The following is a 57671-nucleotide window of genomic DNA, read 5'->3' as shown; positions in this document are numbered from 1 at the left end:
AGCGACTGCACCAAGCTGGTCGGGATTGAGATTGCCGCCAGCGACTGGACGCCGCTCAATGACTGGCAGTTGTTCCACGACTTCTTCCATAAAGGGCCGCACTGCCGCCTGCTGCGCGTTGATCTGCAGACCGGCGAAAGCAAAGTGATTCATGAAGAGAAGATCTGGCTTGGTCACCCGATCTATCGCCCGTTTGATGACAACACGGTGGCCTTTTGCCATGAAGGGCCGCACGATCTGGTCGATGCGCGGATGTGGCTGGTGAATGAAGATGGCAGCAACGTACGCAAAGTGAAGGATCACGCCGAAGGCGAGAGCTGCACCCACGAGTTCTGGGTGCCAAACGGCTCGGCGCTGGTGTATGTCTCCTACCTGAAAGGCGAACAGGGGCGCACTATCTCTCGTTACAACCCGCAAAGCGGCGTAAATGAAGAGATTATGCCGATGCCTGCCTGCTCGCATTTGATGAGCAATTTTGACGGTACGCTGCTGGTCGGCGACGGTTCCGGCACGCCGGTGGATGTGAAAGATACCGGCGGCTACACCATTGATAACGACCCCTACCTCTATGTTTTCGATGTGGCGCAAAAAGGGTATTACCGTGTCGCGCGCCATGACACCTCGTGGGCGACCTTCGCCAATAGTCGCCAGGTCACGCATCCGCATCCATCGTTTACCCCGGATGAGCGCGCGGTGCTGTTCAGTTCCGACAAAGATGGCAAACCGGCGCTCTATATTGCCAAACTGCCCGAGCAGCGCACCCTGCTGCAGCCCTAAATTTGAGTGAGTGTTTCTGTAACTGGCCTTGCCCTCCTCTGGAGGGCCTTTTTTTGCCCGCTTTTCTCCGGCATCGATTCCGTAGGCCGGATAAGCGTAAGCGCTATCCGCTATAAACTGTGCGGCAATCATGCCGGATGGCGGCAATGCCTTATCCGGCCTACATGATTCCATACGCCAGCACCGAACCCGTAGGCCGGATAAGCGTGAGCGCCATCCGGCAATAAACTGTGCGGCAATCATGCCGGATGGCGGCAATGCCTTATCCGGCCTACATGATTCCACACCCCGGCATCGATTCGGTAGGCCGGATAAGCGTAAGCGCCATCCGGCAATAAACTGTGCGGCAATCATGCCGGATGGCGGCGATGCCTTATCCGGCCTACATGATTCCACACCCCGGCATCCAACCCGTAGGCCGGATAAGCGTAAGTCACGAGCGGCGCGAAGAAGGACGGGCATAAAAAAACCCGGCAACCAGCGCCGGGCATTTGAGGATATTCAGAGACTCAGAAAGAGTAAGCGACACCCACACGGAAGCGGGTTTGACGTTCGTCGGTATTTTTTACGCCCACGTTGCCGACTTCGACATACGGTGACCAGTTTTTATCGAGTTTATACGCCAGCTTAGCGTTATATTCGTTGGAGTAGTTTTTATTATTTTCACGCACCACATCTTCTGTGCTTTTCGCATATACGTAGTTCAGCTCGGTACGGAAATCACCCATTGCCCAGCCCACCCACGCATCGAATTTATTGACTTTGTTATCGACAACGTTGGAATCCGGGTTACGGGTATATTCATAGCGATAACGGCCAGCAATATAGACGCCGTTATCAAAGCTATATTGGGCATGAATATAGGGTTTATAGATTGAGAAGGTATCTTTACTTTCAATATTAAAGCCAGGTGTTAGCGCAATATTTTTTGTCGCTGCCCAGCGCCAGTTAATCGACTCTTCATGACCGTTGCCGACAATCTCGGTTAAGGGTTTATCAGCGTCATCGCCACCCGATTTCCATTTCGCTTCAACGCCAAAACCCAGGCCATTATCAAAGCGATGCGACACGGCTACGCGATCGGCGTTGGAGCCGCTATCAATGTACTCATGACGCAGATCGACGGTAACAGCGTACGAAGCGAAAGATGCGCCAAGGAGGGTAGCAAGGGCCAGAGATCTCTTAAACATGAGTCACCTCAATAATTAAAATTATGTTCCATTTTTATGGAATTGCATTTTATTTTTATAGTAACTTTATTTTAGTGATCTGGATCGTAAATATTTCTACGGGAAATAGTGAAGTAAAACCACGTGACGAGCATCAATAAAAGTTGCTCTTTAGGGTTAAAAAAAGCGTTTAAGATCACACCCCATCCTTATTAAGCCGGTTTGCAGAGAGAAAATAAAATAGCTGCCTGAATACAGGGGAGAGAATGCAATGGCAATTAATAAGCAGGCTTATTAATTGAGAATAAAATGGTCACGCAGGGGATAATGATATTTGCAGCGTTTGCGTTGATTCTTATGCGAGAACAGAGGGGGTTTTATTTTTATTGAAACATAAGCTGCGAGAGGGATCACAAACATTAACGTCCTCAGGGCGAGGACGTTATTAACACCGGGCAGGATTAGTCACGCTCAATCGCCAGCGCAACGCCCTGGCCACCACCGATACAGAGTGTCGCCAGACCTTTGCGCGCCTTGCGCTTTTGCATCTCATGCACCAGCGATACCAGGATACGGCAGCCGGAGGCACCAATGGGATGGCCGAGCGCAATCGCGCCGCCGTTGACGTTGACGCGCGTCTCATCCCACTCAAGGATCTTACCCACCGACAGCGCCTGCGCAGCATAGGCCTCGTTAGCTTCAATCAGATCGACATCATCCAGCTGCCAGCCGGCGCGCTCAAGGCAGCGGCGCATGGCGTAAACCGGCGCGATGCCCATCAGCGCCGGGTCTACGCCCACGCTTGCAAAAGCGCGAATGCGCGCCAGTACCGGTAAATTGAGCGCCTCTGCGCGTTCCGCGCTCATCATCAGCACCGCCGCGGCACCATCATTAATCGGCGACGCATTACCGGCGGTCACCGAGCCGCTGGTTTCAAAGGCCGGGCTGAGCTGTGCCAGCGCTTCGGCACTGGCATCGGTGCGCGGCTGCTCATCGGTATCGACCAGCACACGCTTGCCGTCGGCGCTCTGGGTTTGCACAGGGACGATCTCGTCGCGAAAACGGCCGGAATCGATGGCAACCCGCGCTTTATGTTGCGAACTGAGCGCCCACTCATCCTGGCGCTCGCGGCTGATGCCATATTCCCGCGCCAGATTCTCTGCCGTCACGCCCATATGGTAATCATTAAATGCATCCCACAGCCCGTCATGCACCAGGCTGTCGATCAACTGGCTGTTGCCAAGCTGTGCCCCGGTGCGGCTGTCGGTTAACACATGCGGCGCGCGGCTCATGTTCTCCTGGCCGCCAGCAATCACCACATCCGCTTCGCCGCACTGGATTGCCTGCGAGGCAAGATGCAGCGCTTTCAGCCCGGAGCCGCACACGTCATTGATGGTGATCGCGGAAACCGTATTCGGCAACCCGCCTTTGATCGCCGACTGGCGCGCCGGATTCTGCCCGGCCCCGGCGGTCAGCACCTGGCCCAGAATCACTTCGTCGATATCCTGCGGCTGCACGCCGCTGCGCGCCAGTAACGCCTGCACCACCGCGCTGCCCAGCTCAACGGCAGAGTGACGCGACAGCGCCCCCTGGAAACAGCCGATTGGCGTGCGCACGGCGCCGACAATCACTACATCTTTCATCTCTACCCCCACGCTGGCTGAACCGGGCAATAGTAGAACATTGTTAAAAAGGTTTATCGGGGTTGTTTAAAATTGGTGAGATTAGTCACAGCGAATCGTGCGGGCAGGCGAAGTGGAAGAGATGCGCGGCCAGGGCGACCGCGCATCAGAGGAGATTAGTTGTTTACCGGAATGACCGCGCCTTTATATTTAGTGCGGATCCACTCCTGAATCTCTTTTGAGTGCAGTACATTCACCAGCGCCACGATATCTTTCTTCTTCTCATCGCCGCGATGCACGGTAATGATGTTGGCATACGGGTTATTTTCACCGCTTTCGACCGCAATCGGATCGTGAACCGGATCGAGACCGGCATCAATCGCGTAGTTGGCGTTGATCACCACCGCGTCGCCTTCATCGTTGTTGTACATCTGCGGCAGCAGTGCGGCTTCAACGTTCGGCAGGAACTTCAGTTTTTTCGGGTTCTCAACAATATCGTCGATGCGCGCGGTCACTTTATCGATACCCGGCTTCAGCTTGATCACGCCCTCTTTTTCAAAGATAGAGAGGATACGCCCCTCTTCAGAGACCGCGTCACGCATGATGATTTTGCCGCCTTCCGGCAGATCTTTCAGCGACTTATACTTTTTAGAGTAGATGCCAATCGGCTCAATATGAATCGCGCCAGCGCTGACGAAATCATAAGTTTTGTCGCCCGCGTGATCTTTCAGCACGCTGTTCAGATACGGGATGTGCTGGAAGTAGTTGGCATCCAGTTCACGGCTCGCCAGCGCGGTGTTCGGCAGGATGTAATCCTGGAACGGTTTGATCTCAAGATCGATGCCCTGCTTCGCGAGGATCGGCTTCGCCTGCTCAAGGATTTCCGCATGCGGTACGTTAGACGCGCCCACGGTCAGCGTATCGGCCCAGGAGGAGAAACTCAGCACGCTGAGGGTGGCTGCGGCAATCAGTGTCAGTGTATTTTTCATGTTGTTGGCTTCCAATAGTTATCGTTTATCTAACAGAGAAGTAATCACGTCGCCGCAGAACTGGATGATGAAGACGATGATAAGAATGGTCACCGTCGCCACCAGCGTGACGTCGTTATGGTTCCGCTGGAATCCTTCCAGATATGCAAGATTACCCAGTCCACCTGCGCCGATTACCCCGGCCATGGCGCTGTAGCTCACCAGCGCAATCAGCGTCACGGTAATACCCGAGACCAGCGCTGGCGATGATTCGGGAAGCAGCACCCGAAAGACCAGCGTACTCAGACGCGCGCCCATGGAGCGCGTCGCCTCAATCACCCCTTTATCCACTTCACGCAGCGCAATCTCCACCAGCCGCGCGTAGAACGGTGCCGCGCCGACAATCAGCGCTGGCAGCGCCGCGTTAGCACCGAGAATCGAGCCGACAATTGCCTTGGTAAAGGGGATCAACAGCACAATCAAGATGATGAATGGAATCGAGCGGAAGACGTTCACCAGAATCGAAATGACGCTATAGAGCGCGCGATTCTGAAACAGCCCGCCGCGCGCGGTCAGAAACAGCGCCAGCCCCAGCAAAATGCCCAGTACGAAGGTTGCCGCGCCCGAAAGCGCCGTCATATAGAGCGTCTCCTGCGTCGCCGCCCAGAGTTGCTCCCATTTCAGGTGCGGAAAAAGTGATTCAGCCATGGGTCACGACCTCGCTCTCAATGTTGCTCTTGCCGAGATCGGTAAGAATGTTGTCCAGTTGTTCCGGGGTAGCCACCACGTGCACCCATAATTGCCCAAATACGCCGTGCGCCGTCTGCGACATCTTGCCGTGCAGAATGTTAAACGGCAGGCCGTAGCGCAGCGTCAGTTCGCCGACGACAGGCTGATGGGTGCTGTGACCGGTAAAGGTCAGCTTGATCACTGTGCCATCAAGATCGCTGTTCAGATCCGGGTTGAAGGCTTCCTCTTCTTTATACTGGCTCACCTGGCGCACAAACTGTTTGGTGATAGCCATCTGCGGATGGGTAAAGACCTGCAGCACATCGCCCTCTTCCACTACCCGCCCCTCTTCCATCACCGCCACGCGATCGCAAATCTTGCGCACCACGTGCATTTCATGGGTGATGAGCACAATCGTCAGCTTAAAGCGGCGATTGATATCGAGCAGCAGGTCGAGGATCTGATCGGTAGTTTGCGGGTCGAGCGCCGAGGTCGCTTCATCGCAGAGCAACACATCGGGATTGTTAGCCAGCGCGCGGGCAATGCCGACACGCTGTTTCTGCCCGCCACTCAGCTGCGACGGATAGGCGTTTTCGCGCCCTTTCAGCCCCACCAGCTCAATCAGCTCAGCAACGCGCGCGTTGATCGCTTTCTTCGGCGCACCGGCGATCTGCATTGAAAAGGCGATGTTCTCACTTACCGTGCGCGACCATAAAAGGTTGAAGTGCTGAAAGACCATGCTGATCTTCAGACGCGCCTGGCGCAGCGTTTCGCCGCGCGCGGCGGCAATATCCTGGCCATTAATCACCACGCTGCCAGCGGTCGGTTTTTCCAGCCCGTTCAGTAAGCGGATCAGCGTACTTTTGCCCGCACCGCTGTAACCGATAATTCCATAAATTTGCCCCTGCTCAACCGTCAGATTGACGTTGTCGACGGCGGTAATCGATGCCTTTCCCTGGTCGAAGATCTTGGAGATATTCCTGAGGACGATCATGCGTTGGTATTTTCCGTTTGGCGGTTTAGCAGTATGGATGTCCAGATGATAATAATCAGCCAGCGTGATAATACAAATAACCAAATAGACATTAGATATAGCAGAAAGCGCTAAAAGTGTTATAACGCGGCGTCGCAGAGTAAGAATTTATTCGGCAAAAGATTGCCGATAAACGCATAACGGTGACAAAAAGGCAGAGAAAACGGGGCAAAAATCGCTAAAAAAGCGCCTTTTTAGCGATATACACATCCAGACGACTGTACGGCTTGCCGCCCCGATGGCTAAACAGAGCTTTATATTTCCATTCGTTATAAATACCAAACAAAGATTCTTTAAACACCTAAAAAGAGAGACCTATCATCCGCTTACTTCCCTGATTAGCGAGCAAATGGGTTATGTCACTTTTTCATTCAGTAACTGAATTAATTGGTAATACGCCGCTGCTGCAACTGCACAAATTACCCACCGGGCCGTGCGAGCTGTTTTTGAAACTGGAGAACCAGAACCCCGGCGGCTCGATAAAAGACCGCGTCGCGCTGTCGATGATTAATGAAGCCGAGCGGCAAGGCCTGCTCGCGCCGGGCGGAACCATTATCGAAGCCACAGCGGGCAATACCGGTCTTGGTCTGGCACTGATTGCCGCGCAAAAAGGCTATTCGCTGGTGCTGGTGGTGCCAGACAAAATGAGCCGGGAGAAGATTTTCCACCTGCGCGCGCTGGGAGCAAACGTGGTGATCACCCGCTCCGATGTGAACAAAGGCCATCCGGCCTATTACCAGGATTATGCGCGCCGTCTCGCCGACGAGACACCGGGCGCGTTCTATATCGACCAGTTTAATAACGCTGCCAATCCACTGGCGCATAGCGCCTCCACCGCGCCGGAACTCTTCACGCAGCTGGAGGGAAAAATCGATGCCATTGTGGTGGGCGTCGGCTCCGGCGGCACGCTCGGCGGGTTGCAGGCATGGTTCGCCGAACACTCTCCCGATACCGAGTTTGTGCTGGCCGATCCGGCAGGCTCCATCCTTGCCGACCAGGTGGAGACGGGGCGCTACGGCGAACCCGGCGCGTGGCTGGTTGAGGGGATCGGCGAAGACTTTATCCCGCCGCTGGCGCAGCTCGACGGTGTACGTCAGGCGTTTCGCATCAGTGATAAAGAGGCTTTCGCCACCGCGCGCCTGCTGCTGCAACAGGAAGGCATTCTGGCTGGCTCCTCCTCCGGCACGTTGCTGAGCGCCGCGCTGCGCTACTGCCAGGCGCAAACCTCGCCGAAGCGGGTGGTCACATTCGCCTGCGACAGCGGCAATAAATATCTCTCGAAAATGTTTAACGACGACTGGATGCGCCAGCAGGGTTTGCTGACGCGCCCCTCGCAGGGAGATCTGACGGACTTTATTGCGCTTCGCCATGACGAAGGGGCGACGGTGACCGCCTCGCCCGACGATAGCCTCGCCACGGTGCTGGCGCGGATGCGGCTGTATGACATTTCGCAGCTACCCGTGCTGGAAAAGGGCCAGCTTGTCGGGCTGGTTGATGAATGGGACCTGATAAGCCATGTACAGGGCGACAGCGAGCGCTTCGCCCTGCCGGTAAAGGCGGCAATGACCCGCAATCTGGAAGTGCTGGATAAACACGCACCGGAGAGCGCGATGCGTGACATTTTCGATCGCGGTCTGGTGGTGGTGATCACCGATAACGGCCGTTTTGTCGGCCTGATTACCCGCAGTGATGTGTTGACGACCTGGCGCAATCGACTGGAACAATAAGGAAAACGAGATGAAATTACTGGCTACGCAGAGCGTCCACAGCGGCGTTTTTCACGACCAACACGGCGCGGTGATGCCGCCGATTTACGCCACCTCCACCTTCGCGCAACCTGCGCCGGGGCAGCACACCGGCTACGAGTATTCACGCAGCGGCAACCCAACCCGCCATGCCCTGGAGACGGCGATTGCCGAACTGGAGGGCGGAACGCACGGCTACGCTTTCGCCTCCGGGCTGGCGGCGATCTCCACGGTGCTGGAGCTGCTTGATAGTGGCAGCCATATCGTGGCGATCGATGATGTTTACGGCGGCACCTATCGCCTGATCGAAAATGTGCGTCGGCGCAGCGCTGGGCTCGAGGTGAGCTGGGTGAAACCGGACGATTTGGCCGGGCTGGAAGCGGCGATCCGCCCAGACACGCGGATGATTTGGGTCGAGACGCCAACCAACCCGCTGCTGAAACTGGTCGATCTGCACCAGGTTGCGGCCATCGCCAGACGCCATAATGTGCTGAGCGTGGCGGATAACACCTTCGCCTCGCCGGTGATCCATCGCCCGCTGGAGCTTGGGTTCGATATTGTGGTGCACTCTGCCACCAAATACCTCAACGGCCACTCCGATGTGGTCGCAGGCCTGGCGGTGGTGGGCGATAACCAGCAGATAGCTGAGAAGCTGGGCTATTTGCAAAACGCCGTTGGCGGCGTGCTCGATCCCTTCAGCAGTTTCCTGACCCTGCGCGGCATCCGTACCCTGTCCCTGCGCGTTGAGCGCCACAGCAGTAATGCGCTGGCACTGGCCCGCTGGCTGGAGCAGCACCCTGCGATCGAAAAAGTGTGGTTCCCGTGGCTGGAGTCGCACCCGCACTATCAGCTGGCGCGCAAACAGATGGCGCTGCCCGGCGGCATGATCTCGGTGGTGGTGAAAGGGGATGATCCGCGTGCGACGCAGATCATCCAGAAGCTGAAGCTTTTTACGCTGGCAGAGAGCCTCGGCGGCGTGGAGAGTCTGGTGAGCCAGCCTTTCAGTATGACTCACGCCTCCATTCCGCTTGAGCAGCGGCTGGCAAACGGCATCTCCCCACAGCTCATCCGTTTATCGGTGGGGATTGAAGATGAAGCGGATCTGATTGCCGACTGGCAACAGGCGCTGGCATAACGGGGTGCCATCAGATGCCTTGCGAAGTGCTCGGAATATCTCTGGCAGAGACCACCTGGTTGCGGCCCTGCTTTTTCGCGGCATAGAGCGCGGTATCCGCCCGGTGAATTAACCCGCTGGCAATGATATGCAGCGGTTTTTCCTCCAGTGGCAGGAGATGGCTTTGCAGGGTCGCGACGCCGATACTGATTGTCAAAAAGCCGCTCGGGCTGGCGGCATGCGGACGCCTGAGGGCGTTAATATCTTGACGCACCTCTTCCGCAACGCGCATCGCCTGTGCCAGGCTGGTGCCGGGCAGGATAATCAAAAACTCTTCCCCGCCGTAGCGGCTGACATTGGTGTTGTTGCGCAGCCGCGCCGAGGCGAGCGTGCTGGCAACCAGCCGCAGGCAGTCATCCCCCGCCTGATGGCCCTGTGAGTCATTAAAATATTTGAAGTAGTCGATGTCCGCCAGGCAGACCGAGAGCGGGAAACCCTCCTGCAGCGCACGGCTAATCTCCTGCAATAAGCGCTCATCCATATAGCGGCGGTTGAACAGCCCGGTCAGGTGATCGCGCTGGGCATACTGCTGCAACACTTTATTGGCGTTCGCCAGCTTCTGCTCCGCCAGACGACGCTCGGTTATATCGACCCAGGTGACCGACAATCCAACCACAATATCCATCGCGTCGCGAACCGGCACCGCCTGGATATCGTAACTGCGATCGTGCCAGCTCAGCTCGCGTGACGGCGGCACGCCACCCGCTTTGGCCAGGGCAAAATCGGCAACGAAAAAGGGCCAGAACTCCGGCATCAGCTGCTTAAAGTGGCAATGGGTATCTTTTGGCGCGCTATCACCGAGCAGTTTCGCCATCGCTTTATTGAACATCACCAGATGCCCCTGGCTGTCGATCATGCAGAGCGCCACGGCGGTGGTGTCGTAAATGGTTTCCAGTTGCAGCACGCGCTCGCCGAGATTGGAGATATTCCTGTCGATGCCGCGATAACCGCGCAGCTCGCCCTGCTCATCAAACAGCGGAACACCGCTGGTCTCCAGCACGACAATGCCGCCATCGGCACGCTGATTGCGATTAACCAGCCCGGAAAAAGCACGTTTTTCCGCCACGATGGCACCAAACGCGCCCGCGACACGCTCGGCTTCGCCCGGCGGCATAAAATCGAAAGGCGTTTTACCAATCACCTTTTCCGGCGGCACGCCCAATAACGTTTCCACGACATCTGACGACCAGGTGTAACGCCCTTGTGCATCCACTTCCCAGACCCAGTCAGAATTATTATTTAATAATTCAAACAGATGTCTGATCTCTTCATCCTTGCGATCGTGTTCTTTTTTATCGCTATTCATTTTATTTTTTCCGCATGACCCGCTCTGCGCGACACAGCGGCGAGTCAAAGCGATGAAGGCGTGAATAATTCACCATAAGAATACCTGTCTATGGTAGCAGCACTACCATTTAACCAATTGAGATTTATAAATATTATAAGTTGAAGTGGCTAACCAGAACGTTACATTTTGTCATGGAATAGCGTTAACACCGCCGCGATCTATCAGGCGTATCAATAATAACTGACAGCGAATTATTTCGTCACTGTTTTTTAATCCGTCAGGCTTCGCTAATCCTCTTATCGCAGAGGGTTTATTCGCCGTGATGACCGATGACGCCGACAAAAGTTAGCTTTTATTTCCACCACTTACCCTGTTTGTTAATTAATACCGCAATGTTTAAACCGCGGCGGGTTAATAGCTAACTATTAATTTTGGTATTAATGTGAAACTTTATTGTCCGGCACGGGAAATAAATAGCAGACTCTCCCAACAACGCAGCCGTTTTGACATTAAAATGCGGTTTAGCCACTGCCCCGCGCACTGTAACGTCGCCGCTAGCGTAGCGTGAGCAGGCGATGATCCCGCCATCGCCGCAGGTTGCGCAGGCTTGTACCGGGGGCGCTGAGAGGCGATAACCAGAGCAGTGTTTCTGCTTTAGCATCATCCTCATTAACAGCAGCCGTCGAATTATTGTTTAGCCGGTAAAAACAGATCTGCCTTTTTAAGTTAAGGGCCGGAAGAGATTGATAAATATTAAACGAATAATCCATCTCTCTTCTGGCGCAGCGTTAAATTAACGTGTTATCAGCAAATCATTAAGATAATTGACAGCAAAAACCCTGTGAAACAATCACGCCGCGCATCTATTTATTACAACACACGCCATATCGAGGCCTGAGAATATATTTATAGACACATTTAATAAGTGATTATCTATTTATTATCCCGGTCACTTGACTTAAAAGCACAACCACCGACAGTATATAAACAAATGATGCGTTACCGGGAACACTGACAGTTATTATTTATGCTATTTATTGCACTGGCAATATAGCGTCTATTAAATACATCTGGATAAGGAAAACCTATGTACGATGATTTAGGTGCTTTAGCTGATAAATTAAAGATGCCCAACGTCTCTTTTCAGGAAATGAATAGAACCGAAAACGAGATACCTCACCCCACCCATCCCGCACCGGTTAACGGGGCGGTGGAGGAGATGCCCGGGGTGGCAGAAAAGCGTATCACCAGCCCCCAAAACCGCACGCCCGCGCGGCACCTCGCCGAGAGCGTACCTCCCTCTTCCACTCGCCATCGCGACAATCCGTCCCTGAGGCGTCAGCAAGACCAACCTACCGGAGCAGACCCTTATCCGGTGCGGCTGGATAGGTTATTTTCGGTTATCGGTAAATAACCAAATTCGCTTGCGGGTACAAAACCACAATTTCCTCTGCTCCGCCTTTAGATCGCATTGCTATGTCATTAATTAAACCGCAATTGCGGATTGATTATCGTGCGAAGGGAAAGGTTTATTTGCTTCAGTAAAAGACGATTAAAACATGAAAAAAGTCATCGGAATAATTTTCACACTGATACTGATTATTGTCTTACTGCTGGCGGTGATAACGCCGCTGAGCAGCGACAAACAGTTTATTTTTGGCTTAAGTATAATAGCCATCGCCTTAGCGCTGCATCGCTTAAAGTCCCAAAAGATGGTAATAGCGATGATAATTCTCTCAGCGCTGCTATCGACGCGCTATATTTGGTGGCGCGCGACCACCACGCTGCATTTTGATTCAAAGACAGAACTGTTTCTCGGCAGCGTTCTTTTTGCCGCAGAGCTTTATACATGGATCATTTTGCTGCTGGGTTATGTGCAAATGGCGTGGCCATTAAAACGCACGATTGTGCCACTGCCGCAAGACCCATCAACATGGCCGACGGTTGATATTTATGTGCCCTCTTACAATGAGAGCCTTGATGTGGTGCGCGATACGGTATTAGCCGCGCAATGCATCGAATACCCGCCGGACAAAGTTAACGTTTATCTGCTGGATGATGGTAAGCGTGAGGCGTTTCGCGACTTCGCAGCCGCAGCCGGGGTCGGCTATATTACGCGTCCCGATAATAGCCATGCGAAAGCGGGCAACCTTAATCATGCGATGACCGTCACGCACGGCGAATTAATTTGCGTGTTTGATTGCGATCACGTCGCGACGCGCGTCTTCTTACAAGCGACAGTCGGCCAGTTTTTCCGGGACGAGAAACTGGCGCTGGTTCAGACCCCCCACCACTTTTACTCTGCCGATCCTTTTGAGCGCAATCTGACGGCGGCGAAGCACGTGCCGCATGAAGGCGCGCTGTTTTACGGTCCCGTTCAGCAGGGTAACGACACCTGGAATGCCACCTTCTTTTGCGGCTCCTGTGCCGTCATTCGCCGTAGCGCGTTAAATGAAGTGGGCGGCTTTGCGGTGGAAACCGTGACCGAGGATGCCCATACCGCGCTGAAGTTGCAGCGTCGCGGCTGGAACACGGCGTTTCTGGATATTCCGCTGGCGGCGGGGCTGGCGACCGAACGATTAGCCCTGCATGTCAATCAGCGTATTCGCTGGGCGCGTGGGATGACACAGATATTCCGTATCGATAACCCCCTGTTAGGGCGCGGGCTGAAATTGACGCAACGCCTCTGTTATCTGAATGCCATGCTGCACTTTCAGTATGGGTTGCCGCGCGTCATATTCCTCACCTCGCCACTGATCTTTATGCTCTTTGGCCTCAATATTATCGCTTCGTCTGCAACGCTGATTTTTGCCCATATTTTGCCGCCCCTCGCCCTGATAACGCTGGTTAACTCGCGAACCATTGGGCGCTACCGCTATGCGTTTTGGGGGCAGATTTACGAAACGGTGATGGCCTTCCATTTAATTCTGCCGACGCTGTTAAGCCTTATTTCACCGCGGCTGGGCAAATTCAACGTTACGGACAAAGGCGATCTGACCGACCGTGACTACTTTGATGCGCATACCGTTCGCCCGCTGATTATCACCGCGCTGTTGATGGTCGGCAGCATTATCTGGGTCTGCGTGCGCTACGTTATGCAGGACTACGCCGGTATCGATCCGCTGGTGATCCTGTTTAACCTCGTCTGGGGCAGCTTCAGTACCCTGATTTTGCTGGCGTCCATCGCCGTGGCGAAAGAGCGCAAACAGATCCGCAAGACCATTCGTATTGACGCACGCCTGCCGGTCACGCTCTGTTTCGCAGAGGGGGCGACGCTGAAGACACAGACGCGGGATATCTCCATGAGCGGCGCGCGGCTGGCGATAGAAAAAAATGAGGCTCTGCGCCATAAAACGCCGCAGCATCTGGAGCTTGAACTGGGTGGCGAGACGGCGATTGTGCCGGTACGGGCGGCCTGTGTGGGTCTGAGCGATTTACGCCTGGAGTTTGACACGCTGCCGCTCAGCGAGCGTCGCAAGCTGGTGCGCGTAGTGCTCTCTCGTGCCGATGCCTGGTATCACCCTCCCCATAAACCTGACAACCTGCTGCGCTCTTTTACAGGCATTTTGCAGTGCGTGTATGAACTCTTCTTTGGCCGCAGAGCCACTGTCAGCGGCGTGAAAAACCAGATGATCGCCGTCAACAAAGAGCACGGGGTGAACCATGCGCCTTAACCCGCTCACGCTGGCGATGGCGCTGGCTTTAACCTTCACACCGCTCAGCAAGGCAGAGACACAGAGCGAGGGGCTACCCACTTTTCCGCTGCCGTTTACCTTGCAGGAAACGGTGCCCGACGCGCCTGAGCAGCCTGCTACCCGCCTGGCGAACCACCATATCGCCGGTACCCTCACCTTTGCCGATATGGGTTCAACAAAGGGGGTCACGCTCAGCGGGCAACAGATGCAAAACGGCCTCTCTTTTACGCTGCCCGGTGATGCGGTTATTACCACAGCGCATATCACGCTGCATCTGCAGGCCAACCGCACGGATGTCCGGGGAGAGAGCGTGCAGTTGATACTGAACGGACAGCCGCTTGGCACCATGTCGCTCGACAAGCTTGCAGAGAACAACGGCGTCTGGAGCCTGGATATACCGGCCTCGATGATAGCGACGCGGAATAACCTCAGCGTCCAGCTAAAAACCGATGATGAGATGATCAACACTACCCGGGAGTGCCAGCGTGCTCTGCCGGCGGAGTATAGCGTGACGTTGAAAGCGGCGTCGGCGCTCAACTATGAAGGGCTGTGGCTCAATGTGCGCAAAACGCTCGCCACTTTGCCACGACCATTTTTTGAGAGCCAGCAAACGAAGCCCTCACCGCTTTCCATCTCGTTTGCGCAAAACCCGGACGCCGACGTCCTGACGGCCTCCGCCATTGTTGCCTCCTGGTTTGGCACCCTTACCACCGGCGCGCTTAGCCGCTTCGATGTGCAGTACGATTCCCTGCCCAATGGCAACGGTATTGTGATTGGCAAACCGGGGCAGCGTGTCGGCGGTATGGTGATCCCGGAAAATGGCGGAGCGATGCTGCAAATCATTGATAACCCCAACAATCCGGTTTACAAACTGCTGGTCATCAGCGGGCATAATGCGGCGCAACTGCGCCACGCCGCGTGGCGTCTGACGCTCCCTGCGCTGCCTGACAGCGACATGCTGGAGGTGCCCGCCCTCTCCCTTGCAAGGCGCAATGCCTATGATGCGCCGCGCTGGATAAGCACTCACCAACCTGTGGCGCTCCATAGCCTGGTTGATAGCGAAGCGGCGCTGATTGCGCGTGGCGTCCGGCATGATGAAAACCGTGTACTGTTTCGCACCGCGCCGGATCTCTTTTTATGGGACGACGACGCCATCCCGCTGCGTCTTCACTACAGCGTTGCCGAAAAGAGCTGGCTGGACGATCGCCACGCGTTTCTCAATGTCAGCCTCAACGGCGAGTTTCTTAAGCGCCTGCCCGTTACCAAAGAGGGGCTTTTCGCGCCACTGCTGAAACCGCTGGGCCTGGCGCAGCGCCAGCAGAGCGCGGGGGTCAATATCGATCCGCGCGCCATCCGCGGCAGTAACACGCTTGAGTTCTGGTTTGGCCTGAAGCCGAAAGAGAGCGCCCCTTGCAGCGCGCTGGAGGATGAGAGTGCGCTAAGCCGGATTGATGGCAAATCGACCCTCGATTTAAGCGGCACATGGCACTTTGGCAAGCTGCCAAATCTCGCCTGGCTGAGCGGCGCGATGTTCCCCTTCACCCGCCATGCCGACCTTTCCCATACCCGTGTGGTGCTGCCTGCCAAGCCTACCGCGCAAGAGATCTCGGTGCTGCTTACGCTGATGGCGCAAGCAGGACGCGATACCGGCGTAAGCGCCCACTATCTGCAGCTGTTTACCGGCCTGCCGGGCGCCGACACGCTGGCAGGTAGCGATATCCTGGCGATTGGGTCCCTTGAGCGCGGCGAGCTTCTCTCCACGCTATTACATGACAGCGCCTTTAGGCTTGAGCAAAACCGGCTTGGCGTGATCCCCGCCAGCCCGCTTAAACGGGCGCTATCCCTGCTGAGTAGTAGCGCGCCCTACCGTGATAAAGAAGCAGCAGAATTCTTAAGCGACAACCCGATCTGGCGCGGAATGGTGAGTACGCGCTCACCGTGGGACCCGCAGCGCGTGGTGGTACTGGCAACGGCCAGCGACACCCGGCAACTGGATCGTCTGTCCGAAGATTTGACGACGCCTGCCTTTATTTCGGCTCTCAACGGCGATTTCACCGCCATCAACGACGCCGGTGAGGTCCGCAACTGGCGCGTGGGCGAGCAGTTTGCCAGCGGCAATCTTCCCGCTTACCTGAGGGTGCTGTGGTATGCCAGCGAGAACTGCATCGGGCTGATGCTCCTCGTCTGCCTGGCGGCCGCGCTCTCAGGAGCGGCGCTGTTTAACGCCTTAAGGCGTCATGCCCATCAACGCTTGCAGGATAAATCAGGGAAATGATTATGCGTAAACCACTCACTCCAACCCTTCTTTTTTGCCTGGCAGGCATCTGCCAGCCTTCAGCGGCAGACGATAAGCCGCACGTCAGCAGCAACGACCTCGCGGTGAAAAAGTTGCTGGACCAGGCGAGCTACTGGCACAGCAAAGCCCATGACGACATCGCGATGGAGGCGCTGCAAAAAGTGTTGGCGGTAGATGACAACAATATCGATGCGCTCTACCTCTTGTCGCTGTACCAGCTACAGCGGGGCAATACGCAGCAGTCGGCGCGCTGGCGCAAAAAGATCGCTGAGCTTGCGCCAAACGATCCGCGCCTGAAGGCCCTGACCCACGCCACTACCTTGCGTAACCTGCCGCAGGATCAACTCAACGCTGCCCGACAACTGGCGAAGCAGGGGAACATTAAGGCGTCGATTGCCGCGTGGCGCATGCTGTTTAAAGACAATCCGCCGCCAGATGATGTGGCACTGGAGTACTACCAGACCCTGGCCGGTGATAGCGCCACCTGGTCTGAAGCGGTGGCCTCGATGCGCCAGCGCGTCAGCGTAATGCCAAACGATGACGCGACAAAGCTGGCTCTGGCGATGGCGCTCACCTATCAGCCCGCGACGCGCCGCGAAGGCATTACGCTGCTGGAGGCCCTTGCGCCAGAGGATGAGCGGGCAGATAACGCCCTGCGGCAAGCGCTTCTCTGGCTGGATGCCACACCCTCCGATCTGCCCGCTTACAGCGCTTATGCGCAGCGTCATCCGCAAGAGCATGCGCCGATGGAACACTACCGTAAGCGCGTCGAGGATGAAGCGACGCGCGCCGGGTTTGATGCGCTGAAAGGCGGCGATCTGGCGGGTGCCAGGGCGAAATTTTCTGAAGCGTTACAGACGCGGCCTGACAACGGCACGGCGCTGGCAGGCATCGGCTATGTCTCACTGCGGCAAAACAACTTTGATGATGCGCAAAGCTATCTGCGCCGCGCTGCGCAAAACGCGCAGGATAACCCCGATAGCCGGCAGTGGGAGAAGGATGCCGACAGCGCCCGCTTTTATAGCGCGTTGCACCAGGCGCGCGCATTGAGCAAGCAGGGGCGCTATCAACAGGCGTTATCGCTCCTTGAGATTGAGACGCATGATGGGACGCAACAGCTGGCGGCGGAGATGCTGCGTGGCGATCTCTTTCGCCAGCAGGGAAAGCTGCCTGAAGCTGAAGCTATCTACGTCCGGCTATTGACGCAACACCCGCAAAACAACGATATCCGCAGTGCGCTGTGGTATACCCTCAGGCAGCAGAATAAGCAGGCGGAAGCCGATGCGATGCTGCGTACATTGCCGGAAGAGCTGCGTACCCGCTTCGCGGCAATGGGCGATAACGGAGACCGCGAGCGCAAAGCGGCGCAGAGCGCCCAGCTGGCGGGCGAGCCTTTACGCGCGCTGCAGATCCTGCAAACGGCCGCCGCGACATTCCCGCAAAACCCCTGGCTGCAACTCGACTATGCCCGCGCGCTGCGTAAAGCGGGGCAAAAGCAGCAGGCGATGGCGGTGGTTTCCGGGATGGCGCAGGGCGGTAAGAAGCGGAAAGAGTTGCTTTACGCCGCGGCTATTTTTGCCGCCGAGGAGCGTGACTGGCCGCGCGCGCAGCGCCTGCTGGCGCGCATTCCAAAGCGCCAGCATAGCGCCGATATCACAGCGCTGAGCAATCGCGCGCAGCAGAATCAGCAACTCGATGTCGCGCGCCACTATTTACGCGCTGGCAATGCGCATGCCGCGCGTAACGCCCTGTTAACGCTGAAGCGCACCCCGCCACAGGCTCCGGCTGAAGTGGGTGACCTCGCTGAACTGTTAATGCAGAGCGGAGACAGCAGCGGCGCGCTGCAACTGGTCCGCCAGAGCCAGGCGCAGGGGCTGCATGGCTCACTCGCCGAATACGCCGGGCATATTCGCGTGCTTACAAAGGCCGGTCTCTTCGCCGAGGCCGAGAGCATCCTTCATGCGCCCATGTTGCAGGAGGGGGTTACGCCAGAGGAGAAGAACGCGATTCGCATCGGCAATGTCATCGCCCGCGCCGACAGCCTGCGTGAGCAGGGCGAGTCCGGCCGGGCATGGAAATTATTGATGCCTGAGCTGCAAATCAATCCGACCCGGAGTGATTTGCTGCTGGCGATGGGCCGGGTTTACCAGGCTGAGCACATGTATGACAAAGCGCGTGAGATCTACCAGTTTGTGCTGCGCGGATCGCCGCGCGAGAGAGAGGCGCTGGTAGGTCTTACCCACCTGGCGCTGACGCGTGGCGAAGGCCTCACGGCGCGTCAGGCTTTCGCTTCGCTCGAACCGAGCCAAGAAGCGAGCTATATGCTGCTGGCGGCGCGCGTGGCGGCGGCAAATGGTGAACATAAACGCGCCTTGCGGCTGCTGCGTACCCTCCAGTGGCGGCTGCAAAAGGAGGATGAGCGCAGTGACAGGGCGCCCGAGTTCGATGCTCTCCTGCCCTCGCCTGCGCGCCAGGCGCCGCTGAGGATGATGCAGGATAGCGCTCGGCTGATGCGTGAACTGCAGGAGAAGAGTGTCAGTTGGGCTCAGGCGGGCGTCGCCTTACGCAGCCGCAACGGTGAGGGGGGGCTTAGCGCGCTGGATGAGGTGCAAACACCGCTGATCCTCTCAGGCGCTATCGGTGAAAGCACGCGCCTGAGTCTGCATCTCACCCCGACGTCGTTAAATGCAGGAGAGATGAGTAGCCAGGCCGCCAGCCGCTTTGGTTCCGGCCCGCTGGAGCGTGCCGCCGCCACGGCGAGCCCCTTCCCTGCACCCACGCACACCACGCCGCAGGGCAGCCAGCAGAGCAACGGCGTTGCGGCCGCGTTTGTGCTCGGCGGCAACAGTTACACCGTTGATCTTGGCGCATCCCCGAGCGGCGGCGAGTTCACGCGGTTAGTGGGCGGCGTCGAGTGGCGCCCGAAGCTGACGCAAAATGGCGCGCTAACGCTGAAAGCGGAGCGGCGGGCGATAACCGACAGCCTGCTCTCCTATGTCGGTGCCAAAGATAAGCGTAGCGGTGTGAGTTGGGGCGGTGTCACGCGCGACGGCCTTTCGGCGCAGTACGCCTGGGATAACCGGGTCAGTGGCTTCTATATCGGCCTTGGCTTCGACACGATCAGCGGCAGCCATGTGCCGCTCAACCATGCGGTGAGAGCGCAGATGGGCAGTTATCTGCGTCCGTGGAGCAGCCATAACAGCGAACTGAAAGTGGGTGTCAATACACACTATATGGATTACGCCCACAACCTGAGCTACTACACGCTGGGCCAGGGCGGCTACTTCAGCCCGCAACACTTTATGTCGCTGTCGCTGCCGGTGACATGGACACGCCGTTTCGACAGTTGGGAGCTGCAACTTAACAGCGCGCTGGGCTATCAATCCTACCGGCAAGGGAGCAGCGACTATTTTCCCGGCTATCGCCCATTGCAGGATCGGTTAAACCGTTACGCCAACGGCGATGACGACATTGATACACGTTATAAGGCCACGGCAAAAAACGGCGTTGGTTACCGATTTGGCGTCACGGCTCGCTATCACCTGAGCGACAGCCTGGCGCTGGGCGCGCAGCTCGCCTATGACACGTTTGGTCGTTTCAATGAAGGTAAGGGGCTGATTTATTTCAAATACTTTGGTAATCAGGATGACTAACAGATGGAGCAGAATATGGTGAATCAGGACGTCTATTTACAACGCACCTTTCAGGCCGGCTGGCATGATCTGGTGTATCTCTTTTTTGAAAAATACGGCGAGGGTGATAAGGAGAACGATCCCGCTGCCCTGCGGCGTATCGGTCAGATGCTGGCTCAATGGTACCCCCTCGAAAGCACCGCGACAGTCAGCGAGCTGGAGACGGGCATCAATCGCATCCTTGAGCTGTTTAATTGGGGGTTTGTCAAAATGGCACCGGCGCAGCGGGAGCTGATCCTGCTGCACTGCGGCTGGCCGCACGCGCCGGAACAGCGCGATCGGGCGCTGTGGCGGCGAACCAGCGCCCACATGCTGGAAGGGGCCTATTCGCAGTGGCTTGTTTCGCAAGGTGCCGGTAACCATGTTCCGGTTCGCTGGCGGGATAACGCCACGGAAGATGTGCTGCTGTTTCGCTACGCCACTGGCGTATAAGCCGTAGAGGCACCACCCTCGATATAGATGCTCAGGTGACCAGAATGCTCAACAAAATCATAGTGTCAGGAAGAAAGCTTGAGATTAGCACCGCTCATTATCCACCGCAGAGTGCCTTTGTTTATCTGGTGCTTGAGGCTTGCGGACGGCTCATTCATGCCAGCGAACCTTTTTATCAGCTGACCGGTTACTCTCCGTCAGAGATCGCCGATCAGCCTCTGCTGCGTGTGCCGACAGAAAATAGCGTGCTGTCGCTCTCAACGGCTATCAACAGAGCAAAAGAGAGCAACGGTAACTGGCAGGGAGAATTACCCCAACTGACAAAAAAGGGAGACGTTATTTGGCTGGATATAAGATTGACTGCGCAGCGTGACGAAAATGGAGAGATTTTTGCCTATATAGTATGGGGGGTTGATATTACGCGGCATATCGCCGTTCGCGAAAGATTACATTTCCGCGCGCATAATGATGTATTAACCCGAATATTAAACCGCCAGGGCTACTATATTCGTAGCCGTAAGAAAATTCGCAGCGCGCATGCGACTGGCGCAAAGACCGTGGTAGCGGTTCTCGATCTCGATAAATTTAAAGCGATCAACGATCAGTTAGGCCATGCTGCTGGCGATGAAGTTTTACGCTGTTTTGTCAACCGGGTAAAACAGTGTATTTCTCATGACACGGTATTTGGACGGCTTGGCGGCGATGAGTTCGCACTCACCTACGTTAAAGGCGTTGACGACGGGCCAGAAAAGGAGGTTCTGCAAGCGATCGTGGAAAAGATGCGTATACCTGTCTACTTACGCCAACATAAAGAGATCGTGCATTTATCGGTGAGTATTGGCGCAGCAACGTATCCTGGCCATGGCAGACATTTCTCAACGGTTTTAAAAGCCGCGGATACCGCTCTTTATATTGCCAAGAGACGCGGCGGTAATAATGTTGCCCACTACCAGGTGCGCCATTTAATTTAATCAAAGCGTAATAGTGCTATTTAGCAAGATTACATCTTCATAAAAGGAACAGAGAATGTTAAAGGCTGTCATTCCAGTGGCAGGGCTTGGCACACGCATGCTCCCGGCGACGAAAGCAATTCCTAAAGAGATGCTGCCAATCGTCGACAAACCGCTTATTCAATATATTGTTCAGGAGTGCTATGCCTGCGGGATTCATGAGATTGTGCTGGTCACCCACTCGTCAAAAAATGCGATCGAAAACCACTTCGATACCTCGTTTGAGCTGGAGTCACTGCTCGAATCGCGCGTGAAAAACCAGTTGCTGGAGGAGGTGCGATCTATCTGTCCAGCGGATATGAAAATTATGCATATCCGCCAGGGGCACTCAAAAGGACTGGGACATGCAGTGCTTTGCGCCCAGCCGCTGATTGGCGATGATGATTTTGTCGTTCTGCTGCCGGATGTGCTGATTGACGACAGCCAGTGCGACATGACGCAAGATAACCTGGCAGCGATGATGAGACGCTTCGCCGCAACCGGCGCAAGCCAGCTGATGGTGGAACAGGTGGCGCCGGAAGCGGTGTCGCGCTATGGCATAGTCGATTGCGCCGGCAAACCGCTGAGCGCAGGTCAATCAGCCCTGCTGCACGGTATGGTGGAGAAACCCGCTATCGATAAGGCTCCGTCGAATATGGCGATGGTGGGACGTTATGTGCTGTCCAAAGCGATCTGGCCGCTACTGCATAAAACACCGGCTGGCGTGGGGGGCGAAATTCAGTTGACCGATGCCATCGCCATGCTTCTGGCACTCGCGCCGGTAGAGGCGTATCTGATGGTGGGGAAGTCGCATGATTGCGGCGACAAAATTGGCTATATCAAAGCATTTATGGAGTATGGCCTGCGCCACACGACCGTCGGCCAGCCGTTTCGCCAGTGGCTGCAACACAGGCAGGAAACCGATGCCTGAAGCCTGTCTGGCGAAACGCATCTCTGTGTCGCTGCACTATTCCGACAACAGCTAAGAGAAAAAACCACCGGCTATATGAGTTGCCCTGCAACTGGATTTTTATCAAAAATAGTGGTGAAGTCAGACCGGTCGATAATGACGACATAGCGACTGCATCAGATTAAAGAGAAGACTAAAAAGTTAAGTACTGGAAGTACTCTGTGAGCAATGAATAATAAAAATCAATAAAGCTCGCTTGCAGCATGGGGAACCATAATGAATTGTTTAAAATACTTAACATGCCTCTTACACAGCACGGTGTATCACACCGCTCCCTGTCAATGCGGTTATTTGCGCAGCGGGGAGCATAATGAACATTCGTAACCTTGAATATCTTGTCGCACTGGCTAAACATCGCCATTTTCAGCGGGCTGCTGAAGCCTGTAATGTCAGCCAGCCCACGTTGAGCACCCAATTACGTAAACTGGAAAATGAGCTTGGCTTGCAGCTTCTGGAGCGCACGACGCGCCGAATTCGCTTCACGCAAACCGGGCTTCGTCTGGTCGAGCAGACGCAGGTGGTGCTCCGGGAAATTGAGGCGCTGAAAAATATGGCCAGTAATAGCCACTACCAGAACCTGATGCAAACCCTGGATATCGGTATTATTCCGACCCTTGCCCCCTACTTTTTTTCCCATCTCAATACGGTTTGTCGCGACCACTTTCCGGAGATAGAACTGGAGATGCAGGAGGCGGGAACGCATCAGTTACTGGCGATGCTGAAGTCTGATGTTATTAAGTGCGCCATTGTCACTGCCAATAAAGAGACCGGTAAGTATGTTGAACTGCCGCTGTTTGACGAGCCTCTGATGCTGGGCGTTAGCCGTCAGCACCCCTGCTCAGGGATGAGTGAGGTTGATATGAGCCAGTTAAAAAGCAATAAGATATTGATGCTGGATGAGGATAACTGCCTGCACCATCAGGTGCTGCGTTACTGCTATCAATATGAGCTGGAGCCGGACACGCGCTTTGTGGCGATGCACCTCGAAACGCTTCGCCGGGGCGTTGCGTTTGATCGCGGCGTCTCCTTCTTTCCGCTACTTTCGACACAACAGGGCGACGGTGAAAATATCTCTTATATCCGCTGCGTAAGTCCGGAGCCAAAACGTAAGGTCGTCTTAATATTTCATCACAGCGACCCGATGCGTAAAAAATATGAAACTCTGCGCAATGTCATTGCGAAATATATGGAGAATTATCTTCATGAACACAATTCCCTGACGGCAACGTAGGAAACCGCCGGCAAAAATATATCGTATAATCCTTTTCCTTAAGCTGGCAATCACACGACTGTGTGATTGCGCTTTTTATTCATTAAGCCTGACATAATTTCTTCCGGTAATAATTTTCCGCGGTAATACAACTCTTCAATATTAAGCCAGAGCGAAACTAACATCAGGGTGTAATCCTCCAGCGTTTGCGGCGTAACGGCCATAAAAGGGAAGCATGCTGACAATTGCTGGCTGTCGTGCAGGGTGACGCTTCCGTGCAGATAGGGCGCGGCAAGCAGGCTGTAGGCCTGCACCTCGCACATCGCAGAGGCCCAGGATAAACGAACCGCAATAGCATTGACGAAAGGCGGGACCTCTTTGGATTGCGTAAATAAGGAATTTGGCTGCAAATGTGAATCGTTGCGGTAAGCATCTGCTTTCATTTCATGCCTCAATATTGAGTGTTTTGTGCGCCGTAGAATATATACCGGGTCCGCTAAAAAGGTCTTTAAGGAACGCAAACAAAATAGAGTTAAGCCGGTAATTAATCCATAAAAAAGTTCGAAAATATAAAAATATCAGATGCCAGCCATAGGTTGTCTGTGGGCAATTATTGATATCAGCTTCTAAAACGACACTTTTAATTAATAACATTAATTAAATCTGCAACCTGGATTAATAACATTAAATAAATTGAAGGTATTTTGCCGTTGGAAAAAGATAGCTGGCGCACTCAGGAGAGTACCACAGCCGCCCGGGAGAGTATAAATAGTGCATTTTGTCGCCTCTTTTTTGTCGATGAGATTGGCCCGGCTTATGCTTTGATAGCCCCGGTACTTTCACCATTGCAGCTCATGACAGGAGCGTTTTATGGATCCCTTTCAGCAAATATTGAAGTCGACTCTCGCCCGTACAGACGTGATGCCGCCGGCCGTAGCGCCGCAAGTGTTGCTGGAAACGGTATTCAACGCGCAGACCCTCCCTCCTCCTGTGGAGATGTTCCTTGCGCTGGCGAAAGCGCGCCGCTCGATCTACGCGCTGGGTAAAGATCTGCCGGTGTCGCATGAAGAGGCGATTGCGACGATCAAAGAGGCGATCCGTCAGGCCCCCTCGGCGTTTCACTCGCAAACCTCACGCGCCCTGATCCTGCTTGATCATGAGCATGAGCGTTTTTGGGAGCTGGTACGTGGACAGATGCGCAACGTGATCCCGGCTGAGAGTTTTCACGCCACTGCCGATAAACTCGATGGCTTCAGCGCGGCGGCCGGCACGGTGCTTTTTTTTGAGGATCAGGAGGTGGTCAGCCACCTGCAGCGCCAGTACATTGCCTATGCCGAGCATTTCCCGGTCTGGTCAGAGCAGAGCAGCGGCATTGCGCAATACGCGGTGTGGCTGGCACTGGCGGAAAAACAGATTGGCGCGAATTTACAGCATTATCACCTGTTGATTGATGCCGATGTGCGCGCCACGTGGAACATCCCGGAGAGCTGGATGCTTCGTGCAGAGATGAATTTTGGCGCGATCCTCGCCCCCGCCGAGGAGAAGACGTTTATCGACGACGAGAAGCGGTTTATTGTCGCCAGATAAATCGTGGGGCGGATAAGGCTGAAAGCCGCCATCCGGCCCCTGCACAATGGGCAACATGCCGGATGGCGCTGCGCTTATCCGGCCTACGCGTAACGGCTGAGATGTAGGCCGGATAAGGCTGAAAGCCGCCATCCGGCTCCTGCACAATGGGCAACATGCCGGGTGGCGCTGCGCTGATCCGGCCTACGCGTAACGGCCTGAGATGTTGGCCGGATAAGGCTGAAAGCCGCCATCCGGCTCCTGCACTGCGGGCAACATGCCGGATGGCGCTGCGCTTATCCGGCCTACACGTAACGGCCTACCCAAGATCGAGCCGCGCGACGCGGCCTTAATCCTCGAAATACCAGTAACCCTGGTTGACCAGGCTGGTCAGTTCGTCGGCAAAGGCCGGGTTATCCAGCGCGCTGCCCAACTCCTCCACGCCAATAGTGGTGTAACGGCACAGCGCATCAGCGGCATGCGGATCGGCGGTCTCCAGACATTCACTATTGATAAAGAAGCGGTCGCCGACGCGCAGGGCGCGCAACCCGCTCAAACGCGTCAATCTCTGCCCCTCTTTCAGTGCACCGATCACCTCATCGACCGGATAATCATCGGGCTCCGGTGCCACATCCAGCTCGTGGCGCGGCGTGGTAATAAAGCTACCAAACCAGCGGGTGAAGTGCTCGGGATCGTCGATCATCGCGATCATCATATTGCGCACGCGCGCCAGTTCGTGCTCCTCTACGCGGCCCGTATGTTCGCGGCAGGTGAGATCCGGATCGCTGTAATGCTCGCCGCCAAGATCGTTTTCCAGCGCGTAATCCGCAAAGCTGCTGATCAGATCGCGGCCGTTCGGGCCACGAAAACCAATCGAGTAGTTGAAGGCGGTTTCATGCGTAAAGCCATCGTGCGGGAATCCTGGCGGGATATAGAGGATATCGCCCGGCTCAAGATCTTCATCAATGATTGGCTGGAAAGGATCGACATGCAGCAAGGCCGGATGCGGGCAGAACTGGCGCATCGGCAGCTTATCCCCCACGCGCCAGCGGCGGCGGCCCATCCCCTGAATAATAAAGACGTCGTACTGGTCGATATGCGGGCCAACGCCGCCGCCCGGCACGGAGTAGGAGATCATCAGATCATCAAAGCGCCAGGCCGGCAGCACGCGAAACGGCTCCACCAGCTCGGCGGAGGGCGCGTGCCAGTGGTTAACGGCCTGCGCCAGCAGGGACCAGTCGCGCTCGCCTAAGTGATCGAACGTTTCGAAGGGACCGTTCCACGCCTGCCACTGCCCGTTAACGTGGCTGACAATACGGCTGTCGATCTCCGGCTCCATCGCCAGGCCTGCCAGCTCATCGGGCGAAATCGGGTCGACAAAATCGGTAAATGCGCCTTTCAGCACTACAGGCTGCTTCTGCCAGTATTTCTCAAGAAATTCCGGCCAGTTGAGGTTGAGTTGGTAAGCCATAGATCCACACCAGTGAGAAGGGAAACGGCGCTGATTATAAAAAGAGAGCGCCCCCCTTTGCCTTGTCATGGGTCAAGGGCAAGCGGCGGTGCGATAACTAATTGTTCGAGCGCGCTTAACAGCGCATCGACTTTGGGCAGCAGCTGTTTACGTCGCGGCCAGACCAGGCTCAGCGGTAGCCCATCCGGCTGCTGGTCTGGTAATAGAATGACCAGCTCGCCGCGCGCTAATTGCCGATGCACCAGCCAGGTAGGCATCTGCCCGACGCCCAGCCCGGCACAGAGCGCCTGGCGCTGCGCATCCACATCCCCCAATGTCATGCGGTAAGGCACGCTGCGCCACTCCGGGTGCCCATCTTCCGTGAGCAGTAACCAGGGTTTGCTGCTGCCATCGACGCGCTCATAGAGGATCGCCCGATGCCGAAGCAGCTGCGCCTCGTTTTGTGGCGTGCCTTCCCGACGCAGATAGTCAGGCGAAGCGCAGAAGACCATCTTTTCCCGCCCCAGTTGCCGGTGTCCGATCGACACCGGAAGATCGCCGCCTAATCCAATGCGTACCGCGACATCGATCCCCTCATCAAAGAGATCCACAAAGCGATCGGAGAAGGTGATGCTGAGATCAATCTCCGGGTGCTGCTGGCAAAACGGAATCAGCGCAGGCATAACGCCAAGCCGCCCGTAGGTGGTCGGCACCGCCAGCCGCAGGCGACCAGAGGGGATGGAGCGGTGCGCCGCCAGCACCGATTCGGCCTCCGCCAGCTCTTCAAGGATGCGAAGGCAGGTCTGGAAATAGGCCTGTCCGGCATCCGTCAGCGCCAGACGGCGGGTGGTGCGCTCCAGCAAACGCGAACCGAGGCGCGCTTCCAGCCGGCTGATGCTTTTGCTGATCGCCGAGCCGGTCAGATGCAGACGCTCTGCCGCCGCGGCAAAACTCCCCTCTTCGACGCTGGCGACAAAGGGGACGATATCTTTCAGGCGTTGATCGCTCATGGCATTAATGATTTCAGGTTATGAATGATGTGAATTAATAGCAGAGATAAGAATTAAATTCTCTATTAGGCTTTAAAGCTGACGAAGATAAGGAGTCCCCTATGCAAAAACGTGCATTGATAGTCGGTATTAGTGGCGTGATTGGTCGCGCGCTGGCAGAACAACTCAAAGGCGAAGGGTGGCAGGTCAGCGGCCTGTCGCGCGGGCGTGGCGCCATCCCGGAGGGCTGCGAAAGCCTGACCGCCGATTTGACGGATGCAGCCGCCGTTAACGAGGCGCTAAAAGAAGTCCAGGTCGATGCGCTCTTCTTCAGTGTCTGGTCACGCCAGGAGAACGAGCAGGCCAACATCCGCGTCAACGGTGCCATCGTGAAAAACGTGATCGAAGCGCTCGGCGAGCGGCTTAACGGTAGCCACGTTGCGCTGGTCACGGGTCTTAAACACTACCTTGGCCCGTTCGAGGCTTACGGTAAAGGCGCAGTACCAGTAACGCCGTTTCGCGAAGAGCAGGGACGCCAGCCGGTGGAGAACTTCTATTACGCGCAGGAAGATGAGGTGTTTGCCGGTGCGGAGAAGTATGGTTACCGCTGGAGCGTACATCGCCCGCACACCATCATCGGCTATGCCCTCGGCAATGCAATGAATATGGGCCAGACGCTGGCAGTCTACGCCACACTCTGCCGTGAAAAGGGCTGGCCGTTTATCTTCCCCGGCTCGCCCGAGCAGTGGAACGGGCTGGCGGACGTTACCGATGCCGGTTTGCTGGCCGAGCAGCTGAGCTGGGCGGCGCAGAGTGAGCAGGCGGCGAACGAAGATTTCAACGCAGTGAATGGCGATGTGTTCCGCTGGAACTGGCTGTGGCCGAAGCTGGCGGCCTATTTTGGCATTGAAGCTGCGGCCTATCCGGCAAGCATGATGCCGCTGGAAAACCGTATGCAGGAGGCGCAGGCGGCCTGGGAAGAGATCGCACAGAAGTATCAGCTTCGCGAGGCGGATATCAGCAAGCTGGCCTCCTGGTGGCACACGGATGCTGACCTCGGTCGCCCAATGGAAGCCTTTACGGATATGAGCAAAAGCCGCAAAGCGGGCTTTACCGGCTACCGCGCAACGCCGGATTCCTTCTTTGCGCTGTTCGATCGCCTGAAGCAGGAAAACATTATCCCGCGTTAATGATCAACGCCCGGCGAGAAGCACCACGCCGGGCAGATTGACGGTCAGTTTTTTGCGCCGGGAACCCACCTGGGCTGGCTCGCGCAGCCTGTTCGTGAGGTGATTGGCGCAAATGAGCCGCGCCCGGAGAGCCGGGTGCATGCGCTTCAGACCTGCGCCTGAAACATCAGGGTGTCAGAGGTGAAACTACCCTGCTCGTCGAGCGCGAAATGGCGTTTAACCTCATCAGAGGTGGTCTGCTGCAGATAGCGGATCGCCGCACGCAGCACCTCCGGCGTTTGCATACGCTCAACCCAGGAGGCGTACTCCAGCGCCAGGCGGCTGGTAACGAGTTTCTCCACCAGCAGGCCGCTCTGCTGCGTCATCTGCAACCACTCCCCGGGAGAGTAGTTGCGAACGTGGGAGGGATCGCGCAGCACTTCGATGGTTTGCAGCCAGATATCCAGCACCGGACGGCCCGGCGAGGTGATATCCATCAGGATAAATTTGCCGCCGGGTTTCAGGACGCGTTTCACTTCACGTAACGCCTGCGGAACATCGTGCCAGTGGTGCGCCGAGTAGCGGCTTATCACCACATCAAATTCGCCTTCGGCAAAAGGCAGCGCTTCTGCCGCGCCATGAACGGTGCGCAGGTTGCTCAACTGGCGATCGCTGGCGGCCTGGCGCACAACGGCCAGCATCTTCTCTGACAAATCATACGCGGTGACATCGCGCACTACGCCCGCGGCAACAAAACTGGCATGCCCTGCGCCGCAGCCTAAATCGAGCACTGCGGCCGCCGGGTTTTCACCCAGCCACTGCGCGAGGCGCACTAAATCCTCGCCCTGGGCGTGTACCTGGCTGCTTAAATAGGCCTGCGCCCGATCGCCAAACTGCTGCTGCGTTAACTGATGATGATTCACGGCCATGCTCTTTTTCCTTTTCGTGATGGGTGACGACAAACCAGCTCAGCGACGACTGTACGACCCTTTTTATAGGGGTACAATATGGCTACTTATACTGGTATTCACAGGTACCCCCATGGAAAACACCCTTTTCGCCGGGCCAAAAGCGTTGGGCGAGTTTTTACGATCCCAACGGGAAAACACTCTGCCTGCCGATATTGGCCTGCCCGCGCAGGGCCGCCGGCGCACGCGCGGGTTACGCCGGGAAGAAGTGGCGCAGCTGAGCGGTATCAGCACGACCTGGTATACCTGGATTGAGCAGGGGCGCGATATTGTCGTCTCGCCGCAAACCCTGTCGAATATCGCCAACGTATTGAGGATGAAACCCACAGAGCGAAACTACCTTTTTCATCTGGCGCGGCAGAACGATCCGCAGGAAGAGCCTGTGGTGACGGTGGAGAAAGAGGTGCTGGCCTCGGTGCAGCAGATGGCGTGCCCCTGCTATCTGCTCGATTTAACCTGGACAATGCTGGCGTGGAACAGGGCGGCTGAAGCGCTGTTTAGTGGCTGGCTGGATAGCGATCCGCAGCCAAATATGATGAGTTTTATGTTTCGCCATCCGCTGGCGCGCAGGCTGGTTGTCGACTGGGAACAGCGCGCGAGCCGCATTGTGGCAGAGCTGCGCGCCGATGCGATGCACTATCCGCATGACCAGGCCCTGAACAGTTTTGTTGAGAGTTTACGTGGTGAGAGCGAACTGTTCCGCGCCTTCTGGTCGCGCCAGCAGGTGGTGGTGCGTGAAGGCGGCGAGCGGGTGTTTATGCATGCCCAGCGCGGAGAGCTGCACTACCGGCAGATGACCTGGCAATTGACCAGCAACCGCTCGGTAAAAATGATTATGTTAGTCGGGGAGTAAAAGAGAGGCATAAAAAAGGCCAGTAAACTGGCCTTTTAATTATTTACGGAATTCCATCGTAACGTAGTTCGACTGCATAATCGCGGCGATATTATCAAATGTGATCATTGCTGATTTGCAAAAGATACATTTGGCACCGGCCGGGTTTTTCTCAGTCACGTCAAAACTGGACACTCTGTATTGCGACCCGTGACAGCACGGGCAGCGGAAATGGATATGGTTCGTAATAAAATCGTCCTTAGCGCGGCACAACGTTAGCAGCGGCCGGGCCTTTTGCACCATTTTCAATGGTGAATTCAACTTCTTGATTTTCATCAAGAGTGCGGTAGTTATCGCTCTGGATTGCAGAGAAGTGTACGAATACATCTTTGCTGCCATCTTGAGGAGTGATAAAGCCAAAGCCTTTCTCAGCGTTGAACCATTTCACGATACCCGTCATTTTATTAGACATGTTTGTTACCCTTTTGTTTTAGAGGCCATTTAAGGCGGCAATGGTCTGAAGCATTATTTATCAGCGTGTAAAGAGACCCAAAAAGAAGTAACTAACGAGGTACTTAGAGATGAGAGAGACTTTAGTGAACTACTGGCTGGAGATAATGATTATCAAACCGACGAGTCATTAACGCACGGTTAAGGCTTAGGGCGCAAGGCTTTATTTAGAAACTTTTGTCAGCATTACGTAAACGTCAGATAAGCAGCGTAACGCGGAAATGCGTTGTGTGAAGTCGATCGCAAAAAGATGCCGTCTCGCGCGTTACTATCAATACTAGTATGGTAGTTAAAGCTATGGACTGATAAAGGTGGTAACAAACATGCAAATGACGATGCGCTGGTTTGGGCCAGTTGAAGATAAAATTCCGCTGGCGCATATTCGCCAGGTTCCAGGCGTTGAAGGCGTCGTAGGCGCGCTGTATGACGTGCCGGTCGGTGAAGTGTGGCCGCAGGATAAAGTGCGCGCGCTGGCCGATCAGGTTCAGCAGGCCGGGTTAAAAATGGAGGTGATTGAGAGCGTCAACATTCACGATGACATCAAAATCGGCCTGCCCAGCCGCGATCGCTTTATCGCCAACTACCAGCAAACCATCCGTCATTTAGCGGAGATGGGTATCAAAGTCATCTGCTACAACTTCATGCCGGTGTTCGACTGGATGAAGACCGAGATGAATTATGTCCTGCCGGACGGTTCAGTGACCATGGCGTTTGAGAAGAGAGGCATCGACAAAACGCTGGATGAAGTGGTGAAAGAGGTACTGGAGAACTCCAACGGTTTCGCGCTGCCGGGCTGGGAGCCAGAACGGCTGGCGAAAGTGCAGGAGCTGTTTGCCAAATATAGCGATGTCGATGAGAACAAACTGCGCCAGAACCTGGTCTACTTCCTCGAACGGGTGATCCCGGTCTGCGAAGAGGTCGGTATCAAAATGGCTATCCACCCGGACGATCCGCCCTACTCTATCTTCGGCCTGCCGCGCATTGTGAAAAACCGCGACGATCTCGACTGGATCTGTAATGCCGTCAACTCTGAGGCCAACGGCATTACTTTATGCACCGGCTCTATCGCCGAAGATCCGGATAATAACGTCTACGAAATCCTCGCCGAGTTTACCCGCCGCAGGCGTATCCACTTCGCCCACGTGCGCAATATCAAGCTGATTCAGGATAAAGATTTCTACGAATCGGCTCACCTTTCCCGCTACGGCTCGCTCGATATGTATAAAGTGATGAAAGCGCTGCATGACAACGGCTTTGATGGCTATATCCGCCCGGATCACGGCCGCTTTATCTGGGGTGAAACCGGGCGTCCGGGCTACGGTCTCTATGACCGCGCGCTCGGCGTCACCTATCTGCACGGCCTATGGGAAGCGCTGGAAAAACGGCACTAACCCTGCCAGGCAGCACCGGTGTTTACCGGTGCTCCTCTTCATAGCGCCGCACATTAAAACCCTCTTCATCGGCGGGCGGCACAAAGTAGCGGGTAATCCGCTCAAACTGCGCGTCGGTAGCGGCGAAATCGTGGTTGCCCGCCGCATTGCGCTGGCGCAGGCGCGCTTTACATGCTTCATTACTTACCGCGAGATAGTGCAGCAGATGCTGCGCCCCGGCGTCCTGAATAATCGACATCATCCACTGACGGCTGGCGACGGTATTGGCGGGAAAATCGAGGATCACATCGACTCCGGCCTGTAACAGGGCAATGACATGCGGCTTAATCGCCCGCTTAAGCACCGCGGAGTAGTGCAGATAATCCTCGACGCTGTGCATCGACTCTTTAAACAGCAGCGCCAGCCAGCTATCTTCACTGAGCACCACGCTACCCGGCTTTTGCGCAAGCGTTGCCGCAAGGGTCGATTTACCTGACGCGATTTTGCCGCAAAGAATATGCAGCGTTGGCCCGTCGTGAGGTCTCTCATCAATGCCCATGTAATGGCTCCCGTTTGCGCTTAACCCGGGTTCCAGCATAAGAGTTAGCGGCTCGCCGCTTCAACTCCCCATTTTTTGCACAGCGTGGTGATATTAACGCCAGCCTGCCGCTGCACCCTAAAGCAGTCCACGCTGAGCAGGATGAGCTTCAGCCCGCGTCCGCTCTCCAGATCCGGTGCCATCTCAAGACCCTTTTCCTGCTGTGCCACCTCTAAGCGTTCCGCGGGAAACGGCTCGCCGTTATCGCGGAACGTCAGCTCCACCGCCTGCGCGCTGGCGGCAAACGCAATGCTGAATGTGGCTGCAGCCTGCTCGTGCAGGCTATGGCGAATAATATTGGTCGCCACTTCACACACCGCCAGATCGAGGGAAAAACGCCAGGCCTCGTCCACCGGCAACGCGGCCATCTGCGCGCTCAGCCAATCAGCAAGGGGCGAAAACGCCGAACCGTGACAGGTGCGGTGATAGCCTTTACTCTGCCTGTTATCACAATGTCTTCACCGTGGAGCATCGATGACAACGGAGAATCTGGCGCAGATGGGCGCCGCGCGGGTGGTGAAGCGGGTTAATGCCGCCGGAATAACCGTGATTGAGAAAGCGCCGGTCAGCAACGTCGAGTACGCCTTCTACCACCAGGTTGCGCCGCAGCTGAACCACGCGAAAATCTTCACGCCAGCCTTGCTGGCAGCCGATGCGGATGCGCGCGCCCTCACCCTTGAAGCGATCCCCCTGCCGGTAAGCCAGGAGAGTGTGGACTGCGACGCCATCGTATCGATGCTGGCGCGCTTACACCGCGTTGCGCCAGATAAAAAGTGGCGCTACCACATGCATCGCTGGCCCGACGCCCAGCTGGAACAGAGCCTGCAACTGCTCGCTTTACCGGAAGAAGCCGCCCGCATAATGCGCCGCTGCCAGCGTGGGAGCGCCAGCCTGTTTGCCACAGCGGGCTTAATTTCGGGCGACAGTAACGCCGGAAACTGGGGGCAGCGCGAGAATGGCGAGTTTGTGCTCTTTGACTGGGAGCGGTTCAGCACCGGCAACCCGGCTATTGATTTAGCGCCGCTGATAAAGGGCATGGGCTCGCCTGAAGCGTATCAACGTCTCGCGACGCGCTACTGCCGCGTTAATCCACTGTCAGAAAATGATCTTGTGCGCGATATTGCCTTAGCGAAAGCGTGGATTGTCAGCGAAGTGATCACGCTTCTTCACACTCGGCAGAAAGCCGATTTCCCGCGTTTTCAGCACTGGTATCGCTGCTATTTACCCGACTGGCTTAAGCAGATCGAAACTCTCATCTGAATAACCCGCTGCGTATTTACTCATCGGCGCACAGAGCCAGCGCTGCGCCTCTTTATGCGTATCTTCGCTTAGCGCTTCGTGAGTGCCAGGCGGATCCCCAGTCCAATAAACGTGGCGCCGACAATGCGGTCGAGCAGCTTTTGCAGCCCTCTGTTTTGCGATACCGCGCCCGCCGCGCTGCCTGCCAGCAGGGCGAAAGAGATATCGGTGAGAAAGGCGATCAGCGCGTAGGCGAACCCGAGGATAAGAAATGAAGCAGCATGGTGATCGCCATCCGCAACCACGAACTGCGGAAAGAATGAGATAAAAAAGAGCAGCACTTTCGGGTTGGTAAGGGTGGTGATAAACCCACGGGAGAGCAGTGTGCGGGTTGTCACTTTTACTTTGATGGGCGCACTCTCCTCGCCCTCAACGCGTGGTTTGGTGAATGTGCCGAGGATCAACTTACTGCCGAGGTAGAGCAGGTAAGCTGCGCCGAGGTATTTAATCACCGTGAACATCAGCGGTGAGGCGGTGATTAGCGCCGTTAACCCGACGGCGCTTGCCACGGCATGCGTACAACTGCCCAACGCCACGCCCGCCGCGGAGATCACCCCGGCGCGACGCCCGTTAGCCACGCTTTGCCCGATGACATAAGCCATATCCGGCCCCGGCGTCACCGATAACAGAAAAACTGACAGGGCGAACAGCCCAAAATGCGTAATATCCAGCATCACTCCCTCCATATTCAGAAGCATAACTTAACATCGGAGTGAGGCATTAATCCATACCAGACATGAATAGTTATTCCGTATAAGGAATAGTTATGCGAAACAAATCTGGTACCGTGTCCTATAAACTGCGTCTCTGTGAATGATGTGAAACATACCCATAGTGAATGTGCCGTCTTTAGGTTACTCTGCGTGTACCTATCGTAAGCAGAAGCGGCTGAACATGGATAACCCCCTATTTCTTAAAGTGATCGTAGTTGTTCTGCTTGTCGCATGGGTGGCGCAACTCTTTATGAAAAAGAGAAGAACAACGCCTCTCTCCCCGGCTATAGCTGAGGCGAACGCCCGCGAGCGCTATCAGTGGCGTCATATCAGACGTGTTTTTCGACTTATGCAGATCGCCAGTACGCTCTGTTTAATCGTGCTGGCGTGTAAAGTGATGCTGGCGTAGCGGCACCCAGTGGAGATGAAACGAATGAAAACCGTCGAGATAGTGCAATACACCCTGCGTGAGGGAAGCGGCGCGAAGTTTCACGCCATCATGCAGGAGATCAGCGTTCCGCTTCATCAGCGCCACGGCATTGATGTCGTAAGGTTCGGCAATTCATTGCATGACCCTGATTGCTACTGTCTGATCCGCGCTTTTACCAGCCAGGAGAGCATGACTGCGGCGCTGGAGGCCTTTTACGCCAGCGAGGCGTGGCGCAGTGGCCCGCGAGAAGCGATTGTAAGCTGCATTGAAACCAGCCTGAAGACGGTCATGATGTTGTCCGCTGAAAGTGTGGAAGGGCTGCGATAACTACCAGAGCCAGGGGATGACATCCAGGAGGTGTCAGGCATAATTCGTGCTGATTCAGTTTTCCCTTATCCGCGGATAACATCACTTTTCAGAGAGACGCTATGAATACCAGGGCACTGTTTTTAGGTTTTTTTCTATTTGCCGGCTCGCTGAATAGCGCGATGGCGGACAGCTGCCGCGCCAATATTTTCGGCGGTCAGGATTGCCGCTATGACGATGGCACCACATCCAGCAGCCGCTCCAACATTTTCGGTGGGCAGGACACGAAATATAGCGACGGCAGAACTTCAAGCAGCAGAGCCAATATCTTCGGCGGTCAGGATACGCAAAACAGTGACGGCAGCTCTTCCAGCAGCCGCGCCAATATTTTTGACGGTCAGGACACACGATACAGCGATGGCAGCTCTTCCAGCAGCCGTGCCAATATCTTCGACGGACAGGATACAAGAAACAGTGACGGCAGCTCTTCCAGCAGCCGTGCCAATATCTTCGGCGGTCAGGACACAACCCATAATTAATCGCTTTCCGGCATCAGTGCTGACGGGCGATGTACCGCCTGCCTCTACTGATGCCGCGACGCCTGGCTTTATCTCCCACATCAAGCTGCTGTAACGACACTAAATCAAGCCGCTGCTGTAACGACCATAGAAATATGACCGCGATAAGCGTCATTGCATAAACGAGAAAGATACGTTACAGAAAGCCGGAGAATTGAGAGAGAAAAAACTGGAGCGGGCGAAGGGAATCGAACCCTCGTATAGAGCTTGGGAAGCTCTCGTTCTACCATTGAACTACGCCCGCTTTCGAAGTGCTCAGGCATTATAGACCTTACATCGCGCCTGACAACCCACCGATGCGCTAACAGGTTAATTTCTCGCCTGTTAGCGCGCAGATTAACACTTCGGTACGCTGCCCTGCGGCGGTAAATAGCGCAGCGGATCGATGGCCGTCGCGCGATAACGCAGCTGGAAGTGCAGGCGCACCGAATCGGCATCGCTGCTGCCCATGGTGGCAATCTTCTGCCCGGACTTAACGCTCTGGCCATTATTGACCAGCAGCGTCTCATTGTGCGCATAAGCGGTGATGTAATCTTCGCTGTGCTTAATCATGATCAGGTTGCCATAGCCGCGAAGCTGGCTGCCGACATAGACCACTTTCCCGGCACCGGCAGCGTAAATCGGCTGCCCGCGCGACCCGGCGATATCAATGCCTTTATTGCCACCGTCAGAGTTGGAATAGGTAAGGATCACTTTCCCGCTGGTCGGCCAGCGCCAGCAGCGTTGCCCAACGGGCGGCCAGGAGGATTGCGGCACCGACGAGGAGGGGCGCACTTTCGCCAGCTTGCCGGAGGAGGATGAACCTTTCGACGCCCCTTTAACTTTCAGCCGCTGCCCCACTTCAATGGTATAGGGTGGCGAAATGCCATTCATGCTCGCCAGCTCTTTTACGCTGGTGCCGGTCATGCGCGAAATTCGGTACAGGGTATCGCCGCGCTTGACCGTGTAGGTCGCGCCTGCGTAGCTTCCGGTCGAATTACTCCCCGCACAGCCCGCCAGCAGCAGTGTAAATGCCAGGCACATGACCATGCAAAACGGGTTACTCATCAGGCGTCCTGCGCGCAAAACCACTCCTCGAATAAATTAACAGGCGACATATCATAGCAGCCATACGTGGGATGCCAACCCTTTCACAGAGCAATAAAAAAAGCCCCGGCGCGTGAACGTCGGGGCTTCTGGCGATTAGCGGTTATTTAACCGGACGCATCGCCGGGAAGAGGATCACATCGCGAATGGTGTGGCTGTTGGTAAACAGCATCACCATACGGTCGATACCGATGCCCAGACCCGCCGTCGGCGGCAGACCATGCTCCAGCGCGGTGACATAGTCTTCGTCATAGAACATCGCTTCGTCATCGCCCGCGTCTTTCGCTGCGACCTGGTCGGCAAAACGCTTCGCCTGGTCCTCGGCATCGTTCAGCTCGCTAAAGCCGTTACCGATTTCGCGGCCGCCGATAAAGAACTCGAAGCGGTCGGTAATTTCCGGATTGTCGTCGTTACGGCGCGCCAGCGGAGAGACCTCTGCCGGGTATTCGGTGATGAAGGTCGGCTGAATCAGGTGCGCTTCCGCCACCTCTTCGAAGATCTCGGTCACGATACGGCCCAGACCCCAGCTCTTCTCAACCTTGATACCGATGCTTTCAGCAATCGCTTTCGCGCTGTCGAAGTTATCCAGGTCGCCCATCTCGGTCTCCGGACGGTACTTCTTGATCGCTTCGCGCATGGTCAGCTTTTCAAACGGCTTGCCGAAGTCGAACACCTGCTCGCCGTAAGGCACTTCGGTGGTACCGAGAATATCCTGCGCCAGCGTGCGGAACAGGGATTCGGTCAGCTCGATCAGATCCTTGTAATCTGCATACGCCATATAGAGCTCCATCATGGTGAACTCTGGGTTATGGCGTACGGAGATGCCTTCGTTACGGAAGTTACGGTTGATCTCGAACACGCGATCGAAGCCACCGACCACCAGACGTTTGAGGTAAAGCTCCGGCGCGATACGCAGGTACATGTCGAGATCGAGCGCGTTGTGATGGGTGATAAACGGACGCGCGGAGGCGCCGCCAGGGATCACCTGCATCATCGGGGTTTCCACTTCCATAAAGTCGCGGTTGACCATGAACTGGCGAATGCCGGCCATGATGCGGGAGCGAATCTTGAAGGTGTTACGTGACTCTTCGTTGGCGATCAGATCGAGATAGCGCTGACGGTAGCGCGCTTCCTGATCCTGCAGGCCGTGGAACTTGTCCGGCAACGGGCGCAGGGCTTTGGTCAGCAGACGCAGCTCGGTGCAGTGGATCGACAGCTCGCCGGTCTTGGTCTTGAACAGCTTGCCACGTGCGCCGAGGATATCGCCGAGATCCCACTTTTTGAACTGCTCGTTGTAGATGCCTTCCGCCAGATCGTCGCGGGAAACATAGAGCTGAATACGACCGCCCACATCCTGCAGCGTGACAAAGGAGGCTTTGCCCATAATGCGGCGCGTCATCATACGGCCCGCAACGGCAACTTCAATGCCGAGCGCTTCCAGCTCTTCATTCTCTTTGCCATCGAACTCGGCGTGCAGCTTGTCAGAGGTCTGGTCACGACGGAAGTCGTTCGGGAACGGAACGCCCTGCTCGCGCAACAGCGCCAGCTTCTCACGGCGGGTTTTCAGTTCATTATTAAGATCGACTGCCGCGTCAGCGCCCTGTGCTTGTTGTTCAGACATGTTGGTTCCTCATAGCCCTGCTTTCAAACTTGCTTCAATAAATTGATCCAGGCTGCCGTCCAGCACCGCCTGCGTGTTACGGGTTTCAACCCCGGTGCGCAGATCTTTGATGCGGGAGTCATCCAGGACATAAGAACGGATCTGGCTGCCCCAGCCGATGTCGGACTTGTTGTCTTCCATCGCCTGCTTCTCGGCATTTTTCTTCTGCATCTCCAGCTCATAAAGCTTTGCTTTCATCTGCTTCATGGCCTGGTCTTTGTTTTTATGCTGAGAGCGGTCATTCTGGCACTGCGTGACCAACCCGGTCGGAATGTGGGTAATACGCACTGCGGATTCAGTACGGTTAACGTGCTGACCACCCGCGCCGGAAGCACGGTAAACGTCGATACGCAGGTCAGCCGGGTTGATTTCGATATCGATATCGTCTTCCACTTCCGGATAGACAAACGCGGAGCTGAACGAGGTATGGCGGCGACCGCCGGAGTCGAACGGGCTTTTACGCACCAGACGGTGCACGCCGGTTTCGGTACGCAGCCAGCCGTAGGCGTAATCACCAATGATTTTGATGGTAACGGATTTGATCCCCGCCACTTCACCCTCGGACTCTTCGATGATTTCGGTTTTGAAACCACGCGCTTCTGCCCAGCGCAGATACATGCGCGTCAGCATGCTGGCCCAGTCCTGCGCTTCGGTACCGCCGGAGCCAGCCTGAATATCGAGGTAGCAGTCGGCGCTGTCATACTCGCCGGAGAACATGCGGCGGAACTCAAGCTGCGCCAGCTTCTCTTCCAGCCCGTCCAGTTCGGCGACGGCCTCGTTGAAGGTCTCTTCATCGTCAGCTTCAACGGCCAGTTCCAGCAGGCCCGCGACATCTTCCAGCCCCTGGCTCATCTGATCCAGCGTCTCAACGATAGCTTCGAGCGAGGAGCGCTCTTTGCCGAGCGCCTGTGCGCGCTCTGGCTCATTCCATACGTCCGGCTGTTCCAGCTCGGCGTTTACTTCTTCCAGACGCTCTTTCTTGGCGTCATAGTCAAAGATACCCCCTAAGAACGTCGGAGCGCTCCGTGAGGTCCTGAATACGATTTTTTACCGGATTAATTTCAAACATGGTCTGTTTTCTTTTATTGGACTTGTCAAAAAGCGGTGATAAGGGCGAGATTCTACCGGATCTATGCCCTTATTTGTAGCGAATAGTGGCGCTAAAGTGGCCAGAGGTTTTCGATGATCAGCTGCACACTACGGTTGCCGCGAAACTCGTTAACATCAAGTTTATAAGCGATTTTCACCTGCCGAACGCCGTTATCCGGCCAGATGGCGGTATCAACGTTAAAGGCGATCCCGTCGAGCAGCGGACCGCCGCCGATCGGCTCCAGCATCACTTTTAAATGACGCTCGCCCACCAGCCGCTGTTGCAACAGGCGAAACTCACCGTCGAATATCGGCTCGGGGAACATCTGCCCCCACGGGCCCGCTTCGCGCAGCATCTCTGCCACTTCAAGCGTCATCTCCTGGGCAGTAAGGGGCCCGTCGGAGAGAATTTCGCCCTGTAACAGCGCCGGGTCGAGCCACTCGGTGACCAGGTCACCAAAGCGCTGCTGGAAGGCGTCAAAATTGGCCTCTTCAAGCGTCAGCCCTGCCGCCATCGCGTGGCCGCCGAACTTCAGCATCATCCCGGGGTAGAGGGTGTCGAGCCGCTCCAGCGCATCGCGCATATGCAGCCCCTGGATAGAGCGCCCGGATCCTTTCAGCACGCCTTCACCGGCGGGCGCAAAGGCGATGACCGGACGATGGAAGCGCTCCTTAATACGCGAAGCCAGAATACCGACCACGCCCTGATGCCACTCGGGATGGTACATCGCCAGCCCGCCGGGCAGCGTCTCACTGCTGCGCTCAAGCTGTTCGCACAGCGTCAGCGCTTCTGCCTGCATGCCCTGCTCAATCTCTTTGCGCGTCTGGTTGAGCGCGTCGAGATCGCTTGCCAGCTGGCGCGCTTCGCCGAGGCTGTCGCACAGCAGCAGCGCCACGCCGACAGACATATCATCCAGACGCCCGGCAGCATTGAGGCGCGGGCCGAGCGCGAAGCCGAGATCGCTTGCCGCCAGCTTGTGCGCCTCGCGGTTGGCAATCTCAAGCAGCGCTTTAATACCCGGCCGACAGCGGCCAGCGCGAATACGGCTCAGCCCTTGCCAGGTCAAAATACGGTTATTGGCATCCAGCGGGACAACGTCTGCCACCGTGCCAAGCGCCACCAGATCGAGCAGTTCAGCGAGGTTTGGCATCGCGATGCCGCGCGCCTCAAACCAGCCGTTGTCGCGCAGAAAAGCGCGCAGCGCCAGCATCAGATAGAAGGCGACGCCGACGCCCGCCAGCGATTTGGAGGGAAAGTCGCAATTGCGCAGGTTGGGGTTCACAATCGCCTCGGCCTCGGGCAGCGTGTCGCCGGGCAGATGGTGATCGGTGACGACAACCGGGATACCGAGCTCATGCGCATGCGCGACGCCCGCATGAGAGGAGATGCCGTTATCTACGGTCAGGATCAGCTGTGCGCCGCGGGTGTGGGCCTGATCGACCACTTCCGGGCTGAGGCCGTAGCCATCATCAAACCGGTTCGGCACCAGGTAGCTGACGTTGTCACAGCCCAACGAACGCAGCGCCAGCACGCTCAAAGCGGTGCTGGTTGCGCCATCGGCGTCAAAATCCCCAACCACGATAATGCGCAGCCCTTCTCGCATGGCGTTATAGAGGTGCGAAACCGCATCATCGATGCCGGTCAACTGCTGCCAAGGAAGCATTCCCTTTACGCTGCGCTCCAGATCGCGATCGCTCTTCACGCCGCGGCTGGCATATAAGCGACGCAGCAGCGGCGGAAGTGAATCCGCCAGCACGGCTGCGTCATCCACCTCACGGCGGCGAAGTTGTATCTCAGCTTTCACAGAAATTACTTACCGCCCGTCGCTTTCTGGTGCTGGTCGAGGAAGGCTTTCATCTCGGCCGGTGCCTGGTAGCCGGGCACCACGTAGCCATCGTTCAGCACAATGGCTGGCGTCCCGTTTACACCAAACTGCACGCCCAGCGCGTAGTGGTTAGCGATACTGATATCGCAGCTGGCAGGCTTCACGCCTTTGCCTGCCATCGCATCATCAAAGGCTCTCTTCGGATCTTTCGCGCACCAAATCGCCTTCATCTCTTTTTCCACATCGCTCGGCACGCCCTGGCGCGGGAAGGCGAGGTAGCGCACGGTGATGCCCAGCGCGTTGTAGTCCGCCATTTCGCTGTGCAGCTTCTGGCAGTAGCCGCAGGTGATATCGGTAAAGACGGTGATGACGTGCTTCTCTTGCGGCGCTTTGTAGACAATCATCTCTTTTTCCAGCGCGTTGAGATGCGGCAGCAGCATTTTGGTGGTGACGTTAACCGGCTGCGCGCCGCTGACGTCATACATCGGCCCCTGAATAATATGTTTGCCATCTTCGGTGACATAGAGCACGCCGCTGTTGGTCATCACGGCTTTCATTCCGGCAACGGGAGCGGGCATGATGTCGGAACTCTGTACACCCAGCTTCGCCAGCGACTGCTTAATCGCCGCATCATCGGCATGGGCTGCGCCCGTGAACGCCGCCAGCAGGGTGAACATAATTAAACCTTTTTTCATAACAGATCCTTAGATTGTCAGCACTCACGCCCGCGGGTGGTGCTGTTGATGAAGCTTGCGCAGCCGCTCGGTGGCGACATGCGTATAAATTTGCGTTGTCGAGAGATCCTGGTGCCCCAGCAGCATCTGCACCACGCGCAGATCCGCGCCGTGGTTAAGCAGGTGCGTGGCAAAAGCATGGCGCAGAACGTGAGGCGAAAGCTTTTCACTGTCGATCCCTGCCAGCACCGCGTAGTGCTTAATGCGATGCCAGAAGGTCTGGCGCGTCATCTGTTGACCGCGCTGGCTCGGGAACAGCACATCGACAGAAGCCCCGTTAAGCAGCCACGGACGCCCATACTCAAGATAGTGCTCAACCCAGTAGATCGCCTCTTCGCCCAGCGGCACCAGACGCTCTTTATTGCCTTTACCGATGACCCGCAGCACGCCCTGGCGCAGGCTGATATCGCTCATCGTCAGCCCCACCAGCTCCGTCACGCGAAGCCCGGTCGCATACAACACCTCAAGCATGGCTTTATCGCGTAACTCCAGCGGTTGGTCAACCACCGGTGCCTGTAAGAGCCTGCCCACCTGTGTTTCGCTTAAGTCTTTCGGCAGGCGCTGCGGCAGCTTAGGGGACGCCAGCCGGGCGCTCGGGTCATCCTGGCGCAGCTTTTCACGATAGAGATACTGGAAAAAACGCCGCACGGCGCTCAGCAGACGCGCCGAACTCGTTGCTTTATAGCCCCCTTCGACGCGTTCGGCGAGCAGGGTCTGCAGCTCGTCGCTCTGCGCGCGCTCCAGGCTGCTGCCCCGATGATGAAGCCACTCCACAACGCCCTTCAGATCGCGACGATAGGCGCTGAGGGTGTTTTCGGCCAGGTTATTCTCCAGCCAGAGCGCATCAAGAAATTGTTCGATACGTGCGAGATCCTCTTCCATCCGCCCTCTCCTTCTCTCAATCGCTGCATTATGCCTGATTGAGACCTGATTCTGGTACACTGCGTGCAAAGACACATCAAGAACCGAGATGTTTACGTTATGAATATTGGTCTGTTTTATGGTTCCAGCACCTGCTACACCGAAATGGCGGCGGAGAAAATTCGCGACATTATCGGGCCGGAACTGGTCACGCTACACAACCTGAAAGACGATGCTCCCGCCCTGATGGAGCAGTATGATGCGCTGATCCTCGGCATTCCGACCTGGGATTTTGGCGAACTGCAGGAAGACTGGGAGGCCGTCTGGGAGACGCTCGACACTCTCAACCTTGATGGCAAAATTGTCGCTCTCTACGGCATGGGCGACCAGCTCGGCTATGGCGAATGGTTCCTCGACGCGCTGGGCATGCTGCATGACAAGCTGGCACCGAAAGGCGTCAACTTCGTTGGTTACTGGCCGACCGAAGGCTACGAATTTACCAGCAACAAACCGATTATTGCCGACGGGCAGCTGTTTGTCGGCCTGGCGCTGGATGAGACTAACCAGTATGACCTGAGCGACGCGCGCCTTGAAAGCTGGTGCGAGCAGATCCTGACAGAGATGGCAGAACGCTTCGCCTGAACCCAGCGAAGATGCCTTTAGTGCAGCCCCTGCGCCGGTTTTTGTAAAATCATCCGGCGCAGATCGCGCCACTCCTGCGCATCCATACTGTCTGCCGCGAGCCAGAGATGCTGACGACGGCCATCTTCCTCGCGGCGCAAACGCAGCATCATTCCGCTCCGCAGCAGCCAGGGCGTACCGACAATAGCCCACTCCTCTCCCTGCCAGCGCAGGCGGGAATCCATCAGCAGTTTTATCTCGCCATGACAGGCGTTAATGCGGCGCTGGCTTCGTACGGAGTCAAATACCACCAGCGAAAGCAGCAGCAACCATACCGGCGTGTAGCTCAGCGGCCAGGGCATAAGCAAGATGAGCGCGGCCACCAATCCGTGGAGCAGTAAGGAGAGCCACTGTGCGCGCCAGGAGACGCGTAACTCAGATTGCCACAGGACCACGATCCCGATTCCGTGTCTGGATTAACTGCACCATTCTTTGCAACTCCGCATCCTGAGGCTTGCCGTGGTTCATAAGCCAGTTAAATAAATCGGGATCGTCATTTTCCAGCAAGCGGACAAAGAGACGTTTGTCATCATCGCTTAGCGAATCGTACTCATGTTCGAAAAAAGGCATGATGGAAATATCGAGCTCGCGCATTCCGCGACGGCACGCCCAGTGAATACGGGCCTTGTTAGTAATATCCATGTGTATCTCCCTGTTCGGCATGATGGGCACATTGTAACGTGTTTTTAATATATCTTTTGCGGAATATTTCATTGCACGCGCTGGCTTCCAGAATAAAGCTACTCTTTTGCAACGATTTCATTCCGCTGGGTAATATCTCGCAGAGCCATCACAATGGCACAAATCGCATGCTTTATCGCTTGCAATGGACACCGGCTCTTTTACCATTAACACCCAACACAGCGTTAAGCTAATCAGGACATTAATATGGCTTTTACTCCTTTTCCTCCGCGTCAGCCGACCGCCTCTTCACGTCTGCCGCTGACGCTTATGACGCTCGATGACTGGGCGCTGGCTACCATCACCGGGGCCGATAGCGAGAAGTATCTGCAGGGCCAGGTGACGGCAGATGTCTCGACACTGGCGGCTAACCAGCATCTGCTGGCGGCGCACTGTGATTCTAAAGGTAAAATGTGGAGCAATATGCGGTTGTTCCACGATAAAGAGGGGTTCGCGTGGCTTTTACGCCGCAGCGTGCGTGAAACACAACTGCGCGAACTGAAAAAATATGCCGTCTTCTCCAAAGTGACTATCGCTGGGGACGACGAGCGCGTTCTGCTCGGTGTGGCCGGTTTTCAGGCGCGTGCCGCGCTGGCGAATCTCTTCACCACCCTACCGGACAGCGAAAATCAGGTCGTGCAGCAGGGCGAAACCACGCTGCTGTGGTTTGCGCACCCCGCTGAGCGCTTCCTGCTGGTGACCGATGCCGCCACGGCCGAAATGGTCACCGAGAAGCTACGCGGTGAAGCCCAGTTCAATAACAGCCAGCAGTGGCTGGCGCTGAATATCGAAGCGGGTCTTCCGGTGATTGACGAAGCCAACGTCGCACAGTTTATTCCGCAGGCGACCAACCTGCAGGCGCTCGGAGGCATCAGCTTTAAAAAAGGGTGCTATACCGGCCAGGAGATGGTGGCGCGGGCGAAATTCCGCGGGGCCAATAAGCGCGCCCTGTGGTATCTGGCAGGCACAGCCAGCCGCATCCCGGAAGCGGGTGAAGACCTCGAACGTAAAATGGGCGACAACTGGCGTCGGACCGGCACCGTGCTGGCTGCCGCGCAGCTGGATGACGGACGCGTGATTGTTCAGGTCGTGATGAATAATGACATGGAGCCGGACAGCGTGTTCCGCGTGCGCGAGGATGCCAATACGTTGAGTATCAAGCCGCTGCCCTACTCGCTCGAAGAGTAAGTGGTTATGCGCCGGGCAAGGCATATGCCCGCCCGGCCACTATGCGAGGTTAAACCTGGCCGACGTAGAGATAGATCGCCAGAAAGTGGCAGACGCTGCCGCCGAGCACAAAGCCGTGCCAGATGGCGTGGTTGTAGGGAATGCGTTTACAGACGTAAAAAATGACGCCAAGCGAGTAGACCAGGCCGCCCACGGCAAGCAGCGTAACACCGCCCACGGATAGCCGCGTGGCGAGCTGGTAAATCACCACCAGCGAGAGCCAGCCCATCGCCAGATAGGTCACCAGCGACAGGACTTTAAAGCGGTGTGCTATCGTCAGCTTAAACAGGATGCCCAGCAGTGCGAGGCTCCAGATAACCACCATCAGCCCGCGCGCCAGCGGTGAATCGAGGCCGACCAGCAGAAACGGCGTGTAGGTGCCCGCGATCAGCAGATAGATGGCGCAGTGGTCGAACTTCTTCAGCCACACCTTGGCGCGCCGGTGCGGAATAGCGTGATAGAGCGTCGAAGCCAGAAACAGCAGGATCATGCTGCCGCCGTAGAGCGAGTAACTGGTAATAGCGACGGTACTGGCCTGGCTGTCCACCGCCTGCACAAGCAGCAGCACTAGCCCGACAATACCAAATACCAGGCCGATACCGTGGCTGATGCTGTTGGCAATCTCCTCTGCCAGTGAATATCCCTGTGCGATTAATGGTTTCTTAACCATAGTTGACTCCAGGTGAACGTAAAAATATTACGCTACTAGAGTAACTGAGAATAATTCCAGTGCACACCTGTACGCTAAAATATTTCGTATCTGAATATGCCGCTGCCTGAGGAGCGGCTAAAAGTCGGAGCACGCAACCCGCAATTGTGGCAGCATGAAGCACATTTGCAGGCAGGCCCGGCAAGGGCTGGCTACATTATCAGCAGCAAAGGACACCGCCGTGACGATCTTTACCCACTCCGCCATCGCCAGCCTCAACCCCCTGGAGATGATGGTCTACAACTTTGTGGTCAAAAATCGCGACAAAGTGATGTACATGACGATCCGCGAGCTGGCCGACGCGGCGGGCGTCTCGACCACCACGGTGCTGCGCTTTTGCCGCAAGCTCAACTGCGAGGGATATTCGGAGTTTCGCGTTCGCTTTAAATTGTATCTGGAGCAGAACGAGCCGCCGCAGGCTAATTTCGGCGCCAGCGAAGTGATCAGCTTTTTTAAAAGCGTGAATAACGACGAATTCGATAAATTACTCGATAGCACCGTCGACATCATATTATCCTCCGAGCGTATTATCTTTGTCGGGGCGGGCACCTCCGGTGCGCTGGCCAAATATGGCGCGCGCTTCTTCTCTAATATTGGAAAGTTCAGTAACCATATCGACGACCCCTATTTCCCGGTAACCAATGATATGGCGAAAAACGCACTGGCGATTGTGCTCTCAGTCTCTGGCGAAACTGAGGAAATCCTGCGTTTTGCCGGCCAGTTCAGCCTGCATCACTGCAAAGTTCTCTCCATTACCAGCCATGAGCATTCACGCCTGGCGAAACTCGCGGATTACAATATCTCCTGGCATGTGCCGCAAATGCGTATTTCAGGTGGCTACGATATTACGACACAAATTCCGGTGATTTATATTCTCGAATCACTGGGACGAAAACTGGCGAAGAAAATAGCATAAAAAACAGGATGTTTTTTTGGTGTAACAAATTACCGAAGCGGCAATTTGTTATATCGTGACATTCATTTCGCCTTTGCTAGACTCGTTGGCAGCTAATATGACGAGAAGAGCAACGATGAAAAAATTGACCTTACCGAAAGATTTCTTGTGGGGCGGCGCCGTTGCCGCGCATCAGGTAGAAGGCGGCTGGAATAAAGGCGGCAAAGGCCCGAGCATCTGCGACGTGCTGACCGGCGGCGCACACGGCGTCCCACGCGAAATCACCCAGCAAGTGGAAGCGGGGAAATACTACCCTAACCATGAAGCCGTTGACTTTCATGGTCATTACAAAGAGGACATCAAACTCTTTGCCGAGATGGGCTTCAAATGTTTCCGTACCTCGATTGCCTGGACCCGCATCTTCCCACGGGGCGATGAGCTGCAGCCCAATGAAGAGGGGCTGAAGTTCTACGACGATGTGTTTGATGAGCTGTTGAAGTACAACATCGAGCCGGTCATTACCCTCTCTCACTTCGAGATGCCGCTGCACCTGGTGCAGGAGTACGGCGGCTGGACCAATCGTAAGGTGGTTGATTTCTTTGTGCGTTTTGCCGAAGTGGTGTTTGAGCGCTACAAGAACAAGGTCAAATACTGGATGACCTTCAACGAAATCAACAACCAGCGCAACTGGCGCGCGCCGCTGTTCGGCTACTGCTGCTCCGGCGTGGTTTACACCGATCATGAAAATCCGGAAGAGACCATGTACCAGGTGCTGCATCATCAGTTTGTTGCCAGCGCCATGGCGGTGAAGATTGGTCACCGCATCAACCCATCAATGCAGATCGGCTGCATGCTGGCGATGGTGCCGCTCTATCCCTTCTCCTGTAAGCCTGAAGATGTAATGTATGCGCAGGAATCAATGCGCGAACGTTATGTCTTTACCGATGTTCAGCTGCGCGGTTACTACCCCTCCTACGTGCTTAACGAGTGGGAGCGTCGCGGCTTTAACATCAAAATGGAAGCCGGGGATGAAGCGATCCTGCGCGAAGGGTGCTGCGACTATCTGGGCTTCAGCTATTACATGACTAACGCGGTGAAAGCCGAAGGTGGCTCGGGCGATGCGCTCTCCGGGTTCCAGGGCAGCGTGCCGAACCCGCACGTGAAAGCCTCCGACTGGGGCTGGCAGATTGACCCGGTCGGTCTGCGCTACGCCCTGTGCGAGCTCTATGAGCGCTACCAGAAGCCGCTGTTTATCGTCGAAAACGGCTTCGGCGCCTACGATAACGTCGAAGAGGATGGCAGCATTAACGATGATTACCGCATCGACTATCTGCGCGCGCATGTGAAAGAGATGATCGAAGCCGTCACCTATGATGGCGTGGATCTGATGGGTTACACCCCGTGGGGCTGCATTGACTGCGTCTCCTTCACCACCGGCCAGTACAGCAAACGCTATGGCTTTATCTACGTGAACAAGCACGACGACGGCACCGGCGATATGTCGCGCTCACGCAAAAAGAGCTTTAACTGGTACAAAGAAGTGATTGCCAGCAACGGCGAGAATGTGTGATGTGAGGGTGCGTTTTGCTGTGATCTATTGAGGCGCTGCCGGATGGCGGCTGCGCCTTATCCGGCCGACAACACCAGTATGCCGCATTCGATTTGCAGGCCTGATAAGCGAAACGCTATCCGGCATCAAAAACGCTACCGCCCTCCGGCCAGATCGATAAAGCTTCCTGTTACATAGGAGGCTTTATCGCTTAACAGCCAGGCAATCGCCTGCGCGACCTCTTCCGGCTGACCGCCGCGCTGCATCGGAATGGCGCTGCTGACGCGATCGACGCGCCCCGGCTCACCGCCGCTGGCATGCATCTCCGTATAGATAAAGCCCGGGCGCACACCGTTTACACGGATGCCACTGGCAGCCACCTCCAGCGACAGACCGGTGGTTAACGTATCCACCGCCCCTTTTGACGCTGCATAATCGACATACTCTCCCGGTGAGCCAAGCCTTGCCGCGGCTGACGAGACGTTAACAATCGCACCGCCCTTCCCGCCATGCTGCATCGACATACGCTTCACCGCTTCGCGACAGCAAAGGAAATAGCCCGTCACGTTGGTCGCCAGTACCTGGTTGATGCGCGCCGCGCTCAGTGCCTCCACCCGGCTCTGCTGAAACAGAATGCCGGCATTATTGACCAGTGCGGTCAGCGGCAAACCCTGCTGATCAATGCGCGCAAACATTGCCTCGACCTGGCGCTCATCACTGATATCCGCCTGCACAATAAACGCCTTGCCGCCCTGGGCCTGGATCTCTGCCACTACCTCATCGGCGGCGTCGCGCTGGCGATGATAATTGACTGCCACGGTGTAGCCCTCCTGCGCCAGTAACAGCGCGGTGGCGCGACCAATTCCCCGGCTTGCGCCGCTTACTAAAGCCATTGCCATAATGCTCTCCTGAAGAAAAAGGGCGCCGAAGCGCCCTTAAAAGATAGTGGAATCAAGCCATTATTGGTATTCGCTCATCGGCACACAGGAGCAGAAGAGATTGCGGTCACCATAAACGTCATCCAGACGTTTCACGGTCGGCCAGTATTTATTCACCGCGCCCGCCGGGAAGACCGCCAGCTCGCGACTGTAAGCATGGTTCCACTCGCTCACCAGCTCATGCTGGGTATGTGGCGCATTGACCAGCGGGTTATCCTCCAGCGTCCACTCGCCCTGCTTCACGCGCTCGATCTCGCCGCGGATCGCCAGCATCGCGTCGATAAAACGATCCAGTTCGACTTTGCTTTCCGATTCCGTCGGTTCAACCATCAGCGTGCCGGCAACCGGGAAGGACATGGTTGGCGCGTGGAACCCATAGTCAATCAGGCGTTTGGCGATATCCAGCTCGCTGATGCCGGTCTCCTCTTTCAGCGGGCGAATATCGAGAATGCACTCATGCGCCACGCGTCCGTCACGCCCGGTGTAGAGCACCGGAAAGGCCTCTTTCAGGCGGCTGGCGATATAGTTGGCGTTGAGGATCGCCACCTGGCTCGCCTTTTTCAGCCCCTCAGCGCCCATCATGCGGATATACATCCAGCTGATGGGCAGGATCGATGCGCTGCCAAACGGTGCGGCGGAAACCGCGCCCTGGCGCGTCAGCATCCCTTCGATTTGCACCACGCTGTGGCCCGGAACAAACGGTGCCAGATGCGCTTTCACGCCAATCGGACCCATACCCGGGCCGCCACCGCCGTGCGGGATACAGAAAGTTTTATGCAGATTCAGGTGCGAGACATCCGCGCCGATAAAGCCCGGCGAGGTGATGCCGACCTGCGCATTCATGTTCGCGCCATCAAGATAAACCTGACCACCAAACTGATGCACCACTTCGCACACTTCGCGGATCGTCTCTTCATAGACGCCGTGCGTTGACGGGTAGGTCACCATAATGCAGGAGAGGTTGTCACCCGCCTGCTCCGCTTTCGCGCGCAGATCGGCCAGATCGATGTTGCCGTTCTTATCGCAGGCGACGACAACCACCTGCATACCCGCCATCTGCGCCGAGGCTGGGTTCGTGCCGTGGGCAGAGCCTGGGATTAGGCAGATATCGCGATGACCTTCATTGCGACTTTCATGATAGTGGCGGATCGCCAGCAGACCGGCATATTCCCCCTGCGCACCGGAGTTCGGCTGCATGCAGAGCGCATCGTAACCGGTCAGCTTCACCAGCCAGTCGGAGAGCTGCGCGATCATCTGGTGATACCCTTCCGCCTGCTCCGGCGGGCAGAATGGATGCAGTTCAGCAAATTCCGGCCAGGTGATCGGGATCATCTCTGCCGCGGCGTTAAGCTTCATGGTGCAGGATCCGAGCGGGATCATGGCCTGGTTGAGCGCCAGATCTTTGCGCTCCAGCGAGTGCATATAGCGCATCATCTCGGTTTCGCTATGGTAGCGATTGAAGACCGGATGGGTGAGGATCGCATCGTCGCGCACCATCTCAGCAGGCAGAGAGCGGCTGTCGAGGGCCACCTCTTTATCCAGCGCGTCGATCTCCAGACCATGCGCATCGCCGAGCAGAACGCTAAACAGCGCCAGCACATCTTCACGGGTGGTGGTTTCATCCAGCGTGATACCTACGGCGTTGAGAATATCGCTGCGCAGGTTGATCTCATGAGCTTCCGCCCGCGCCAGCACCGCGGCTTTATCCGCAACCTCAACGCAGAGCGTGTCGAAGTAGTGCGCGTGACGCAGTTTTAGGCCGCCGCGCTGCAGGCCCGCGGCGAGAATGTCGGTCAGGCGATGAATACGCCCGGCAATGCGTTTCACCCCCTGCGGGCCGTGGAACACGGCATAGAGGCTGGCGATATTGGCCAGCAGCACCTGCGAGGTACAAATATTGGAGTTAGCTTTTTCGCGGCGAATATGCTGCTCGCGGGTCTGCATTGCCATGCGCAGCGCCGTATTACCGGCCGCATCTTTGGAGACGCCGATAATGCGCCCCGGCATGGAGCGTTTGAACTCATCTTTCGCGGCAAAGAAAGCGGCATGCGGGCCGCCGTAGCCCATCGGCACGCCGAAACGCTGCGCGGAGCCGAAAACGATGTCGGCACCCTGTTTGCCCGGCGCGGTCAGGTGCACCAGCGCCATCAAATCGGCAGCAACGCTGACCACGATTTTGCGCGATTTTAACTCTGCAATCAGCGCGCTGTAGTTATGCACTTCGCCGATGGTGCCCACCTGCTGAAGCAGGACGCCAAAGAGATCCTGGTGATCGAGCGCTTTCTCAGCATCATCAACAATCACGTCAAAGCCGAAGGTTTCCGCACGTGTGCGCACCACATCCAGCGTTTGCGGATGGACATCGGCCGCGACGAAGAAGCGGTTCGCGCCTTTCAGTTTGCTGACGCGTTTTGCCATCGCCATCGCTTCGGCGGCGGCGGTCGCTTCATCCAGCAGTGAGGCGGAAGCGATATCGAGGCCGGTCAGATCGAGAGTCACCTGCTGGAAATTGAGCAGGGATTCAAGACGTCCCTGCGACACTTCCGGCTGATAGGGAGTGTAAGCGGTGTACCAGCCCGGGTTCTCCAGCATGTTACGCAGGATCACCGGCGGTAACTCCACGGCGGTGTAACCCATGCCAATGTAAGACTTAAAGCGCTTGTTACGCTGGGCCAGGGTTTTCAGTTCGGCGAGGGCGGCATATTCAGTGGTGAACTCACCCACCTGCGGCGGTGCGGCGAGCTGAATATCTTTCGGCACGATCTGCCCGATCAGCGCATCGAGTGATTCTGCACCAACGCTGTTCAGCATCTCCTGCTGTTGCGTGGCGTCCGGGCCAATATGCCTGCCGATAAACGCGGCGTGATGTTCAAGCTGGCTTAAGGTCTGAGTCATGAGCGAGGGTTCCTGAAACGTGCGGTAATGGATAAAACGAAGGTCTGGCTTGCCGGAAAGCGCGACGCGCTTTCCGGGCTGATCATTGACGTAGAGAGATACCGGAGACGCATGGCGCCATCCGGCACACAATCACTCGTCTTCTAACAGGGCGCTATAGCCGGTTGCGTCCAGCAGCGCAGCTACTTCCGCCTCGTCGCTGGCCTTGATTTTGAAGATCCAGCCTTCGCCATACGGCGCGCTGTTCACCAGCTCCGGCGAATCATTCAGGCTGTCGTTAACCGCAACGATTTCACCGCCAACCGGCGCATAAATATCGGATGCCGCTTTTACCGACTCCGCCACGGCGCAGTCGTCGCCAGCGCTAACGGTGGTGCCGACATCCGGCAGGTCAACAAACACCATATCGCCCAGCAGCTCTTGCGCATGCTCGGTGATACCGACGGTGTAGCTGCCGTCTGCTTCTTTACGCAGCCACTCGTGTTCTTTGCTGTATTTCAGATCGCCTGGTACATTGCTCATTGTTTTCTCTCCAGAAAAATAACGTTACGCGACCGCTTTACCGGCGCGCACGAAAACAGGTTTGGTCACGTTGACCGGCATCTCGCGGTTGCGGATCTGCACCACGGCGGTCTCACCGATTCCCGCCGGGACACGGGCCAGCGCAATGCTGTAGCCAAGCGTCGGCGAGAAGGTGCCGCTGGTGATCACCCCTTTTTGCACATTGCCCTGCGCATCGGTGAAGTGCACCGGCAGTTCATTACGCAGCACGCCTTTCTCGGTCATCACCAGGCCGACCAGCTGCTCGGTGCCTTTTTCGCGCTGCTGCTCAAGAGCAGCACGACCGATAAAGTCGCGATCCTGCGGCTCCCAGGCGATGGTCCAGCCCATGTTGGCCGCCAGCGGCGAGACGCCCTCATCCATCTCCTGCCCGTAGAGATTCATGCCCGCTTCCAGCCGCAGCGTGTCGCGCGCACCGAGCCCGCAGGGTTTCACGCCCGCCTTAAGCAAGCCTTGCCAGAAGTCGGCAGCTTTCTCATTCGGCAGCGCAATCTCATACCCGGCTTCACCGGTATAACCGGTCGTAGCGATAAAGAGATCGCCCGCTTCCACGCCGAAGAAAGGCTTCATGCCCGCGACAGCTGCGCGCTGCGCGTCGGTAAACAGGCTTGCAGCTCTCTCCTGCGCATGCGGACCCTGCACCGCGATAAGCGAAAGATCGTCGCGCACGGTGATGTCGATGGCGTAAGGTTCGGCGTGTTGGGAAATCCAGGAGAGGTCTTTTTCGCGGGTGGCGGAGTTTACAACGAGGCGGAAGAAATCTTCGGTGAAGTAGTAGACGATTAAATCATCAATCACGCCGCCCGAGGCATTCAGCATGCCGCTGTAGAGCGCTTTGCCGGGTTTGGTTAATTTTGCTACATCGTTTGCCAGCAGATAGCGCAAAAATTCGCGGGTTCGGCTGCCTTTCAGGTCAACGATGGTCATGTGAGAGACATCAAACATGCCGGCGTCGCTTCGCACCGCATGGTGCTCATCAAGCTGCGAGCCGTAATGCAGTGGCATCATCCAGCCGTGGAAGTCGACCATGCGGGCGCCGCATTGAGTATGTTGTTCAAATAAAGGGGTCTGCTGAGCCATCTTTTCCTCATCGAATACGCTGAGCTATCACGTTTTCGCGGTGCATGTTACGCACCGAAAAACTGTGTCGATGCCCTGTTACAGGCGGTGACGCAAACGTTCTCTTTGGCCTGAACTTATCACCGAAAGATGCGCTTAACCATAAGGAAAAACCGGTCATCACATTAGCTTATGACCAAAACCCCCTGAGATAACCTCAGTGGAATATAGCGAAAAATCTTCACAAAACGCGGAAAAGAGCTTGCTTATGCGCGCTTACCGGGCAGGTAATTAGCATTTACTGCCAGACAAAAGCAAAAAACTGCGTAAGCCAAAATCAAAGACATGAGAAAAACTAATCTGAGAATGAGCGTGAAATTAGAATATTTCAAATGAGAGGGGAGCTTCCCTTCCCGGGGCCGGGAAGGGAAAATGTGACGCAGTTAACGTAACCACTCCGGCAGGTCGTTAAGGCCTAAAGCCTGCCGTAATAACTGCGGTTTAACGCCGGGAAGGGTATCTGCCAGCTTCAGGCCGATATCACGCAGCAGCTTTTTCGCCGGATGCGCACCGGCAAACAGCTCGCGAAAACCCTGCATGCTCGCCAGCATCATCGCTGCGCTATGTTTCCGGCTGCGCTCGTAGCGTCGCAGATAGAGGTGCTGACCGATATCTTTACCGTCGCGGCTTAGACGACGCAGCTCAGCAATCAGCTCTGCGACATCCATAAAGCCGAGGTTAACGCCCTGTCCGGCCAGAGGATGAATAGTGTGCGCCGCATCACCCACCAGCGCTAACCGATGCCCGGCAAACTGCCGCGCATAACGCCCAGTTAATGGGTAAGTCTGCCGTTCACTCGCAAGCTCGCACAAACCGAGGCGGTTATCGAAGGCCAAGGTCAGCGCCTGGTTGAACGCCTCAGCGCTGGTCTCCTGCATCGCCTTTGCCTGCTCCGGCGGCAGCGACCAGACGATAGAGCATAAATGTGGGTCGCTCAGCGGCAGAAACGCGAGGATGCCATCACTATGGAAAACCTGACGCGCCACCGCCTGGTGCGGCTCTGCGGTGCGGATTGTCGCCACCAGCGCGTGATGATGGTAATCCCAGTAGGTGAGCGGAATATCTGCGCGGTTGCGCAGCCATGAGTTCGCGCCGTCCGCGCCCACAACCAGACGCGCCGTCAGCATCGTGCCCTCTTTCAGGGTCAGGAACGCTTCGTTCTCACCCCATGCAACCTGCTGCAACTCCGCTGGCGCAATCAGCGTGACATCTTTGCACTGCTGCGCCTGATCCCACAGCGCCTGGTGAATACGCCTGTTTTCAATGATATAACCCAGATGGCTGTAACCCATGCTCAGATCGTCAAAGGCGATGCGCCCGAAGCTGTCTTTCTCCCACACTTCCATGCCGTGATAGCAGCCGACCGGCCCGGCAACAATGCCCGACCAGACGCCGAGATGGGTGAGCAATTTTTCACTGGCGGCGTTAATCGCCGAGACGCGTAGTGCCGGAGGGGCATCCGCCGCCTGCGGCTCGGGAACCGTCTGCTCCAGCACCGCCACGCGCAGCCCACTCCCTTGCAGGCCACAGGCTAATGCAAGCCCCACCATGCCGCCGCCGACAATCGCAACATCAACACTCTGCACTCTTAGCTCCTTAACGGGCGACCCAACCGAGGGTTCGTTGCGCCAGCGCATCACGCGCCGGAGTAAATAGTTCCATCGCCATCAACCCGAGGTTGCGCCCAACAATCAGCGGCGCCCAGCGGTTGGCGAAGAGATGCACCAGCCCATCCGTCACGCCGATGGTGGCAGCTTTATCTGCCTGCCGACGCTGGTTATAACGCAGCAAAAGCGGGTAGCTTCCCACATCAGTGTGCCCGGTAAAGGCGTGCGAGAGGATTTCCGCCAGCGTCATCACATCGCGCATGCCAAGGTTGAAGCCCTGGCCGGCAATTGGATGCAGCGTCTGCGCGGCATTACCGACCAGCACCGCACGATGGGAGACGGATGAGCTGGCAGTGGAAAGCGCCAGCGGGTAGACGCTGCGCTTTCCGGTATGCAGGATGCGGCCAAGCCGCCAGCCGAAGGCTTTTTGCAACTCATCGCAAAACTGTTCGTCTGACCAGCTCGCCACCTGCTGCTGTTTTTCGCGCGGGTGACACCATACCAGTGAGCAGCGCCCCTGCGACATTGGCAGCATCGCCAGCGGGCCATGTTGAGTAAAGCGCTCAAACGCGCGTCCCTGATGGGCTACCGAGGTGGTGACATTGGCGATGACCGCCGCCTGGTCATAAGGCGACTGCTGCCAGTCGATATTTAACTGCCCGGCAATCGATGAGCGCGAGCCATCTGCGGCTACCAGCAGCGCGCCGGTAAGTTGCCTGCCGCTCTGTAGCGTTACCGTCACCTGCTCGTCGCTGCGGGTAAAGTGATCGACGCGATCCGGGCAGTGAAGCGTCACGCCCGGCGCGTTTTGTAGCCGCTTGAAGAGCCGCTCTCCGACATCGTGCAGCTCTACCACCTGGCCTAATGCATCAAGCCGGTAATCTTCCGCCGTCAGCGTTACGAAACCGGCGTGGCCGCGATCGCTGACGTGCACCGTTGAGATGGGCGTTGCGCAGGAGGCAAGCGTCTGCCAGACGCCGATGCGC

General features: G+C 56.3%; 54 protein-coding genes and 1 tRNA gene (2 of these 55 running past the window's edge). 23 read left to right on the top strand and 32 right to left on the bottom strand.

The features are described 5' to 3' along the window. Positions 1-777 carry the 3' portion of an oligogalacturonate lyase family protein gene (locus PU683_RS07665; protein ID WP_277170918.1) on the top strand. Its footprint begins 399 nt before the window's first position, so 777 of the gene's 1176 nt are visible here — the last part of the coding sequence; its start codon lies beyond the left edge, outside the window; it ends in the stop codon at positions 775-777. 509 nt (positions 778-1286) lie between these two features. On the opposite strand, the gene PU683_RS07660 is transcribed toward PU683_RS07665, so the two are convergent. The 5 genes from PU683_RS07660 to PU683_RS07640 all read right to left on the bottom strand — a co-directional run bounded on the left by PU683_RS07660 (position 1287) and on the right by PU683_RS07640 (position 6259). After that, positions 1287-1967: an oligogalacturonate-specific porin KdgM family protein gene (locus PU683_RS07660; protein ID WP_277170917.1), complete on the bottom strand. Its 681-nt coding sequence runs from the start codon at positions 1965-1967 to the stop codon at positions 1287-1289. A 440-nt stretch (positions 1968-2407) separates the two neighbouring features. Next, positions 2408-3589 (bottom strand): acetyl-CoA C-acetyltransferase, encoded by a 1182-nt coding sequence (locus PU683_RS07655; RefSeq protein ID WP_277170916.1) that lies wholly within the window; start codon positions 3587-3589, stop codon positions 2408-2410. 155 nt (positions 3590-3744) lie between these two features. Beyond that, the gene (locus PU683_RS07650) at positions 3745-4557 is read right to left on the bottom strand and encodes a MetQ/NlpA family ABC transporter substrate-binding protein (protein WP_277170915.1); all 813 of its coding nucleotides are present in this window, start codon (positions 4555-4557) and stop codon (positions 3745-3747) included. A gap of 18 nt (positions 4558-4575) precedes the next feature. Then, positions 4576-5244: a methionine ABC transporter permease gene (locus PU683_RS07645; protein ID WP_023480933.1), complete on the bottom strand. Its 669-nt coding sequence runs from the start codon at positions 5242-5244 to the stop codon at positions 4576-4578. Then, positions 5237-6259, bottom strand: coding sequence for a methionine ABC transporter ATP-binding protein (locus PU683_RS07640; protein ID WP_277170914.1), 1023 nt, complete (start codon positions 6257-6259; stop codon positions 5237-5239). Before PU683_RS07640 ends, PU683_RS07645 begins: the two co-directional genes overlap by 8 nt. 395 nt (positions 6260-6654) lie before the next feature. Here PU683_RS07640 and PU683_RS07635 point away from each other — a divergent pair, with 395 nt between their 5' ends. Continuing rightward, on the top strand, positions 6655-8025 hold the full coding sequence (locus PU683_RS07635; protein ID WP_277170913.1) for a cystathionine beta-synthase: 1371 nt from the start codon (positions 6655-6657) through the stop codon (positions 8023-8025). A gap of 10 nt (positions 8026-8035) precedes the next feature. Next, positions 8036-9178 carry a trans-sulfuration enzyme family protein gene (locus PU683_RS07630; RefSeq protein ID WP_277170912.1) on the top strand — a complete coding sequence of 381 codons (1143 nt, stop codon included), beginning with the start codon at positions 8036-8038 and terminating at the stop codon, positions 9176-9178. Positions 9179-9188: 10 nt separating this feature from the next. On the opposite strand, the gene PU683_RS07625 is transcribed toward PU683_RS07630, so the two are convergent. Beyond that, the gene (locus PU683_RS07625) at positions 9189-10523 is read right to left on the bottom strand and encodes a sensor domain-containing diguanylate cyclase (protein ID WP_277170911.1); all 1335 of its coding nucleotides are present in this window, start codon (positions 10521-10523) and stop codon (positions 9189-9191) included. A gap of 536 nt (positions 10524-11059) precedes the next feature. Beyond that, complete coding sequence (locus PU683_RS07620) at positions 11060-11275, bottom strand: hypothetical protein (RefSeq protein ID WP_277170910.1); 216 nt, start codon at positions 11273-11275, stop codon at positions 11060-11062. 317 nt (positions 11276-11592) lie between these two features. On the opposite strand from PU683_RS07620, the gene PU683_RS07615 reads away from it, so the two are divergent. The 8 genes from PU683_RS07615 to oxyR all read left to right on the top strand — a co-directional run bounded on the left by PU683_RS07615 (position 11593) and on the right by oxyR (position 23810). Next, complete coding sequence (locus PU683_RS07615; protein WP_277170909.1) at positions 11593-11919, top strand: hypothetical protein; 327 nt, start codon at positions 11593-11595, stop codon at positions 11917-11919. A gap of 145 nt (positions 11920-12064) precedes the next feature. Next, positions 12065-14179, top strand: a complete 2115-nt coding sequence (bcsA, locus tag PU683_RS07610; protein ID WP_277170908.1) for a UDP-forming cellulose synthase catalytic subunit — start codon at positions 12065-12067, stop codon at positions 14177-14179. Next, positions 14169-16475: a cellulose biosynthesis cyclic di-GMP-binding regulatory protein BcsB gene (locus PU683_RS07605; RefSeq protein WP_277170907.1), complete on the top strand. Its 2307-nt coding sequence runs from the start codon at positions 14169-14171 to the stop codon at positions 16473-16475. Before bcsA ends, PU683_RS07605 begins: the two co-directional genes overlap by 11 nt. 2 nt (positions 16476-16477) lie before the next feature. Next, complete coding sequence (locus PU683_RS07600; RefSeq protein ID WP_277170906.1) at positions 16478-20149, top strand: cellulose biosynthesis protein BcsC; 3672 nt, start codon at positions 16478-16480, stop codon at positions 20147-20149. Between the two features lie 3 nt (positions 20150-20152). Beyond that, the gene (bcsD, locus tag PU683_RS07595; protein ID WP_277170905.1) at positions 20153-20620 is read left to right on the top strand and encodes a cellulose biosynthesis protein BcsD; all 468 of its coding nucleotides are present in this window, start codon (positions 20153-20155) and stop codon (positions 20618-20620) included. A 44-nt stretch (positions 20621-20664) separates the two neighbouring features. Then, a complete protein-coding gene (locus PU683_RS07590) occupies positions 20665-21591 on the top strand; it encodes a diguanylate cyclase domain-containing protein (RefSeq protein ID WP_277170904.1) in 927 nt (308 codons plus the stop codon). A gap of 55 nt (positions 21592-21646) precedes the next feature. Then, positions 21647-22540 (top strand): UTP--glucose-1-phosphate uridylyltransferase GalU, encoded by an 894-nt coding sequence (galU, locus tag PU683_RS07585; RefSeq protein WP_277170903.1) that lies wholly within the window; start codon positions 21647-21649, stop codon positions 22538-22540. Positions 22541-22889: 349 nt separating this feature from the next. Beyond that, positions 22890-23810 carry a DNA-binding transcriptional regulator OxyR gene (gene oxyR / locus PU683_RS07580; protein WP_277170902.1) on the top strand — a complete coding sequence of 307 codons (921 nt, stop codon included), beginning with the start codon at positions 22890-22892 and terminating at the stop codon, positions 23808-23810. Between the two features lie 50 nt (positions 23811-23860). Here oxyR and PU683_RS07575 read toward each other — a convergent pair whose 3' ends face one another. Then, complete coding sequence (locus PU683_RS07575; RefSeq protein ID WP_277170901.1) at positions 23861-24232, bottom strand: hypothetical protein; 372 nt, start codon at positions 24230-24232, stop codon at positions 23861-23863. Positions 24233-24785: 553 nt separating this feature from the next. On the opposite strand from PU683_RS07575, the gene PU683_RS07570 reads away from it, so the two are divergent. Next, entirely contained in the window at positions 24786-25376 is a 591-nt protein-coding gene (locus tag PU683_RS07570; RefSeq protein WP_431190954.1) for a nitroreductase family protein, read from the top strand. Between the two features lie 328 nt (positions 25377-25704). On the opposite strand, the gene PU683_RS07565 is transcribed toward PU683_RS07570, so the two are convergent. Then, positions 25705-26826, bottom strand: a complete 1122-nt coding sequence (locus PU683_RS07565; protein ID WP_277170898.1) for a ribosomal protein uL16 3-hydroxylase — start codon at positions 26824-26826, stop codon at positions 25705-25707. A gap of 65 nt (positions 26827-26891) precedes the next feature. After that, positions 26892-27815: a LysR family transcriptional regulator gene (locus tag PU683_RS07560; protein ID WP_277170897.1), complete on the bottom strand. Its 924-nt coding sequence runs from the start codon at positions 27813-27815 to the stop codon at positions 26892-26894. A gap of 101 nt (positions 27816-27916) precedes the next feature. Here PU683_RS07560 and PU683_RS07555 point away from each other — a divergent pair, with 101 nt between their 5' ends. Further along, complete coding sequence (locus PU683_RS07555) at positions 27917-28984, top strand: SDR family oxidoreductase (RefSeq protein ID WP_277170896.1); 1068 nt, start codon at positions 27917-27919, stop codon at positions 28982-28984. Between the two features lie 146 nt (positions 28985-29130). On the opposite strand, the gene PU683_RS07550 is transcribed toward PU683_RS07555, so the two are convergent. Continuing rightward, complete coding sequence (locus tag PU683_RS07550; RefSeq protein WP_277170895.1) at positions 29131-29892, bottom strand: class I SAM-dependent methyltransferase; 762 nt, start codon at positions 29890-29892, stop codon at positions 29131-29133. A gap of 112 nt (positions 29893-30004) precedes the next feature. On the opposite strand from PU683_RS07550, the gene PU683_RS07545 reads away from it, so the two are divergent. Beyond that, positions 30005-30784, top strand: coding sequence for a helix-turn-helix transcriptional regulator (locus PU683_RS07545; RefSeq protein WP_277170894.1), 780 nt, complete (start codon positions 30005-30007; stop codon positions 30782-30784). 39 nt (positions 30785-30823) lie between these two features. On the opposite strand, the gene ymcF is transcribed toward PU683_RS07545, so the two are convergent. Together ymcF and cspE are read right to left on the bottom strand one after the other, a co-directional pair. After that, positions 30824-31012, bottom strand: a complete 189-nt coding sequence (gene ymcF, locus PU683_RS07540) for a cold shock small protein YmcF (protein ID WP_277174233.1) — start codon at positions 31010-31012, stop codon at positions 30824-30826. A gap of 10 nt (positions 31013-31022) precedes the next feature. Further along, entirely contained in the window at positions 31023-31235 is a 213-nt protein-coding gene (gene cspE / locus PU683_RS07535; RefSeq protein ID WP_277170893.1) for a transcription antiterminator/RNA stability regulator CspE, read from the bottom strand. Between the two features lie 361 nt (positions 31236-31596). Here cspE and uxuA point away from each other — a divergent pair, with 361 nt between their 5' ends. Continuing rightward, complete coding sequence (uxuA, locus tag PU683_RS07530) at positions 31597-32664, top strand: mannonate dehydratase (RefSeq protein WP_277170892.1); 1068 nt, start codon at positions 31597-31599, stop codon at positions 32662-32664. 22 nt (positions 32665-32686) lie between these two features. Here uxuA and PU683_RS07525 read toward each other — a convergent pair whose 3' ends face one another. Together PU683_RS07525 and PU683_RS07520 are read right to left on the bottom strand one after the other, a co-directional pair. Further along, complete coding sequence (locus PU683_RS07525; RefSeq protein ID WP_277170891.1) at positions 32687-33202, bottom strand: P-loop nucleotide/nucleoside kinase family protein; 516 nt, start codon at positions 33200-33202, stop codon at positions 32687-32689. Between the two features lie 44 nt (positions 33203-33246). Next, the gene (locus PU683_RS07520) at positions 33247-33609 is read right to left on the bottom strand and encodes an ATP-binding protein (RefSeq protein WP_277170890.1); all 363 of its coding nucleotides are present in this window, start codon (positions 33607-33609) and stop codon (positions 33247-33249) included. A 106-nt stretch (positions 33610-33715) separates the two neighbouring features. Here PU683_RS07520 and PU683_RS07515 point away from each other — a divergent pair, with 106 nt between their 5' ends. Next, entirely contained in the window at positions 33716-34501 is a 786-nt protein-coding gene (locus tag PU683_RS07515) for a phosphotransferase family protein (protein ID WP_277170889.1), read from the top strand. 68 nt (positions 34502-34569) lie between these two features. On the opposite strand, the gene PU683_RS07510 is transcribed toward PU683_RS07515, so the two are convergent. Continuing rightward, complete coding sequence (locus PU683_RS07510; RefSeq protein WP_277170888.1) at positions 34570-35214, bottom strand: LysE family translocator; 645 nt, start codon at positions 35212-35214, stop codon at positions 34570-34572. A gap of 220 nt (positions 35215-35434) precedes the next feature. Between PU683_RS07510 and PU683_RS07505 the strand changes: the two genes are divergently transcribed. From PU683_RS07505 to PU683_RS07495, 3 genes are all read left to right on the top strand, one after another. Then, positions 35435-35662 (top strand): hypothetical protein, encoded by a 228-nt coding sequence (locus PU683_RS07505; protein WP_277170887.1) that lies wholly within the window; start codon positions 35435-35437, stop codon positions 35660-35662. A 24-nt stretch (positions 35663-35686) separates the two neighbouring features. Then, the gene (locus tag PU683_RS07500; protein WP_277170886.1) at positions 35687-36010 is read left to right on the top strand and encodes an NIPSNAP family protein; all 324 of its coding nucleotides are present in this window, start codon (positions 35687-35689) and stop codon (positions 36008-36010) included. Positions 36011-36111: 101 nt separating this feature from the next. Beyond that, on the top strand, positions 36112-36528 hold the full coding sequence (locus PU683_RS07495; RefSeq protein ID WP_277170885.1) for a hypothetical protein: 417 nt from the start codon (positions 36112-36114) through the stop codon (positions 36526-36528). Positions 36529-36737: 209 nt separating this feature from the next. Here PU683_RS07495 and PU683_RS07490 read toward each other — a convergent pair. From PU683_RS07490 to xerD, 7 genes are all read right to left on the bottom strand, one after another. Further along, positions 36738-36811 (bottom strand) — tRNA-Gly (locus PU683_RS07490). A 92-nt stretch (positions 36812-36903) separates the two neighbouring features. Continuing rightward, complete coding sequence (actS, locus tag PU683_RS07485) at positions 36904-37638, bottom strand: amidase activator ActS (RefSeq protein WP_277170884.1); 735 nt, start codon at positions 37636-37638, stop codon at positions 36904-36906. 118 nt (positions 37639-37756) lie between these two features. Beyond that, positions 37757-39274: a lysine--tRNA ligase gene (gene lysS / locus PU683_RS07480; protein ID WP_076769171.1), complete on the bottom strand. Its 1518-nt coding sequence runs from the start codon at positions 39272-39274 to the stop codon at positions 37757-37759. A gap of 9 nt (positions 39275-39283) precedes the next feature. Further along, a protein-coding gene (prfB, locus tag PU683_RS07475; protein ID WP_277170883.1) for a peptide chain release factor 2 occupies positions 39284-40382 on the bottom strand; the annotation gives its coding sequence in 2 pieces (ribosomal slippage) (positions 39284-40306 and positions 40308-40382; 1098 coding nt in all). A 91-nt stretch (positions 40383-40473) separates the two neighbouring features. After that, the gene (gene recJ / locus PU683_RS07470; protein ID WP_277170882.1) at positions 40474-42207 is read right to left on the bottom strand and encodes a single-stranded-DNA-specific exonuclease RecJ; all 1734 of its coding nucleotides are present in this window, start codon (positions 42205-42207) and stop codon (positions 40474-40476) included. A gap of 5 nt (positions 42208-42212) precedes the next feature. Then, positions 42213-42923, bottom strand: coding sequence for a bifunctional protein-disulfide isomerase/oxidoreductase DsbC (gene dsbC / locus PU683_RS07465; RefSeq protein ID WP_277170881.1), 711 nt, complete (start codon positions 42921-42923; stop codon positions 42213-42215). Between the two features lie 24 nt (positions 42924-42947). Further along, a complete protein-coding gene (gene xerD, locus PU683_RS07460; protein WP_277170880.1) occupies positions 42948-43844 on the bottom strand; it encodes a site-specific tyrosine recombinase XerD in 897 nt (298 codons plus the stop codon). 99 nt (positions 43845-43943) lie between these two features. On the opposite strand from xerD, the gene fldB reads away from it, so the two are divergent. After that, positions 43944-44465 (top strand): flavodoxin FldB, encoded by a 522-nt coding sequence (gene fldB / locus PU683_RS07455; protein WP_277170879.1) that lies wholly within the window; start codon positions 43944-43946, stop codon positions 44463-44465. A gap of 17 nt (positions 44466-44482) precedes the next feature. Here the strand turns inward: fldB and PU683_RS07450 are convergent, their stop codons facing one another. Together PU683_RS07450 and sdhE are read right to left on the bottom strand one after the other, a co-directional pair. Then, positions 44483-44899, bottom strand: a complete 417-nt coding sequence (locus PU683_RS07450) for a protein YgfX (RefSeq protein ID WP_277170878.1) — start codon at positions 44897-44899, stop codon at positions 44483-44485. Continuing rightward, on the bottom strand, positions 44880-45146 hold the full coding sequence (gene sdhE / locus PU683_RS07445; protein WP_023480982.1) for an FAD assembly factor SdhE: 267 nt from the start codon (positions 45144-45146) through the stop codon (positions 44880-44882). The genes PU683_RS07450 and sdhE overlap by 20 nt, the downstream gene beginning before the upstream one ends. 246 nt (positions 45147-45392) lie before the next feature. Between sdhE and ygfZ the strand changes: the two genes are divergently transcribed. Beyond that, positions 45393-46373: a tRNA-modifying protein YgfZ gene (ygfZ, locus tag PU683_RS07440; RefSeq protein WP_277170877.1), complete on the top strand. Its 981-nt coding sequence runs from the start codon at positions 45393-45395 to the stop codon at positions 46371-46373. 49 nt (positions 46374-46422) lie between these two features. On the opposite strand, the gene trhA is transcribed toward ygfZ, so the two are convergent. Next, a complete protein-coding gene (gene trhA, locus PU683_RS07435) occupies positions 46423-47082 on the bottom strand; it encodes a PAQR family membrane homeostasis protein TrhA (RefSeq protein WP_277170876.1) in 660 nt (219 codons plus the stop codon). A gap of 226 nt (positions 47083-47308) precedes the next feature. Here trhA and PU683_RS07430 point away from each other — a divergent pair, with 226 nt between their 5' ends. Next, positions 47309-48037 carry a MurR/RpiR family transcriptional regulator gene (locus PU683_RS07430; protein ID WP_277174232.1) on the top strand — a complete coding sequence of 243 codons (729 nt, stop codon included), beginning with the start codon at positions 47309-47311 and terminating at the stop codon, positions 48035-48037. A 115-nt stretch (positions 48038-48152) separates the two neighbouring features. Beyond that, entirely contained in the window at positions 48153-49586 is a 1434-nt protein-coding gene (locus PU683_RS07425) for a 6-phospho-beta-glucosidase (protein WP_277170875.1), read from the top strand. Positions 49587-49720: 134 nt separating this feature from the next. Here PU683_RS07425 and PU683_RS07420 read toward each other — a convergent pair whose 3' ends face one another. The 6 genes from PU683_RS07420 to ubiH form a co-directional block, all read right to left on the bottom strand. Continuing rightward, a complete protein-coding gene (locus PU683_RS07420; RefSeq protein ID WP_277170874.1) occupies positions 49721-50464 on the bottom strand; it encodes an SDR family oxidoreductase in 744 nt (247 codons plus the stop codon). Between the two features lie 60 nt (positions 50465-50524). Further along, entirely contained in the window at positions 50525-53398 is a 2874-nt protein-coding gene (gene gcvP, locus PU683_RS07415; protein WP_277170873.1) for an aminomethyl-transferring glycine dehydrogenase, read from the bottom strand. 132 nt (positions 53399-53530) lie between these two features. Then, complete coding sequence (gcvH, locus tag PU683_RS07410; RefSeq protein WP_277170872.1) at positions 53531-53920, bottom strand: glycine cleavage system protein GcvH; 390 nt, start codon at positions 53918-53920, stop codon at positions 53531-53533. 24 nt (positions 53921-53944) lie between these two features. After that, a complete protein-coding gene (gcvT, locus tag PU683_RS07405) occupies positions 53945-55039 on the bottom strand; it encodes a glycine cleavage system aminomethyltransferase GcvT (protein ID WP_277170871.1) in 1095 nt (364 codons plus the stop codon). A 422-nt stretch (positions 55040-55461) separates the two neighbouring features. Further along, on the bottom strand, positions 55462-56664 hold the full coding sequence (gene ubiI, locus PU683_RS07400; protein WP_277170870.1) for an FAD-dependent 2-octaprenylphenol hydroxylase: 1203 nt from the start codon (positions 56662-56664) through the stop codon (positions 55462-55464). A gap of 10 nt (positions 56665-56674) precedes the next feature. Then, positions 56675-57671, bottom strand: partial view of a 2-octaprenyl-6-methoxyphenyl hydroxylase gene (gene ubiH, locus PU683_RS07395; RefSeq protein WP_277170869.1) — the 3' portion only. 182 nt of this gene lie beyond the right edge of the window; 997 of the gene's 1179 nt are visible here — the last part of the coding sequence; its start codon lies off the right edge, out of view; the stop codon is at positions 56675-56677.

Origin of the sequence: Candidatus Kosakonia sp. 282A-S69, assembly GCF_029433855.1 — a bacterium.
GTDB lineage: Bacteria > Pseudomonadota > Gammaproteobacteria > Enterobacterales > Enterobacteriaceae > Kosakonia > Kosakonia cowanii_A.
This window is presented reverse-complemented; position numbering and strand designations above follow the sequence as displayed.

What these genes read in the sequence shown, in the direction of transcription:
- PU683_RS07660 (WP_277170917.1), bottom strand. Translation starts at nt 1,967, where the DNA reads ATGTTTAAGAGATCTCTGGCCCTTGCTACCCTCCTTGGCGCATCTTTC.
- PU683_RS07655 (WP_277170916.1), bottom strand. Translation starts at nt 3,589, where the DNA reads ATGAAAGATGTAGTGATTGTCGGCGCCGTGCGCACGCCAATCGGCTGT.
- PU683_RS07650 (WP_277170915.1), bottom strand. Translation starts at nt 4,557, where the DNA reads ATGAAAAATACACTGACACTGATTGCCGCAGCCACCCTCAGCGTGCTG.
- PU683_RS07645 (WP_023480933.1), bottom strand. Translation starts at nt 5,244, where the DNA reads ATGGCTGAATCACTTTTTCCGCACCTGAAATGGGAGCAACTCTGGGCG.
- PU683_RS07640 (WP_277170914.1), bottom strand. Translation starts at nt 6,259, where the DNA reads ATGATCGTCCTCAGGAATATCTCCAAGATCTTCGACCAGGGAAAGGCA.
- PU683_RS07635 (WP_277170913.1), top strand. Translation starts at nt 6,655, where the DNA reads ATGTCACTTTTTCATTCAGTAACTGAATTAATTGGTAATACGCCGCTG.
- PU683_RS07630 (WP_277170912.1), top strand. Translation starts at nt 8,036, where the DNA reads ATGAAATTACTGGCTACGCAGAGCGTCCACAGCGGCGTTTTTCACGAC.
- PU683_RS07625 (WP_277170911.1), bottom strand. Translation starts at nt 10,523, where the DNA reads ATGAATAGCGATAAAAAAGAACACGATCGCAAGGATGAAGAGATCAGA.
- PU683_RS07620 (WP_277170910.1), bottom strand. Translation starts at nt 11,275, where the DNA reads ATGGATTATTCGTTTAATATTTATCAATCTCTTCCGGCCCTTAACTTA.
- PU683_RS07615 (WP_277170909.1), top strand. Translation starts at nt 11,593, where the DNA reads ATGTACGATGATTTAGGTGCTTTAGCTGATAAATTAAAGATGCCCAAC.
- bcsA (WP_277170908.1), top strand. Translation starts at nt 12,065, where the DNA reads ATGAAAAAAGTCATCGGAATAATTTTCACACTGATACTGATTATTGTC.
- PU683_RS07605 (WP_277170907.1), top strand. Translation starts at nt 14,169, where the DNA reads ATGCGCCTTAACCCGCTCACGCTGGCGATGGCGCTGGCTTTAACCTTC.
- PU683_RS07600 (WP_277170906.1), top strand. Translation starts at nt 16,478, where the DNA reads ATGCGTAAACCACTCACTCCAACCCTTCTTTTTTGCCTGGCAGGCATC.
- bcsD (WP_277170905.1), top strand. Translation starts at nt 20,153, where the DNA reads ATGGAGCAGAATATGGTGAATCAGGACGTCTATTTACAACGCACCTTT.
- PU683_RS07590 (WP_277170904.1), top strand. Translation starts at nt 20,665, where the DNA reads ATGCTCAACAAAATCATAGTGTCAGGAAGAAAGCTTGAGATTAGCACC.
- galU (WP_277170903.1), top strand. Translation starts at nt 21,647, where the DNA reads ATGTTAAAGGCTGTCATTCCAGTGGCAGGGCTTGGCACACGCATGCTC.
- oxyR (WP_277170902.1), top strand. Translation starts at nt 22,890, where the DNA reads ATGAACATTCGTAACCTTGAATATCTTGTCGCACTGGCTAAACATCGC.
- PU683_RS07575 (WP_277170901.1), bottom strand. Translation starts at nt 24,232, where the DNA reads ATGAAAGCAGATGCTTACCGCAACGATTCACATTTGCAGCCAAATTCC.
- PU683_RS07570 (WP_431190954.1), top strand. Translation starts at nt 24,786, where the DNA reads ATGTTCCTTGCGCTGGCGAAAGCGCGCCGCTCGATCTACGCGCTGGGT.
- PU683_RS07565 (WP_277170898.1), bottom strand. Translation starts at nt 26,826, where the DNA reads ATGGCTTACCAACTCAACCTCAACTGGCCGGAATTTCTTGAGAAATAC.
- PU683_RS07560 (WP_277170897.1), bottom strand. Translation starts at nt 27,815, where the DNA reads ATGAGCGATCAACGCCTGAAAGATATCGTCCCCTTTGTCGCCAGCGTC.
- PU683_RS07555 (WP_277170896.1), top strand. Translation starts at nt 27,917, where the DNA reads ATGCAAAAACGTGCATTGATAGTCGGTATTAGTGGCGTGATTGGTCGC.
- PU683_RS07550 (WP_277170895.1), bottom strand. Translation starts at nt 29,892, where the DNA reads ATGGCCGTGAATCATCATCAGTTAACGCAGCAGCAGTTTGGCGATCGG.
- PU683_RS07545 (WP_277170894.1), top strand. Translation starts at nt 30,005, where the DNA reads ATGGAAAACACCCTTTTCGCCGGGCCAAAAGCGTTGGGCGAGTTTTTA.
- cspE (WP_277170893.1), bottom strand. Translation starts at nt 31,235, where the DNA reads ATGTCTAATAAAATGACGGGTATCGTGAAATGGTTCAACGCTGAGAAA.
- uxuA (WP_277170892.1), top strand. Translation starts at nt 31,597, where the DNA reads ATGCAAATGACGATGCGCTGGTTTGGGCCAGTTGAAGATAAAATTCCG.
- PU683_RS07525 (WP_277170891.1), bottom strand. Translation starts at nt 33,202, where the DNA reads ATGGGCATTGATGAGAGACCTCACGACGGGCCAACGCTGCATATTCTT.
- PU683_RS07520 (WP_277170890.1), bottom strand. Translation starts at nt 33,609, where the DNA reads ATGGCCGCGTTGCCGGTGGACGAGGCCTGGCGTTTTTCCCTCGATCTG.
- PU683_RS07515 (WP_277170889.1), top strand. Translation starts at nt 33,716, where the DNA reads ATGACAACGGAGAATCTGGCGCAGATGGGCGCCGCGCGGGTGGTGAAG.
- PU683_RS07510 (WP_277170888.1), bottom strand. Translation starts at nt 35,214, where the DNA reads ATGCTGGATATTACGCATTTTGGGCTGTTCGCCCTGTCAGTTTTTCTG.
- PU683_RS07505 (WP_277170887.1), top strand. Translation starts at nt 35,435, where the DNA reads ATGGATAACCCCCTATTTCTTAAAGTGATCGTAGTTGTTCTGCTTGTC.
- PU683_RS07500 (WP_277170886.1), top strand. Translation starts at nt 35,687, where the DNA reads ATGAAAACCGTCGAGATAGTGCAATACACCCTGCGTGAGGGAAGCGGC.
- PU683_RS07495 (WP_277170885.1), top strand. Translation starts at nt 36,112, where the DNA reads ATGAATACCAGGGCACTGTTTTTAGGTTTTTTTCTATTTGCCGGCTCG.
- lysS (WP_076769171.1), bottom strand. Translation starts at nt 39,274, where the DNA reads ATGTCTGAACAACAAGCACAGGGCGCTGACGCGGCAGTCGATCTTAAT.
- dsbC (WP_277170881.1), bottom strand. Translation starts at nt 42,923, where the DNA reads ATGAAAAAAGGTTTAATTATGTTCACCCTGCTGGCGGCGTTCACGGGC.
- xerD (WP_277170880.1), bottom strand. Translation starts at nt 43,844, where the DNA reads ATGGAAGAGGATCTCGCACGTATCGAACAATTTCTTGATGCGCTCTGG.
- fldB (WP_277170879.1), top strand. Translation starts at nt 43,944, where the DNA reads ATGAATATTGGTCTGTTTTATGGTTCCAGCACCTGCTACACCGAAATG.
- sdhE (WP_023480982.1), bottom strand. Translation starts at nt 45,146, where the DNA reads ATGGATATTACTAACAAGGCCCGTATTCACTGGGCGTGCCGTCGCGGA.
- ygfZ (WP_277170877.1), top strand. Translation starts at nt 45,393, where the DNA reads ATGGCTTTTACTCCTTTTCCTCCGCGTCAGCCGACCGCCTCTTCACGT.
- trhA (WP_277170876.1), bottom strand. Translation starts at nt 47,082, where the DNA reads ATGGTTAAGAAACCATTAATCGCACAGGGATATTCACTGGCAGAGGAG.
- PU683_RS07425 (WP_277170875.1), top strand. Translation starts at nt 48,153, where the DNA reads ATGAAAAAATTGACCTTACCGAAAGATTTCTTGTGGGGCGGCGCCGTT.
- PU683_RS07420 (WP_277170874.1), bottom strand. Translation starts at nt 50,464, where the DNA reads ATGGCAATGGCTTTAGTAAGCGGCGCAAGCCGGGGAATTGGTCGCGCC.
- gcvP (WP_277170873.1), bottom strand. Translation starts at nt 53,398, where the DNA reads ATGACTCAGACCTTAAGCCAGCTTGAACATCACGCCGCGTTTATCGGC.
- gcvH (WP_277170872.1), bottom strand. Translation starts at nt 53,920, where the DNA reads ATGAGCAATGTACCAGGCGATCTGAAATACAGCAAAGAACACGAGTGG.
- gcvT (WP_277170871.1), bottom strand. Translation starts at nt 55,039, where the DNA reads ATGGCTCAGCAGACCCCTTTATTTGAACAACATACTCAATGCGGCGCC.